Here is a 57,671-nt window from a genome sequence, read left to right as displayed (position 1 = left end):
AGCATGCATATCACCGGACGCTTCTCCTGCAGAAAACATAATTTTCATAATTTATTCCTGTTCTACAGCTAAAATAACAATTCCCTTTTTATTTGCTTCTTTAATAACTGCTTCTTGTTCTGCAAAAAGAGTACTATTAGCTTCAATAGCTAATACTTTACATCCACTTTCTTCCATAGATTGCAAAGTAGTAAGCCCAATGGCAGGAACATCAAAACGAGGGTCCTGCTTAGGCTTTGCCGTTTTTACAACTACAGCATCTCCTCTTGCCAACAAACCTCCGCGTTTTATACATGCATCCGTACCTTCAATAGCTTCTACCGCCATAACTGCCTGATTTTTAACAACTACAGTTTGTCCTAAATCCATAGCACCGATTAACTTGGCTGCTTGAAATCCAAACATAATGTCTCTAAATTGTGCTTCGGTAGGTTCCTTTTTAGTAAAAACACCTGCACTTGGCATAAGAGGTTTTAAGTATTTAGTTTGATCTAATACTTCAATACCATCCTTTGCCAACTCGTCGACAAGAGACAACATTATCGTGTCATCTTTTCTATTCCTTAAACTATTTAAAACTTTAAGTGCACGAAGATCCGGTAAATGAAGTCCTTTAAAAAGCCATTCTTTAGTTACCTTTCCTAACATAGTAACTTCCATAGCCTGTTCTTTTACAAGTGTCTTTATAATTTTATTAAGCTTTGCTACATTAATATCATAATATACATCAGCCAATTCTTGGAGCATGGAACTGACCCCCGGAATTACAGCAATACAGACCACTTTATATCCTTGCATATGTGCTGCTTTAATAAACTCTACAGGCAAAGTTCCTATTCCTGCAAGTAATCCAATTGTCTTCATATATTCCCTCCAATATTATTGACTATTCTAATTATTTTACCATATAGCACACTTTATATGGTAAGTTTTATATAAAGAACTCTGCTTAACCTCTTAAAAACTGAAATATAAATTACAAATAAAAAACACATGAGATAAAACTCATGTGTTTTTTATTTGTATAAATCTAAAAGCACTTTTATCGGTATGTCTAAATCGGTTGCATTCGCCTCTACACAAGCAACAATATTTACACCTGTCATTTCTTCAATCATTTTTTTATTATCATAATGCATAATGTTATCTGATTGATATCGATTTAAAACAATACCTCTTATAGGTACATGATGCTGATGCAAATAAGCAACAGTAAGAACCGTTGCATTAATAGTTCCAAGTCCTGCATCAGCTATAAGAACAACACCTAATTCCCATTGCTTTATTAAATCTAATATACCAAAATGAATAGAATCATCCCATCTTAACGGGCAAATAATTCCTCCACTACCTTCTACAGTTAAAAAATCATAAGTATTTGTTGCAAATAAAAAATCTTCCGTTACTTTATGTATGTCTATAGGACTTTGATTTATTTGTGCTGCTAAGTGTGGTGACACGGATTCTTTATAAATGTAAGACACCATTTTTTCTATATCAGCTCCTATAGCTGCCACATCATTCACATATAAAGCATCTTCTGGTTGCAAATTTCCTTTTATATCACAAATAGCGCCGGACAATGCCGCTTTATAATATCCAGCTGCATAATTATATTCTCTTAATTTTTTTATAAGTAATCCTGTAACATAGGTTTTACCGACATCAGTCCCTGTTCCTGTTACAAAAAGGCATTTTTTCATAAATAATCACACTTCTTTGTATATACTATCGTCAAATACAATCACGATAACCACAGTCCACGTCGATAACAAGTATACCCCAAAGTCGCTGCACCTACACATAGTGCAAAATCAGGCAAGATTTGTAATATGCCACAATAGAACAAAGTTGCCCACACACTGATAGGTGCATTTACTACATAATTTGAAAAAATATAAAACCAACTAATTCCTATCGTATAAACAATGAGTAATCCCCCAAAATTAACTGCTACTAAACTTTTGCATGAAATATTTGATAACTTTCTGGAAAATTTACCACAAAACCATGCTTGTATAATAAATCCTATTAAATACCCAAAAGTAGGTTGTAATATATATCCGAATCCACCTCCGGAGGCAAAAACAGGAACCCCTGCCAACCCAAGAAAAACATATACCAATACAGCTGTTCCTCCTAAATTAGCTCCCAATACAAGCCCTGCTAATAAAGTAAATAAAAATTGAAGAGTAAAATAATCATTCCCAATAGGTATGCGAATAAAAGTTCCAATGGTGATAAGAGCTACGAATAAAGTAGATACTATCAATTCTTTTGTTGTTATTTTCATAAATAAGCCTCCATTTGTATACTTAAAATTACAAAACAAGTTTACAATATGTAATTAAATTTGTCAATCTAATTAAATTTACAAAGTTCACAATTTAGTTTCGCTTATATTTTAAAGTATGACTTTTTTAGATATGTATATATAAAAAATAAAACCTTTTGATATATTTATTTCTTATTTCATACCTATACTTTTTATGCATTTTTATTGAAATTAAGAACTCTTGATAATATACTAAAGTTCGTGATTTGTATACTTTTATTAATTGGAGGTCTTAAAGTTGTTTACTACAATCATAAAATGCTTAAATTCTATTTCACTTATTAAACAAATTGCTATAGGTTTATTAATAGGTATTGGTATTGCTTGCTTTGCCCCCGGACTTATTCCCTTAGTCTCTATCTTAGGTAATTTATTTGTAAAAGCACTTAAAGGTGTTGCACCTGTTCTAGTATTTTTCTTGGTCATGAATGCTATGTTGCAAAAAAAGAGTGGTGGTAACTCTTCTATCAAACCTGTTATTATACTTTACTTAATTACTACCTTATGTGCTTCTCTTATTGGAGTAACCTTTTCATTCCTTTTCCCTACTACATTACATTTGCAAACTGCTGACACAAGTATTGCTCCGCCGAGCGGTATTACACAAGTCATTAATTCAATCTTAATGAATATAGTTGATAATCCGGTTAATGCATTAGTAAATGCTAATTATATTGGTATTCTGTCATGGGCAATCATTATTGGATTAGCTTTACATGCTGTTGCAAGCGATGCTACAAAAAGTTGTTTAGATGATTTAGCAAAAGGTATGACTAAAGTAGTTACTTGGGTTATTCATTTCGCACCATTCGGAATTATGGGATTAGTTTCAGAATCCATTGGAGATAATGGACTCTCTACATTATTTACCTATATTCATTTATTAGCAGTTCTTATAGGCGGATATGCTACGGTAGCATTTATAATTAACCCTTTAATTGTATTCATTTGTACTCATAGAAATCCTTATCCACTAGTTTTCACTACGATACGTGAAAGTGCTTTATATGCATTTTTTACTCGCAGTTCTGCTGCCAATATTCCGGTAAACCTTTCCCTCTGTAAACGTTTAGGACTAAATCCCGATTCTTATTCAATTACGATTCCTTTAGGATGTACGATTAATATGTCCGGAGCAGCTATCACTATTTCAGTTATGGCTTTAGCAACAGCACATACGCTCCAAATTGCAATTGATATTCCTACAGCGCTTCTTTTATGTATTATTTCTGCTATCGGTGCAGCAGGAACCTCCGGAGTAGCAGGAGGCTCTCTATTATTAATTCCGGTAGCTTGTGCATCTTTCGGAATCAGCAACGATATTTCAATGCAAGTCGTAGCAGTAGGCTTTATTATCAGTGTATTGGAAGATTCTTGTGAAACAGCTCTCAATAGTTCCAGTGATGTACTCTTTACCGCTACTGCCGAATTTGCTCGTCGTGCTAAAAATGGTACACTTAGACAAGAAGATATGATTCCTAAAAAACAATAAATATAGCATATAAAAAGGACTTCTTATAAGAAGTCCTTTTTATATGCTATATACCTATTTCTATTAATAATATTTTCTTATCCAAAATTTATAATCATGCTAACAACATAAATAAACTTTTGATTAAAATTATTTATATGATGTTTATATGAACATAGTTCCCTTAATCCTTTTTATATATTACAAATTGTCATTTGTTAAATGATAATCAATCATGTATACTTACCAATATCAACAACAACTCAAAAAGGTTTTTCCTTTAAATGAATTTGTTGTCACATGTAGTTATATGAAGAAAGGGGAAATCTTAATTGTTTAAATCTATAGCTGCTTTATTGAAAAGAATACCGCTTATCTACCAAATTCTAGTAGGTCTTGTTATCGGTATATCAGCAACCATAGTTGCTCCGGAAGTGGTTCCATTTCTTAGTATTTTTGGTAATTTATTTGTAAAAGCACTTAAAGGTGTTGCACCCTTACTAGTATTCATTCTTGTATTGAATGCTATGATTCAAAGGAAAAAAGACGGCAATATCACAATGAAGCCAATCGTTATTCTTTATGTATTCGGCACTTTTGCGGCTTCTATTGTAGGCGTTGCCATGTCATTTCTCTTCCCAACTAATTTACATTTGCAATTAGCAGATGCCAGTGTTAAAGCGCCAAGTGGAATTGCAGAAGTTCTTCACAATGTAATTCTAAACATTGTTGACAACCCGGTTAATGCATTAATAAATGCCAACTATATTGGAATCCTAGCATGGGCTCTTATTATTGGATTTGCATTACACTCTTCTGCCAGCGACTCTACTAAATCTTTCTTCCAAGATTTAGCTACCGCAATCACTAAGGTAGTAACTTGGGTTATTAGATTCGCACCAATTGGTATCATGGGTCTCGTAGCTGAATCTGTGGGTGCTAGCGGTCTCTCTGCACTATTAGGATATGTACAATTATTAGGAGTACTTATCGGTTCTTATGCACTTGTATCCTTAGCTATGAATCCATTGATTGTATTCCTTTATACACACAAAAACCCATTCCCGTTGGTATGGACCACACTTCGTGAAAGCGGATTATATGCATTCTTTACAAGAAGTTCTGCCGCTAACATTCCAGTAAACTTAGATCTTTGCAAACGTTTAGGTTTAAATCCGGATATATATACGATTTCTATTCCTCTCGGTGCAACCATTAACATGGCAGGTGCATCCATTACAATTTCTGTGCTGGCATTAGCTGCTGCACATACTTTAGGAATAGCGGTTGATTTCCCAACAGCATTACTACTTTGTTTAGTTTCTACTGTAGGTGCATGTGGTGCATCCGGTGTAGCAGGCGGTTCTTTGTTATTAATTCCGGTAGCATGTGCTTCTTTCGGAATCAGTAATGATATCGCAATGCAAGTGGTTGGTGTCGGATTTATCATTAGTGTGTTAGAAGATGCTTGTGAAACCGCTCTTAACAGTTCTAGCGATGTACTCTTTACCGCTACCGCTGAATTTGCTCAACGTGCTAAAAATGGTACACTTTCTTCATCAAATATGGTGCCTAAACTTTAATAAAAAAATAAAAAAACACTCAGAAATTTCTGAGTGTTTTTTTCTATACTTCAAAAGTAACCTTCATATGTAAATCACAGTAACTTTCAATGAAATCATTTATATATATAACTACTTCTTTATATGCCGATTTACCTATTACTCCATAAAAATGTTCTCCCCACTGGTGTTTTTGTAAAGATTGTAGTAAAACATATGCTTCCTTTGATATCGAATAGTTGGACAAAGGCTCTTGCTCCAGAGGATTAAATCCTGAAACTGTTAAAAGTTGCAAGGAAGTTATAAGTGCACATACAGATTTATTATGAATTCTAGCAGAAAAAGCTCCTTGTAGAATAATTTGCCACGCCAATAAATCAGAATCTAAAGGTGCAAATAGTATCTTCATCAGGGCACTGACAAAATACCAATTATTAACTTCCTTATAAGAGCACTGTAACATATTAAAAAGAAGCTGCCCCTCGTATTGGGTCATAATAAATAACTCGTCTTTAATCATCACTGTTATTCGAAGTAATGCATACGGAGTTAGATACCCACTCCCATACTTCTTTATAGTTGATTCTGAAGTAAATACTACTATATTTCCGCTGTCCTTCGTAAAAACATGTAGCAATCTTCCTTTATTTCCTACTTTTTTTACAGAAAGAACAACCCCTTCTTTATTTTGTATCTTGCTCTGTTGCAATTGTTTCATCGAGTGTCTCCACCTCTATATGTGTAGCTATATATGTAGCTTTAACACGACGAATTCGCAGTCCATCCATCCGAATAACTGTAAATTTCCAATTTTCAATTTGAATAGAGTCTCCTACGGAAGGAATCCTTTCCAATATAGAAAAAACATAGCCTCCAATCGTATTAGCACTGCTTTCATTTTTAAAATTGATTCCTAAACAATCTGAGATATCATCTAAAATAACCATCCCCTCAAACTCATAAGAACCATCTGTATGTTTTACAATTTCATGCAAGCCGATACCAAAATCAGCAGGTATCTCTCCCACCAATTCTTCTACTAAATCTTCCAATGTAACTAATCCCACAGTTCCCCCATATTCATCAACAACCACTGCAATATATACACGTCGTGATCTCATACGTTGTGTCAAGGAAGATACCGACATAACTTCGGGAACTACAAGTAATTCTCTAATAATCTTTTTAACGTTGTTTTCGTGCTGTAAATAGCTTTCCATAAAATCTTTTACATGTACAAATCCTAAAATATGATCTTTATCATTCATACAAACAGGATATCTAGTATGCGGTGATTTAGCTATACATTTTCTTTGCTCTTCCATGCTATCTTCATACTCTAGAACTATCATTTGATTTCTAGGAATCATAACATCTTTTACTAATAAGTCAAAAAAATCAAAGCTATTTTTCAATAACTTATTTTCTGTGGTATTTAGTTGACCTCCACTATGACTTTCCTCTACAATGCTACGAATTTCATCTTCAGAATAGGTAAAATCAATTCGATTATGAAAAGGTTGCCCATTATTAGCATACATCTGCTTCAATAACAATAAACACGCCGTAGTTATAGGGTTAAAAACAGTACTTATATATTTGATAAACCAGATAACAGATATTAAACATCCTAAAGGATTCACTAAAGCTTTAGCGGATGCAAATTCAATAGAAAATACCCAAAAAATCACCAACATACAAAGATAAAAGGTGACTTGTCCCACATTCAAAATCCAAGAGATGCCATTATATCCGGCAATAACAAGTACTTCTTTTGATAAAATAACAATTTGCAAAAGAACATAACCATAGGCAATCGATATCAATAAAGTAAATAAATTAAGACTCATAAGAACTTCCGATGCTTTATCATAAAAAGGTTTTACCTTTTGCACCATGTCCGAATCCAATTCTTCATTATCATCTATATAATTTTTTCGCATTCTGGAGAAAGATACATTTGCAATCGTACAAATTCTATTTACATATCCTAAAAAAAAAGAAAATAAAATATATAATCCAATAAGATTCATATGGATACTAATAAAACCCACCTCCTTGTATTTAAAATACTTGTATTCTATTACTTGTGTTCTTTATATCCAAGCTCTCGAAGAATATAATCCTTATTCTTCCAATCACGATGAACTTTTACCCACAAATCAAGAAAAACTGGAGCATTAATTAAATTCTGTATTTCAGTACGAGCCTCTTTTCCTGCTTCTTTTAATAAAACTCCTTTTTTTCCTATAATAATTCGCTTTTGTGACTCACGTTCCACATATACAGTACAACGTATATATACTTTTCCGTTTTCTCTTTCTGAAAATTCTTCTGTAAAAACACCAATAGCATGAGGAATTTCATCTCTTGTTCGAGTAATTATCTTTTCTCTAACAATTTCTTGCACAATATTCCTTTCCGGTTGATCCGTTACCATATCATCAGGAAAGTATTTGGGACCTTCCTTCAAATGTGTTTCTACTATATGTAAAAAAGTATCTATATTTTCCTCTGTTTGTGCGGATATAGGAACAATATCTGCAAAATCATAAATTTTGTTATACTGTACCACCTTTTTCATTAACTCTTCTTTATTAATCAAATCAATTTTATTAAGAGCTAAAATAACAGGCACCTGGCGTTCTTTTAATAAACTAAGAATGTATCTATCCCCTGCTCCTAAAGGATCTACACAAGAACAAATAAAGACAATAACATCTACTTCTGATAATGCATCCACCGTAGATTGACGAATCACTTTTCCAAGTTCACTTTTAGGCTTATGCATACCCGGTGTATCTAAAAAAACCACTTGTGAATTCTCTCCATTCCAAACCCCTGTTATCTTATTTCTTGTAGTTTGTGCATGCCTGGAAACTATAGAAATTTTTTCTCCGAGCACTGCATTAAGTAATGTCGACTTCCCCACATTAGGCCTTCCCACTAATGCAACAAAACCTGAACGAAAAGTTATTTTTTCTTCAACCATAAATTTCTCCTATTTCATATCGATACTTTTAATTTTCATTTATAATTAAACGTTGTAATCCACAAGCACTTAAAATAGCTTCTTCTGCTTGCCGCATGGCCTTTTTTTCTTCCAATTCATAATGATCATATCCTAAAATATGTAAAAACCCATGTACTGCCAAATATGCCATTTCTCGTTCCTTACTATGCCGATATTCTTTTGCCTGTTCTATAGCACGGTCAATATTAATCACAATATCTCCCAACATATTTTCTTCTTCAAGAGTAGCCCCTGCCATTCCTTCATTTAAAGCAAAAGACAAAACATCCGTTGGTGCATCAATATGCCTATATTGACAATTCAATTCCTGTATAAGTGTTGCATCACAAATCAAAACGCTGATTTCTGCATTTTCGGAAACTTGTTGTAATTCAGCCCCTTTATTTAACACTAAATGAATCAAATCTTCTAGCTCTTTGTTTTTAAATGTTTCCTTATCATAACTAATTGTAATATCCATATATCCCTCTTTATTTTTTTATTCGGTTATCTCTTTGTTCATAAGCTCTAATAATAGCCGCCACCAAATCATGTCTTACAACATCATTCTCTGAAAAATGAATAAATTGTATTCCTGAAATATCTTGTAGTACTTCTGCCACATCTACTAAACCACTTTTTGTATGTACCGGTAAATCAATCTGTGTAACATCTCCATTAATAACCATTTTTGAACGAAATCCTAAACGAGTTAAAAACATCTTAATCTGTTCTACAGTTGTATTTTGTGCCTCATCAAGAATAACAAAGGCTTTTTCTAAAGTTCTACCGCGCATATAAGCTAATGGTGCCACTTCAATGATTCCTTTTTGCTGTAATTTTTCAAATTCTTCAATACCAAACATATCTAATAATCCATCAAAAAGAGGTCTCAAATAGGGATTAACCTTCTCTTGCATATCTCCAGGAAGAAAACCTAACTTTTCTCCTGCTTCTACTGCCGGCCGAACCAAAATAATACGTTGTACTTCTTTATTTCTTAAATAATAAGCTGCTAATGCTACTGCTAAATAAGTTTTCCCTGTACCTGCCGGACCTACCCCAAAAGTAATGGAGTTATGCCTTATAGCATCTATATATGTTTTCTGTCCCAACGTCCTTGGTCTAATGATAGTTCCATTTTTTGTGACATTAATAACATCCTCTGCCATTTCATGGAAAGCTTCTATTTTCCCCTGTTGCAGTGCATCTGCTACAGCATAAATTTGCCGCTGACTCAATCGAATATTCCTTTTAAGTAAGTACCTTAACTCGTAAATAAGTTGTATAACTTTTTCAACTTGTAGTTCCTCACCGGTTATACGAATCAAATTTCCCCGTCCAATCATATTACAATTATATAAGTTGCCTATAATATGGAGGAAATGACTATCTCGTTCCATCAAATTTATTGCAACATGAGAATCCTCTATAATAATTTCTTTATCAATTACAAGATTCATTCCGCATCATCCTCTCCACAAAAACGCTGTAAAGCGGATCCATTTAAATAATTGCATCGACACCCTTGCGACAAATGTAACTGTTCTAATTCTACATCAATCATTTTCTTTATTTCCCACCAAGGTTTTCCCTCATTAATTTTTAAAATAGTATCACCTGCAGCACGCCCTACCATACGTTGCATAATCATATCCGGTCGTACATAAGTAAGAAAGAGTATCACACGTTGCACATACTCTTCTATTGGAAGTAAAGTTATATTCCCCAATAAGAATTCTTTAGCTAATATAGTATCTTTTACAATAAATAAAGAATGTAATTTGACTTCTGTTACCGGTAATACAGATACCAACTTAGCCGCTTCTATGACATCAATAGAATCATCCCATGGCAAATCAGCAATGATATGTGTACATAAACCAAATCCATACTTCCCAATTCGAATAGCTGCATCTATAAACTCAGCCACAGTGTGACAACGATTAAGTTTAATCAAAGTATGAGTATTAGCAGATTGCAGACCTAATTCTATAGTAATATCAACTTCATATTTTCTTTGTATTTCTTGCAATACATCTAAATATATATCATTAATACAATCGGGTCTTGTTGAAATATGTAATCGGACTATCCCCGGATATCCGGCTGCATCTTCCATAGCTTTTTTAAAAATCCCCAATGGCATATAAGTATTACTGAAATTTAAAAAATAGGCAATAAATTTATTTGCTTTATATTTAGGTCCTATATGAAAAATACCGTTTTTTAATTGTTCTGAAACTGAAATTTTATGTATTTTCTCATAACCCGCTCCAATACTACCACAAAAAATACATCCTTCTTGTGATAAATTACCATCGCGATTAGGACAAGTCCAAGATAAAGCAATCGGTATTTTATATACCTTTTCTCCATATTGTTTTTTTAATGCATCTGAAAATGTATTATATCGACTCATTAGTACTCCTTCTATTGGTTTTATTATATAATACTGTTACTAAATACGCATTAAATCTTAATATATCCCCTATAAGATGTGTATAATAGAACTGATAATAAAATTACACATCCTTACACTAAGCAAGGAGGACTTATGATACAAATTCAAACCGTACAATTAGCAGTTGTCCCTGGTAATGTGAGAGCAAATTGGAAACTTATAGAGAAAGAAATTCAAAAAGCAAAACAAAAACAGGTTGACGTACTTGTTTTACCTGAAATGTGTCTTTCCGGATATCTCATTGGTGACATTTGGGAACAAGATTCTTTTTTAGAAGAATGTAAACTTTATGGGCAACGGATTATTGAAGCTTCACAAAACTTAACTATTGTTTGGGGAAACGTAGCTGTTGACAGAACTCTTATAGGAAATGACGGTCATGTCAGAAAATATAATGCAGCATTTGCAGCTTATAATGGTAAATTAGTATCTCCTACTAATAGCAATCTCCCTTATACAATCAAAACACTATTACCCAATTATAGACAATTTGATGATCCTAGACATTTTACAAGTATGATTGAAGTAGCTGCTGAAAATCATATGCCTATAGAAGCCACTTTACAACCTTTCCACCTTCCAATCCCTTCACAAAAAGAACCTCTTTGTTGTGGCATTATTTTATGTGAGGATAGTTGGGATGAAAACTATCCCATTCGTCCTATGCATATTTTAAAAGACAAACAAGTAAAATTATTCATTAACTTATCCGCCTCGCCTTTTGCTTTGGAAAAAAATCAAAAACGTCATCGTATGATTTCTAAATTAACAAGAGATCTCCAAATTCCCATGCTATATGTAAATCAATGCGGCATGCAAAATAATGGAAAAAACTGTTATGTTTTTGATGGACAAAGCGCCTCTTATAATGCACAAGGAATTCTTACCGGAGAAACAACTGCTTTTAATCCGTCCAGCACTATATTTTCATTAAACGAAAATATAGGACTTATTACACCTAACGAAGCTACTATTTACGCATCTTCCCCTTCTGTACTAGAAGCTTTACGTTATGGTTTATCTGAATTTTTAAAATCAATTCAGATACATCATGTCGTTATAGGAGTATCAGGAGGTATCGATTCTGCTGTAAATGCAGCCTTATACCGCAGCATTCTCCCCGCTGATCAAGTTTTATTAGTAAATCTTCCTACTCAATTTAACTCCCATGTAACTAAAAATCTTGCTCATCAACTTGCATTAAACCTAAATTGTCCTTATGTTTCTATTCCTATTCATCAACCTATAGCTAATACTTATTCGGAATTACATAACCTTTCTATTCAAACTACAAAGGGGATACAACAACTACCAATTACCTCTTTCATGCAAGAAAATATGCAAGCAAGAGATCGTTCCGGTCGAGTCCTAGCAAGTCTTGCTGCACAATTCCAAGGAATTTTTACTTGCAATGCAAATAAAACGGAACTCACTGTCGGCTATGGCACTTTATATGGTGATTTAGCAGGTGCTATTGCCGCTACAGGAGATTTATGGAAACATCAAATTTATGAGTTAGGTCATAGTCTTAATGCATTCTTTAATCAAGAAATAATACCTGCCGAAAATTTTAACATTAATCCAAGTGCAGAATTATCCCCTGCACAATCTATAGAAAAAGGGCTCGGTGATCCTTTAATCTATGAGTATCATGACTATTTATTAAAAAGTTTTATCGAACCGTGGAATCGTGCCACCCCGGAAACCATTCTCGGTTGGTACATCGATGGTACATTGGATAAACATTTAGGTTGTACAAGAAAATCCAGTGAAATTTTTAAGACTCCATTCGAATTTATTTCCGATTTAGAAAAATGGTGGAACCTTTTCTCAGGATTTTCCGTTGCCAAAAGAATACAATCGCCTCCTATACTTTCCGTGAGTCGACGTTCTTATGGATTTGACCTAAGAGAATCTCAACTTCAACCTTATTACACCACTAAATATTTGCAATTAAAAGAAACTCTATTAAAAAAATAATAAACCTTTAATGTATAAATTTTACACTAACAAAAAACACCCCAGCTATGTGGGGTGTTTTTTACTAACCTTTAAAATATGGTTTAAATGCCGATTCTTTAGGACGTCTATCTTTTGTTTGTTTCTTTTTCCCATAAGAACTCGATTTAGTTCCTCTTCTTCCGCCATGGCGTTCTTCCTCTTTATGGCGTCTAAAGTTTCTATCTCCTCTACGTGAACTATTTCGGAATCCACGTCCACCTTTAAAGCCGTTACGACGACCATATGGTGCTTCCGTACTAATACATACAGGTGTTACATCCGGCTGTTTGGTCAATAACTTAATAGCAGCTGCCACTAAAGTGGTAGAGTCAATATTATTAAGTAATTCTTCTGCATTTTCTCTAAATTCTTCCAGTCCGGAATTTCCGGCTGTTTCTACCAGTTGTGTAATAGCACTTCGTTGATTTTCAGCAATAACCTCAGATAATGTAGGCACTGTTCTCCGTGTAATCTTACGACGAATAGCTCGTTCAATAGCTCTAAACTGACCCATTTCTCTAGAGATTATAAAAGTGATTGCCTGCCCTGTCTGTCCTGCACGACCGGTTCTTCCTACTCTGTGTACATAGATTTCAGGATCTTGAGGCAAATCAAAATTGTATACATGTGTAACGCCGCTAATATCTAATCCACGAGCAGCCACATCCGTTGCAACTAATATGTCTATTGTATTTTCTTTAAATTGCCTAATAACTGAATCTCTTTTAGCCTGTGATAAATCTCCATGAATCCCTTCTGCTGAGTATCCACGCTTCTTTAAAGCTTCTGTTACTTCATCAGCACGACGCTTTGTTCGAACAAATACGATTGCCAATTCAGGAGCTTGCATATCTAATAACCGGCATAATGCATCAAATTTTTGGCGATCCGGCAATTCAATATATTGCTGCTCTACCAAATCAATGGTAACCGTAGATGACTTCACCTTAACTAACTGTGGCTCTCTTAAAAAAGAGTTTACCAAATCACGAATCGTAGCAGGCATAGTCGCCGAAAACAGCATGGTTTGTCTTTCTTCCGGAATCGTTTTTAATATAGTGCGTATATCATCGATAAAGCCCATATTAACCATTTCATCAGCTTCATCAAGAACTAAAATTTGTACATGAGATAAATCAATTGTACCACGTTCCATATGATCCATTAATCGACCCGGCGTTGCTACAATAATATTCGGTTTTTTATTTAATGCTCTAAATTGACGATTAATATCTTGTCCACCATAAATAGGTAATGCATGAGTAGACAAATATTGTGCTAAATGATTAATTTCTTCTGCAGATTGAATAGCAAGTTCTCTTGTTGGCGAAAGTACAATAGCTTGCGGTCCCGGAGCGGAGATATCAATATTTTCTAAAATAGGAATACCAAAAGCTGCAGTCTTTCCGGTACCGGTCTGTGCCTGTCCAATAATATCCTGCTTTTGCAAAGCTACCGGTATCGACATTTTTTGAATAGGAGTAGGCTCTTCAAACCCCATATCACTTACTGCTTTAATAATTTCTTTACTGACTCCTAAATCTACAAAAGTTGTTACCTTTTCTTTACATTGAATTGTTTCATTTGCCTTACTAACTTCCATCTTTTCTCCTTATTATACTTTGAAATTTTTATTTCCTAAACTAATGGGGTTTCGTATCTTATCCATAGTTTTATAATAATTTTCTCCTCTATATCAAGATTGTATTTCTCATCTTTATTTTATTTGATTATTTTATATTTTCTATGTTTTTACTGTAGCACATAACTATATACTTGCTTGTAATGAAAATACGCTCCCCTTTACAATTGCTCTTTATTGTAACACATATTCAACTCACATAGCGACAAATATTATTTATGGTATAAAATAAACTTCTTCATAAAAAATAGACGATCAACAGATCGTCTATTTTTTATATTATTTAAAGAACATTGCATAATATCCGCTAATAAAAATATAAAGAACAATAACCGGTAATCCCCAAGTCATATATGTCCGAATCCATGCCGGAAATTTTAATCCGGTTCCTAAATTAACTTCTTCAAAGAAATTGTCCCATCCCCAGCCATAACGAGTTGTACAGAAAGTAAGGTATACTAGACTACCTAAAGGAAGTACATTGTTACTAATAATGAAATCTTCTAAATCTAATATTCCACTATTTCCACCCAAAGGATGAATATCACTCCATATATTAAAACCTAATACACAAGGTAACGACAATAAAATAATAGCTGGAATCAATGCGAAAATAACAGTATTTCTTTTTAAATTAAACAATTCTCCAAAACAGGTAGTTAAATTTTCAAAGATAGCAATTACTGTAGAAAAAGATGCAAATATCATAAATAAGAAAAATAAAGAGCCCCAAATTTGTCCGCCAGGCATATTAGAAAACACACTAGGTAAGGAAACAAATAATAAATTAGGACCACTTCCCGGATCCACTCCATAACTAAAACAAGCAGGGAATATAATAAGTCCCGCAACAATAGCAACAAAGGTATCCAAAAGTATAATTAAAATACCTTCTCCCATTAATCGCTTTTCTTTCCCAATATAGCTACCGAAAACTGCTATGGAACCTTGCCCGATAGAAAGAGTAAAGAATGCTTGTCCCATAGCGGCAAAGATAGCTTCTTGTGCTCCCCCTTCAACAAAACGATTCCAATCCGGTAAGAGATAGTATTTTAATCCATCAATAGCCCCCGGTAATGTTAATGAGTTAATAGCCAAAGCAACCATCAACAAAATAAGTACAACCATCATAATTTTCGTAATACGTTCTACCCCATTACGAAGTCCCATAAGACATACCCCGAAACAAATAATGACGGTAAAAATCATACATCCTGCCATTGTTATTGGTTGGTTGAGCAAATCCCCAAATACATTAGATATAGCAGTAGAGTCCATCCCTTTAAATCCGGTAGTAACCATTTTGTAAAAATAGTAAACCATCCACCCGGAAATTGTAGTGTAAAACATCATCAGCAACACATTTCCAGCAATAGCCGGATATTTATACCAATGCCATTTAGTACCTTTAGGTTCCAATGTATCAAAAGATCCGGCAGCACTCATCCGACTACCTCGTCCAACTGATAACTCACACATAACGATGGGCAATCCTAATATTGCTAAAAACAATAAATAGAAAAGAACAAAAGTTGCTCCACCATACTTTCCGGCGATGTATGGAAATCTCCATACATTGCCCAATCCGATGGCACATCCTGCCGATACTAGAATAAAACCTAATCTAGTCGAAAATTTTCCTTGCATACTAACTCCTCCCATGCTACAAATCCTACTGTTAGATGCTATTAGCCATATATATAATACGGTCTTGAAACATCTTTCAAATAGTATATCATATTAAGTCTAGATTCCATATATTTTTGTTATCATGATTATTTAGCAAAAAAGATACTATAATAACCGGTTACAAAAATATACAGCACAATCAATGGTAATCCCCATGTCATATAAACTCTTAACCATTGCGGAAATTTTAACCCTTCTCCTGTATTTACTTCTTGAAAGAAATTCTTCCATCCCCAACCATAGCGACTGGTACAAAATACAAGATATAATAAACTACCTAAAGGAAGTATATTGTTACTTACGAAGAAATCTTCTAAGTCTAATACTCCGGTTCCGGTCCCCAATGGTTGAAATCCGTTCCAAACATTAAAACCTAAAATACATGGTAAAGATAAAATGATTATGGTAGGAATAAGACATAATATAATTTTCTTCCTATCTACATCAAGTAATTCCGAAAAACAAGAAGTTAAATTCTCAAATACAGCAATTACCGTAGAAAAAGATGCAAATATCATAAATAAGAAAAATAAAGAACCCCAAATCTGTCCATATGGCATATGAATAAAAACATTAGGCAAGGATACAAACAGCAAATTAGGCCCACTTCCCGGATCCACTCCATAACTAAAACATGCCGGAAATATAATAAGACCTGACATAACCGCTACAAAAGTATCTAGCATAATAATCCAAATACCTTCACCTGCCAGCCTCTTTTCTTTACCAATATAACTTCCAAAAATAGCTAACGCACCAATACCAAGTGATAGAGTAAAAAAAGCTTGTCCCATAGCAGCAAAAATAACCTCTTGTGCACCATACTCTATAAAGCGTTGCCAATTGGGTAGTAAATAATATTCCAATCCTTTCCCCGCTCCGGGAAGTAACAAGGAGTTAATCGCCAATGCAATCATAAGTGCCAATAAGCAAAGCATCATTGTTTTAGTGATACGTTCAACACCTTTTTGTAACCCTAAATAACAAACACCAAAACAAATCACAACAATACCTGCCATGTATCCAAACATGGTTAACGGATCTGCCAATAGATTTCCAAACAGAATACCTACAGCCTCTGCAGTAAGTCCATTAAAATCGCCTACGAGCATTTTATAAAAATAGTATGCCATCCAACCGGAAATAGTAGTATAAAACATCATAAGCAGTATATTGCCGGCAATAGCACCGTATTTATACCAATGCCACTTAGTTCCCTCAGGTTCCAATACTTCAAATGAAGTAGCTACACTTCGCTGACTTGCTCTTCCGACTGCAAATTCACATGCCATAATAGGAAGTCCTAAAATTGCTAAAAAGCCTAAATAGAACAGAACAAACATAGCCCCGCCATATTTACCTGCAATATAAGGAAATCTCCATACGTTTCCCAGACCAATAGCACATCCTGCTGACACAAGAATGAATCCTAATCTAGTTGAAAACTGTCCTCGCATATTTTCCCTCCTCTTCTACCACTCTGCAATATGCGAAAATATAATGAGTACAGTATATCATACAGTTTCTTGTCTTGCTATATATCCTATATATAAATAATTTATTTTTTATTTTAAATATTTTGTATAAGCTGCTTGAATTTTTTCAAAATCGGATTGATAACTACCTTGAATCATTTCTACTTTACCACCACCTCTACCACATAACTCATGATTAAGTGTTTTTCCCAATGCTTTCATATCTTTCTCTCTACTTCCAATTACATAATTAAAATAAGAATCCGCTTTCTTAGATATAATCATCGCTGTTTGTGCCACTTTATTTTTTAATAAAAATTCACAAAACCTTCTAATCTCAAGATTTGTCATATGTGGTTCATATAAAAAAACACTTTTACTATCCTTAGGTATGTTCTCTGCTTTTGCTTTGTAATAAAATTCATAAATTTCTTGTACACGCTGTTTTAAAGAAACTGTGTCCTGTAACACTTTTTCAACAGCATCTGCTATTTCATAAGGCTTTGTCGAAAACATATTTGATATTTTACTATTTAAATTATGCTTCGTATTATAATCAGCCATAGCCCGACTACCAAAAACAACTTCTAAACGAACACCGGTTTTATGTTTTGCTATAGAAAGAATTTTCATTAACCCAATCTCTCCGGTATTAGCAACATGAGTTCCGCAACATGCACAACAATCGGCACCGGGATATTCTACCAATCGTACTTTCCCTGTTATTTCTTTTTTACTTCTATAGTCCATATACTCTAATTCTTCCTTAGTAGGATATCGTTCAAAACTATTTGCATTACTCCAAATATAAGAGTTAACCTCTTTTTCTATCGCATACGCATCTTCAGTACTAATAAAACCGTTAAAATCCACAGTTACTATATGGTCATTCATATGAAATCCCACATTATCATAACCATATCTTTTATGAATAATCCCCGAAAGAATATGTTCTCCTGAATGCTGCTGCATATAATCAAAACGTCTCTGCCAGTCCAGAACACCATGCACACAAGTCCCTTTCATTAAAGGTTCTTGCATAAAGTGTATAATAATATCATTTTGTCGTTTTACATCTATAACCGAAATCTTATTTAACCATCCTCTATCTGCAGGTTGTCCACCACCTTCCGGATAAAAAGCTGTATTATCTAAAATGACCTCATATCCCTTATTCCCCCTCTTACAACTAACAACAATGGTATCAAACTCACGTATATATGCATCTTGATAAAACAATTCATTCATCTCTCTCATATTTCATAAAATCCTTTCTTATTAAATCATCTACTTTTATTACGATAATCCTTATAAATTAAAATAAAGTTTGTCATTAAATAACAAACTTTATTTCTTAATTTTATTTACATATATTTTACTGCTTTTATAATCTCATTTGCATTAGAAACTATAGTAGAAGCGCCTGCTGCCAACAAAGACTTTCTATTCCTATATCCCCAATCTACAGCAATAGAATGTACTTTTGCATTATGTGCAGTATATACATCCACGTCAGAATCCCCAACATAAACAGTAGAGGCTGCAGTTACTTCCAACTCTTTTAAAATAGATAATAAACGAGTAGGATCCGGTTTCTTAAAAAAATCTTCTCTTGCGCCTGCTGTTATTTTAAAAATTCCGGGAAAAAAATTATCGCATAATACTTCTACAGCAGGTTCTGCCTTATTTGATAATACTGCCAATATAATCCCCATACTTTTTAACTGTTTTAACATATCTAAAATCCCAGGGTATACAACTGTTTTACTATCGGCATGTTCTACATAATGTTTATAAAAAAAATCACAAGCTTCTTTATAAATTCCTTTTTCTACATCTTTAGGTAATGCATCTTTAATTAACCTTGCTATTCCATAGCCTACAAAACTTCGAATAGTTTCTACGGAATGTTCCGGGCAAGATACTTTACGCATGGCAGCATTGACAGAAAAAGCAATATCTTCCAGTGAGTCCAATAAAGTTCCATCTAAATCAAAAACCACTGCTTTAATCGTCATATTCTTTCAGCTCCTATTTCTATAAATATAATTTCTTTTAGTATATCATGAGTTTATATAACAACTAAAAAGACCTACCCCTCAAGGTAAGTCTTTTTATAATTACTTTTTCGTTAAAAATTGTGTAAGACTGCTAAAATGAATTTTTTCTAAAGCAATAAATAACATTGGAACAATAAAGATTTGGAATATAGTTGCTGAAGTAACCCCAAATACTACTGCAATCCCCATTTCAGACCTTGAAACAGATCCTGCTCCTGATGATAATGCCAAAGGAATATTTCCTAAGATAAATGCTAAAGAAGTCATTAGTATTGGGCGCAAACGAATTTCCGAGGCTTCAATAGCTGACTCTACTATATCCATACCATTATCAACGCGAACCTTAGCATATTCAACAATCAAAATCGCATTTTTTGCTGCCAATCCAATAATCGTCAACAATCCGATTTGAAAGTATATGTCATTATAAACATTGAACAAAAATGCGGCAATTGTAGCACCAAAGAAACCAGTCGGTAAACCAAACAAAACAGTAAACGGAATTTTCCAACTTTCATATAACGCTGCTAAAGAAAGGAATACAAACAAAATTCCTAATGATAATGCATAAACTGTCTTGCTTCCTGCCTCCACTTCCTGTTGTGAGGATTCTGCAAAAGCATAACTATATCCACTAGGAAGAACTTCTTTTGCTACATCTGCCAAAGCATTCAACGCCTGACCGGAAGAGTATCCTTCTGCATTACTTCCGCCAATCTTAATGGCAGGGAAATTATTAAATCGAGTGATTACGGCTGCTGTACTCGTTTGTGTAGGTGTAATAAAGTTTCCTATAGGAACCATATTTCCCATACCATCTCGTACAGTAACATATTTATTATCACTCACATTCATACGATAAGGGGTATCGCCCTCTGCAATAACTTTAAAATTACGCCCATAGGCAGTAAAGTCATTAATAGAAGCCCCACCATAGAAGGTAGCTAATGTACTGAAAACATCTCCAATATTAACTTGATTCTTTTGTGCTTTCAAACGATTAACATCATATTTATAAGCAGGTGTATCCATACGGAAAGTTGTATAGGCTTTACTAATTTCAGGTCTTTGATTAGCTGCTGCCAAGAATTTCCCTACTATAGCATTCATTTCCTCCATGCTACTACCATTTTTATTTAAAATATATAGGGAAAATCCGCCGGATACGCCTAATCCGGGAATAGGAGAAGGGTTTAATGCAATGACATTAGCACCAGGATTCATAGCTCCATAAGCAAAAGCTTTACCAATTAATGCATTTACCGATTGTTCCGGTGAATTTCGTTCTTTCCATGACTTCAATTTTACGAAAGAAGTCCCCGCATTAGCTTTTTGCCCTCCAGATAAAATATCAAACCCGGTAATCCCCAAAGTAGATTCTACGCCGGCTTGCTGTTCCATAAACTTTAAGAATCCTGAAATTTGTTGATTCGTCCTAGTATTTACAGCACCTTCAGGCAAACTAAATGCTGCCAAAAAATAACCATTATCTTCTTGTGGTAAGAAAGCTGTCGGTAATTTAATAAATAACCCAACAGAGATTATAGTTATGCCTACCAATACACCTAAAGGAATCATAATTCGCTGTGCCAATTTACGTAAAAAGATTCCATATACCTTAACCATACGATCAAAATAATCATTAAAGGTGTCCCATACTTTATTCAAGTGACTACGTTCACCAGATTTTTTCTCTATCTCTTTAAGCATAGACGCACAAAGTGTAGGTGTTAGAGATAATGCAGTAAATGCAGAAATAACTACTGAAATTGCAATAGTCAAAGCAAACTGCTTATATAAAATTCCCATAACTCCGCCAAGAAAAGCTACCGGGACAAAGACAGCTGCCAATACACAGGCCACCCCAATTACAGGTCCCTGTACTTTTTTCATAGCTATATAAGTAGCTTCCTTTGGTGTTTTATTGTTATATCGCATCTCGTATTCAACTGCTTCTATAACAACAATAGCATCATCTACAACCAATCCGATAGCTAATACCATCGCGAACAAAGTTAATGTATTGATAGTAAAACCAAGTACTTCAAAAGATGCTAACGTTCCTAGTAAAGAAACAGGAACTGCAATCATAGGAATAAGAGTAGATCTCCAATTTTGTAAGAATACATAAACGATTAATGCAACAAGAAGCAATGCCTCAAAAAAGGTTTCTATAACTTCACCGATAGATGCATTGATAAAATCTGTATTATCTGTATTAATAGAATACGTCATATCTTCAGGAAAGCTCTTTGCGTCTTCTGCTACTTTGGCTTTAATTTTTCCTAAAGTTTCCACAGCATTAGCATCATCAGTTAAGGAAAATGCAATAGCTGCCGACGGTTTCCCTCCATTACGAGCAATAAAGTCATACGACCTTTGATCCATGACAATACGTGCAATATCCTTTAACTTCAATAAAGAACCGTCTTGATTCGTACGCAATACAATAGTTCCAAATTCATCCGGTGTCTTAAGGCGCCCTTCTGCATTAACAATATACTGAAGTGCAGCACTTTCTGTAACAGGTGCCGTACCAATAATACCACCTGCAATTTGTTGATTCTGGACACGAATAGCATTCACAACTTCTGTTGTTGTAATATTATTTTTAGTCATCTTCATTGGATCTAACCATACTCGCATAGCATAATCAGAACCAAATTCCTGTATAGTACCTACACCGGGGATAGTCTTTAATTCATCTAAATAATTAATACTGAAATAATTTTTTAAAAAAGCAGCATCATAAGTGTTATTAGGTGATGTCAGCGCAATAACCATTGCCATATCCCCGGATGATTTTTGTGTAGTTACACCTAAAGTTCTGACAGAGTCAGGAAGAGCTGCCGTTGCTTGGTTTACTGCATTCTGCACACGAACAGTAGCCATATCAGAATCTATACCACTCTTAAACTGTACATTTAAAGAATAAGAGCCATTAGAGTTACTGGTAGAAGACATGCTATCAAACCCTTCTACTGAAACTACTTGCTTTTCTATAACTTCTGCAACCGTATCGTTTACAACCTGAGCATCTGCGCCATAATAACTGGCATGTACAGACACTTGAGGCGGCGTAATTTTAGGATAACGGTCAACCGGTAAAGTAAATATACAAAGAATCCCCGCTATAGAAATAACGAGCGACAACACAATAGCAAATATAGGACGCTCTATAAAAAATTTTGACATAAGGCCTCCTTACTTGGTACCACCGGCAGATTGTGCAGTAATTGCTTGTTTAGCTTGTTGTTCTAATACCTCTTTTGTAATAACTTCTGTCTTAACTGCCTGTCCATTTACAATCTTATTTTGGCCTTCTACTACCACTTCATCACCTGTATTAATTCCGGAAGTAATAATAGAATAAATTCCATATTGCCCTGCAATAACAACCGGCTTTTGTACCACTTTGCCATCAACAATTACATCTACCATATTTTTATTCAACAAGGGAATAATTGCTTTCGCGGGAATAAGCATGCTATTAGCTGCTACCTGAGAGTCTGCTACAACCGTTGCATACATCCCCGGAAGGAGTAAATTATTAGTATTAGGAAACGATGCTTTAAATGAAATCTGTCCTCCATTTAGGCTAGGGCTAACTTGCACAATTTTACCGGTATCAGCATACATGCTTCCATCTGATAATTTAAGTTTCAATACATCTCCTAATGCACTGGTTCCACCTTTTTCCTTAATGAAGCCAAGATATTCTTCTTCCGACATATCAAATTGTACATACAAAGGATCTGCTGATGAAATAGTTACTAAAGGTGTATTCCCGGCAGCAACGTAAGTACCTATATTCACATCATCCATTGACAACGTACCCGTAAATGGTGCCGTAACAATCGTATCATTTAAATTGTCCTGTGCAATTTGTACTTGTGCTTGTGCCGCTTCCAATGCCGCTCTGTACTGTGAAGTTGCTGCTCGCTGTGTATCATATACTTGTTGCGAAATAGCTCCACTAGAAATCAATTGCTCATAACGTGCCAAATCAGTTTGTGCATTTTCATAAGTAGCGGCAGCTCTTGCAGCTTCTGCTTGTGCTGTAGCTAAAGCAGCTTGGTAAGTTCTTGCATCAATACGATATAAGGGCTGTCCTTCAACTACTCTTTCTCCTCCACTTATATATTTCTCAATAACTGTACCCGAAACCTTAGCTTTAACCGGGACTTCTTGTAAAGCTGAAATCGTCCCTGTGTATTCACGCTGAATCGGTGTATCAGAAGTAAATACTTTAAAAGTATTTACTTTGGTTTCTTGTTGTGTGTTCCCTGATTTAGAACCACAACCAGCTAGCAAACCAGCAGAAACAATCATTCCTACCATAGCTACCGCCAGCCTCTTTTTATAATTCATTATATACCCCCAAAACTTATAAATTTTACATAAAAATATATCATTATTAATGGTATCAAATGATATATTCAATTTCAATAGATAACTATTTAATTATTTTACAATAGATTCCAAAGGAATCTTTACTACCATCTTCCTTATTTGTGCAATTCCTTGCCCACTTTTACACAACGGTCTATGTAAATCTTCTGGAAAACAAACAATAAAAGAACCTTCTGTCAAATATAAACTGGATTCTTTTTCTTTTCCTTTATAAAAATATAAATCCCTATCCGGATATGCTTCTACTTCTTCCTGACGACAAGAATAAGGTTGTATTCCTATCCGCTCTTCCCCTTTAATTAAATATACTAAATCAATAAACTTCTTATGACCTTCTAATTTTCTATAAGAAGCTTCTTCGGTAAAAGGTGACTCAAGAGAGGCTCTATATCCCAAAATAGATAAATTACCATCCTTAATCCTTGAAAGATCAAGCATCATTACTTGTTTTAAACAATCATAAATAACTTTTGGTATTTGTTTTTTATATATTTCTATATATTGAGATTCCCCAGCAATCATAACGTATCCTTTCTATATAAATATCTAATTATCCTCATGATATCATAAATAAAATAAATATAAACTAAGTCAAAACAACCTTGTGTTCTAATAATATAAAATAAGAAAGAATAAAAATCTTTTCTGTAATTGAAAAAATCTTTTTATTCTTTCTATAAATTCTAATATTTTTCTTTATTTAAAATATCATCATTAAATCTATATCTCATTTCAAATTGAACAGGAGGATCCGCAATTTTTCCTATTTCTTTGAAATATTGAGTAGAAGCGGATTGAACATCTACTTTAAATTGTTTTGCAAGATTTGTTAAATGGTCTTTTCCTGTAGAACGTTTATAAGTATCTCCCCAAAGAGTAACCGTATCATTCTTTGAATCATAATTTATTTGTTCCCTATCTCCATCTAAATTGAATATAATTTGATTATTTACGAGTTTCCCCTTTCGATCAGAAATATTTGTAGTTAATTTTTCTAATTTCACATCTACATCCACATCTATTCGTTTTCCACTTGGAGTTGATTCCAATATGGTCATCATCGGTTGATGATTCGGAGTTGTAAATTGATAGTTATAAGCTACTACAGATATATTGACCATATCCCCGTCTTTGCTAATGGATAATTCTTTAATCGGTTCATCTTCATGATTTCGAACTGTATCTACGGTAAATCCATTATAGTTAAACCAAGTTCCCTCTACCCCCTTTGGAGTACTATTACCTAAAGTACCACAAGCAGTAATCATCACTGTATTAAAAAGTACTCCGACAGACAATACAATTTTATGGATAGTATTCATTTTAAATTTCCCTTCCACGCCTACTAAAATAAATTTCTATATTATTATGTTAATTGTATTATATAAAATTTATAACATTATTAACATATAACCATTCTCCATTTGATTAGTATATTTGCGTAGTATATTATATAAAATAAATAATTTTATTGTTAAAATCTTTTATTAAAAATCGAAAAAATGAAATCTCAAATCATGTTATTAAAATTAAAACTTATCCCGGTACTCCTTATAGGAATTATCATTGTCCAAATTACACCTCTAAGAAAAGCAATAAAAATGAATAAAGAGCAATTAGAAGAGTGGACAAAAGATATTCCTTCTATAAAATTACTCCCGATTGAAAAATGTATGCTGTTCATTAGCCGAATTCTAACAATATTTGTCGGCGGTATTATAAGTATTGAGTTATTGGGATTTGCTATACTAATATGGTATTGGGGTGATGTATGGATTAATGTTTTTACAAATCCTGACATTACAACTCAACAAATTTTGTTAGTAGTCCTACTCACCATGATACCTATGCTTATCATGTTTTGTTTCGGAATTATTATATATAAAATCTATAAACGAAAAGTTGTTATCCATTGGGTAAATTATTACATACAAAAATATCTGATTAACTAAAAAGGCTTTTCGATTTCTCGAGAAGCCTTTTTTATTTTTGGAGCGCCTAGAGGGATTCGAACCCTCGCACCCGGTTCCGGAGACCAGTGCTCTATCCTCTGAGCTATAGGCGCCTAATGAAAAAATTATATCATATACTTACTTAATGCTCAAATCATATAAATATGCTAAAATAGCGTTAATAAGGAGGTTTTACTATGTCTATTGATGATGAAAAACTGGCAGAAGAAACACTACAACAAATGAGAGTTTCTTATAAAAAAGAACTCTCTCAAATATATAAAATGTCAACTATGCAAAGAAAGATAGCCCCCTCCGCTTCCACATCAAAGCAATATGAAAAAATGAGGCAAGATATTGAAGCTTTAAAAAAGAAATATAGCATTAATTATTAATCTTTCTTATTAAATTTGACACTGTTATATAGATATGATAAACTCTCTTTATCAGCTTATGGATCATTAGCTCAGCTGGTTAGAGCACCTGACTCTTAATCAGGGTGTCTGAGGTTCGAATCCTTGATGATCCACCATAAAAACACAGATTATAAGTCTGTGTTTTTTTATTTTCTCATAATATCCCCTATTAGTATTACCATATTTTCTTGACACTTTCTTTATCTATATGATAAACTTCTTTTGTCAGCTTATGGATCATTAGCTCAGCTGGTTAGAGCACCTGACTCTTAATCAGGGTGTCTGAGGTTCGAATCCTTGATGATCCACCATAAAAACACAGATTATAGGTCTGTGTTTTTTTATTTTCTTATAAATAAAAGGAACTCGCTTATAACGAGTTCTTTTTATTTAAGACCGTAAAAATTTCTCAAAAACGAAATTACCAAGAGCAGCTCCTTTAGCTGTCATTTGGATATGTCCATCTTTTTCTATCAATAAATTTTTGTCTTTCAGTATTACTATTTCTTTTTTATACCATGTTTCCGGATAAGAACCATAACGACTATAAAAATCTTCTCTATCAAACCCTTCTTTCATTCGTAAGTGTAGAAAACAATATTCTTCCATATCTTCTGATTCTGATAGATTTATGATTTCCATTGGAGGCTGTCTATCTTTTAATAATTCTGTTATATATTGACGAATTCCCGGAACAACTTCTATTCTTTGTGTTCCTAAGCGAGAACATGCAGATGGTCCGAATCCAATATAATCATCCATATACCAATATTTTAAATTATGTTTAGATTCATAATTTTTCCGTGCAAAACTCGAAATTTCATATCTATGAAAACCATAATGAGGAAGAATCCTACACATAGCTTGATACATATTCCAACTTTCAGATTCTGTTGGACGCTGTAGTAATCCCCGTTCCATTAATTGCCAAAAGCGAGTTCCCTTTTCAATAATAAGACTATAAACAGACAAATGTGTAATAGGTAAATGAACTGCCCAGAGTAATGAGTTTTTAAAATCAATGCAGGTTTGACCGGGAAGTTCATACATTAAATCAATACTGATATTATGAAACCCTATTTGATAAGCTCTTTTTATAGATTGTGCCGCAGAAGCTGACGAATGATTTCTCCCTAAAAAAGACAACATATGATTATCTCTTGTTTGTACACCTACAGAAATCCGATTAATGCCTAATTGATAAATAGATAAAAGATATTCTTCCGTCATATCTATCGGATTCATTTCCATCGTAATTTCTGCATATTTCTCAATACAAAAATGTTTTTTTAAACAAGAAAGTATTTTACCAATTGATTTCGGTGACAATAGAGAAGGAGTTCCTCCACCAAAATATATGGTGTCACAATTTACATAACGAACCTCTTTACTGCGGAGTTCAATTTCCTTACATAGCGCCTCAATATATAAATCATCTTCACGTCTTGTTAATGAATAAAAATCACAATATCCACAACGAGATTGACAGAAAGGAATGTGAATATAAACCCCTGTTTTATTATTCTTCATTTTTTAATACTGCCATGAACGCCTCTTGAGGAATTTCAATACTGCCAACTTGCTTCATACGCTTTTTCCCTTCTTTCTGCTTTTCAAGAAGTTTTTTCTTTCGGCTGATATCCCCGCCATAACATTTAGCAAGCACATCCTTACGATAAGCTCGTACTGTTTCTCTAGCAATAATTTTACTTCCAATGGCTGCTTGAATAGGCACCTCAAATTGTTGTCTTGGAATAATGTCTTTAAGTTTCTGTGCCAAAACACGTCCACGTGATACGGAGTTACTACGATGAACAATTACAGATAATGCATCTACCAAATCTCCATTCAAAAGAATGTCTAACTTTACAGCATCCGTATCTTGATATCCATCGAGCTGATAATCTAAAGAAGCATATCCCCTAGTAGAAGATTTTAGTTTGTCAAAAAAATCAAAAATAATTTCAGAAAGAGGAATATGATACGATAAAGTTACTCGTGTTGTATCCAAATAATCCATAGTTTCATAGATGCCACGACGGCTTTGTGCCAAATCCATAACAGCACCTACCATATCGGAAGGCACTAGTATTTCAACTTTAGCAACAGGTTCTTCAATATGTTCAATCTCAGTCATAGGTGGCAATGCTGCCGGATTATCAATATTAAGAATTTCTCCATCTGTCTTATATACTTTATAAATAACAGAAGGTGCTGTAGTAATAAGCTGCAATCGATATTCTCGTTCTAATCGCTCCTGAATAACATCCATATGCAATAAACCGAGAAATCCACAACGGAACCCAAAACCAAGTGCAGTAGAAGTTTCCGGTTCGTATTCCAATGCGGCATCATTAAGACTTAATTTTTCTAATGCATCCTTTAAAGTATCATAATCTTTACTATCAATTGGGTATAGACCACAGAATACCATAGGAAGAGCTTTACGATATCCAGGTAGAGCTTCTGTTGCACCATTCTCTGCAGTTGTAATAGTATCTCCCACTTCACAATCATGAACATTTTTAATGCTGGCAGCAATATACCCTACTGCACCACACTCCAATTCTTTATCAGCTCTTGGATAAGGTGCAAAATATCCTACTTCCGTAACTTTATGCACCTTGCCATTAGCCATCATACGAATATCCATTCCCGGTTTTATAGAACCACTTACTACACGCACATAAGCAATAGCCCCTTTATAGGAGTCAAAAATGGAATCAAAAATTAAACATTGTAAGGGTTCTTCGCTACGTTCTTCAGGTGCAGGAACACATTCAACAATACGTTCTAAAACTTTTTCAACACCCAATCCTGTTTTAGCACTAATTTCTATAGCATCTGACATATCTAATCCGATAATATCTTCTACTTCCTTTTTTACTCGTTCCGGATCTGCACTTGGTAAATCAATTTTATTAATAACAGGAATAATTTCAAGATTATTATCTAATGCCAGATACACATTAGCTAAAGTTTGTGCTTGTACACCTTGTGTTGCATCAACTACTAAAATAGCGCCTTCACAAGCAGATAAACTACGAGATACTTCATAGTTGAAATCAACATGTCCCGGTGTATCAATCAAATTCAACTGATAAGTTTGTCCATCTTTATACTTATACATCAAACGAGCAGATTGCTCTTTGATGGTAATCCCTCTTTCGCGCTCTAAATCCATGGTATCTAAAAGCTGTGCTTCCATATCTCTTTTTTGAACAGTGCCTGTTATTTCTATCAGGCGATCTGCCAAGGTCGATTTCCCATGATCAATATGTGCAATAATTGAAAAATTTCGAATATGTTTTGTACTCATAAAATATTCTCCCAATGGAAATCGGCTAAAAAGGGCTTTTCTAGCCGCACCTATAATTTCATCATTATGATTGTAATGCATTTATTACTAAGTGACTAGTATCTCTATCTATTTTTATAACTTTGCTTTTCTTTTTCTGATTTTATATAAAGTAAGACTCCCAATGTTGTCCAACCGCTTAAAATCCCCCACTCTAAAGAATCTAAGGATACCGGGCTGAATGGAATAAGCAAAAGCCCTGTCAAAAAAGATCCTGCCAATATACCAAGCCATATACCAAACTTCCCTCCAGGAACTTGATAAGGTCGTTTCAACTCGGGATATTGCCTGCGAAATTTAAGACAAGCCCCTGCTACCATTGTACAAGGAAGGATAAATGCTAATCCTGCAATCTCAGTAAGAGGTAGCAACATATGATATCCCAAAAAAGGACCTATCAGAGTTAATATAGATAAAAGAATACAAGCTGCTTTGGGTGTACCTTTTCTATCTACTTTTGCAAACACCTGTGGCAGTTGTCCTTTACGTCCCATCGCAAGAAGTATTCTAGATGTTGCAGAAAACAAAGAATTCATCGGACCAAGAGGACTTAAGGTTGCAATAGCAAGCATAAATATAGCCAAGTAAGGATTAATATCTCTGAGTACGGCTAATGCAGGAATCGGTCTTTCAATAAAAGAAGTCCATGGAATAATTGTACTAAATGAATAAATACAAATTCCATAAAACACAGCGGAAGCTATGACTGTTAATCCTATAACCCGTCCATAATTTTTCCAATTAATACCCGATTTAGCTTCCTCGGCCTGATCCGGTATAGTATCTAGCCCAGTATAAAAATAAGGTGTTAATACAAGTACAGAAATGAGTGCTTCCACAAAATGTTCCCCACCGGTTATTGCGACAGGTCCCTGTACATATTCAAAGAATGGCATAAAATTATGCACTCCACCACGCCAAAAACTAATAACCATAGCAATAGTCATTCCTAAAAACAGCATTCTTGTCAAATTTTTTTGTAAACTTGCCATAGAGGCCGCTCCCCTAAAATTTTGTAAAATAACACAACATGCAGCAGCTATTCCAAAGAGTAACGGCCATAAATAAACAGTAGAGCCAAATATTTCATATAGTTTAATGTCTAGTAACCACGGCCAATAGGCAGATACTAATTCTGTCATAATAGTAGTAACAGCGAGTGCTTCCCACGGGCATACAATTCCGTCACCAAAAGCCAACAACCACCCTGCTAAAAAAGAAGCTTTTTTACCAAATGCCCGATCAATATATTCTACAATCCCCCCTGAAATAGGCATAGCAGTTGCCAGTTCTCCAAAACAAGCTGCTATAGGAAGTAAAATAATTCCTCCAATAAAAAAAGCAATAATAGCAGCTAAAGGTCCCCCACCTAATATGACCCAATCGCCTACCATTAAAATCCATCCAATGCCCACAATAGCACCAAATCCTATGTTAAAATAGTCAAAATTTGAAAGCGTTTTGTGCACTTGTCCTTTATCTTTATTCGCATCATAATTTTCCATATAAACTGCCTCTATACTTCTTACCATTAAATAAATATACTATTTTATTCTATCATAATTTAATGAGTTTCGACTTCTTTGACAAACCAAAAAAGTTTCATGTAGAAAAAACTACATGAAACTTTTTTGGTTTTAACTATTCAAGAAATCTTTAATTGTTTGCAAAGCTCTTTCTGCCAATTTTTCATTCTTATTCTTCTTTGGAATCTTATATGTTAGTGAAGGAATAAGTCCAAAATTAACATTCATTGGTTGAAAATTTTTCCCATCAAAATGACTAATATACCACATCAAAGCTCCTGTTGCTGTCTCTTTAGGGAATGCCCTCGGTTCTATACCACGCCATCTGGCAATTGCACTTTTAGCTGCAACAATACCGGATACCGCCGATTCAACATAACCTTCTACTCCGGTCATTTGTCCTGCAAAGAAGAGTCCTTGACGAGCTTTTGTCTCTAAAGTAGCTTCTAGTAATCGAGGAGAGTCTATATATGTATTCCTATGCATCACTCCATATCGAACAAATTCTGCCTCTTTTAATCCGGGAATCATTCGAAATACCTGTCGCTGTGCACCCCATTTTAAATGAGTTTGAAAACCCACCATATTATATTGTGTAGCTTCTTCATTATCTTGACGTAATTGTACAACTGCATAAGGTTCTCTTCCCATACGAGGATCCGGTAACCCCACTGGTTTCAGAGGACCAAAACGCATAGTATCTTTACCTCTGGCAGCCATAACTTCAATAGGCATACAACCTTCAAATACTTTTTTATTTTCAAATCCATGTATTTCTGCTACTTCAGCCTGGATTAATGCTTCACAAAAATCTTTATACTCTTGTTCATTCATTGGACAATTTAAATAAGCAGCTTCCCCTTTTCCATAACGAGATGCTTTATATACTACAGAAAAATCCATCGATTCCTTTGTAATAATGGGTGCTGCTGCATCATAAAAATGTAATCCTTCTCCACCACAAAATTTCTGTATATCTTCTGCCAATGCACCTTCTGTTAAAGGGCCTGTTGCAATAATTACAATCCCCTCTTGAGGAATCTGTGTAATTTCTTCTTCAATAAACTCAACATAAGGGTGATTTTTTAGCTGTGAAGTAACTTCTTCTCCATACCCATGTCTATCCACGGCAAGAGCCCCTCCGGCAGGTACTTGATGTAAATCCGCAGCTTTCATAATCACAGAATTCATACATCTCATTTCTTCTTTAAGTAATCCTACTGCATTAGTAACTGCGGATGCACGAAAAGAATTACTACATACAAGCTCTGCAAAATAACCAGTATGATGAGCAGGTGAAGATTTCTTAGGTCTCATTTCAATAAGGCGTACAGGTATCTTTTGCTCTGCTAACTGCCAAGCAGCCTCGCTTCCGGCTAAACCTGCTCCTATTACTGTTATTTTTTCAGTCATAGTTTATAGATCCACCCTTTCTTTTTTACTTTGCTACTGTTTTTCTTGTTTTTTGTGGATATGTTTCACATTCTTGGTTAGAGCAAAAAATCTTTTCTGTTCCATTTTTATAGACACGTTTTACTTTAATATGTCCACACACTTCACAAAAATCATTTACCGGCTCATTCCACAATACCATATTGCAGGAAGGATATTGATTACAACCATAAAAATAGCGTCCTTTTTTCGATTTACGTTTTACAATATGACCGTTCTTACATTTAGGACAAGTAATACCGGTATCTATAACAATAGATTTAGATGCCCCACATGAAGGACACGACAAATATCTACCATAAGGCCCCATCTTATAATTCATCAAATGTTGACACTTTTCACAAACGACTTCTGAAGGTTCTTCTTTTACTTCCTTATTATAAGGTTTGATATTTTTACAATCAGGAAAGTTAGGACAAGCTAGATATTTACCATATCGCCCTAACTTAATAATCATATTTGCTCCACATTTCTCGCAAACAACATCTGAAATCTCTTGATTGTTTTTCTTCTCCTCTGCAGAATTCGCATCGGCTTTACTCAATTCTTTACTAAAAATAGTATAAAAATCAGAAAGAACTTTTTCATAAGTTGCATGTCCATCTGCTACTTGATCCAGCCATTTTTCCATATCAGCCGTAAAACTTATATCTACTACTCGACCAAAATATTTCTTCAATAGATTCGTAACAATAAATCCTAATTCTGTAGGAATAAACTGTTTTCCATCTTTATCTACATATTTTTTCTTTTGGATTACTTCTAAAATAGGTGCATAAGTAGATGGTCTTCCAATCCCTTTTTCTTCCAACATCTTAATCAAACTCGCTTCTGTAAATCTTGGTGGCGGACTAGTAAAGTGTTGTTCCCCTTCACTGGAAACAGCCGATACTTTTTGTCCTTCTACAATAAGCGGTAATCTCTTTTCTATTTCATTCTCTTTAGATTTCTTTTTAACAGTATCTTTCATCAAAATAGTAAATCCGTCAAAAAGGACAATCATCCCACTTGCTCGCAATATTGATTCTTCACAAGAAAGTAAAGCGGTAGTATTTTGTTGAATCTGGGTCGACATTTGACTTGCAATAAATCGATTCCAAATTAATGTATACAATTTTAATTGGTCTCTTGTTAAGTCCCCGACAAGAGTTTCCGGAGAAAATGCAAGAGAAGTCGGTCGAATAGCTTCATGCGCATCTTGTGCGTCTTTAGTCTTTGAATAAACATAGGGTGTTTTAGGCACATATTCATCACCATATACACTACTAATATAGGGGCGCACTTGATTAATCATTTCTGTTGAAATACGAGTAGAGTCTGTACGCATATACGTAATGAGCCCTACATGACCATGCCCGGCAATTTCTACTCCCTCATAAAGCATTTGTGCCAACATCATCGTTTTTTTAGAACTAAATCCTAAACGATTTACTGCATCTTGCTGCATGGTCGAAGTAGTGTAAGGAGCTTTAGGTTTTCTTTGCTGTTTTCTCTTAGTTACAGAAGTAATAACTGCCCCTTTTCCTGTAATCTTATTCAATGCATTATCCGTTGTTTCTTTATTTGGAAACTTAGCCTGCTTTCCATTATCATCCAATAATTGAGCAGTAAAGCATTCTCCTTTATCTGTTTTATAAACAGCATTAACGTGCCAATATTCTTCTGTAATAAAAGATTTAATTTCTTCTTCACGTTCGCAAATAATTCTTACTGCTACGGATTGAACACGTCCTGCAGATAAGCCTCTATATACTTGCTTCCAAAGCCACGGTGATAATTTATATCCTACAATACGATCCAATACACGACGTGCTTGTTGAGCATTAACACGATTCATATCTACGGATACCGGATTTTTAATTGCTTCTTTTATAGCAGGTGGTGTAATTTCATGAAATGCTACACGAACATTTTTGTCAGGGTCCACATCCAAAATAGTGGATAAATGCCATGAGATAGCCTCCCCTTCACGATCAGGGTCTGTCGCAAGAAGAATGTCTGCACTCTTATTTGCTTCAATTTGAAGATTCTTAATAACATCGGCTCTATCTGTTGAGTTTACATATTCAGGCTTAAATCCATTTTCCAAGTCAATTCCCAACGTTTTCTTTGGCAAATCTCTTAAATGCCCCATAGAAGCCATTACTTTGTATTTAGTTCCTAAAATTTTTTCAATAGTTTTTGCCTTAGCAGGAGATTCTACAATAACTAAATGTTTTCCCTTAGGATTTGATTTCCTTTTAAATATAGGAGTTTCTACATTTTTAGTACGTTTTTTTCTTGTTTTTGTACCAATGGTAATAGTCCTTTTTATTGACAAAGCCAATTCCCCCTGAATAAACAATCATAAACAGCTATAATTATATAGGTGATATATAAAACTAATTTCTATCTATAAATATTAATAAACTCTTCTTATCTTTATAAAAAACGATACAACACTTATTCATATAGTGTCAATATGTTTTTAAATGCAATCAAAAGAGAGCACGGTGTATCAATGGCTATAGATACAAAATCCCCTATAAAAAATCTAATGTCTATCATTATCTTACAAACGTAAATACCCCTTAATAAATATTAGATTCTTTATTTCCTCTTCCGTACTCTCTTTTGATTTCACGTTCTTATACAGGCATTAAGCAAGTTTATATTATAAAATAAATTTGCTTACGGAAATTAATAAAGTATTTATTTAAAATAAGCTCTCCCTTGAATTTCTATGCATAAATAAAACTCTATTAATACCCCTTACTCTCATATGATTCCCTATGGACGAAATAATTAAATAGAAACAAATACTCCGGAACTCACTTCTTTTATCTTTTCTTTCAATTGTAAACTCATTAATATCATTTTAAGCTGTGATACAGAGTATTTTAATTGGTCAAGAAGATCCTCTTCCCGTATATACGTTCCTGTACTACAAAAACGATATACCATCTCTTCTTCTACTGTTAGAGTTTCTTCTTTAGAAACAAAAGATTTCTTATTTATATTTGTTTCTAAATTCATACCCCAATCATACTCTATGATAATATCATCTCCCGTAGTAACACATATAGCACCTTTTCGTAAAAGTTCATTGGTGCCTTCACTCGATACAGAATATATACTTCCGGGAACAGAAAAAACGTCTCTCCCCTCTTCTAATGCAAAATCAACGGTAATTAACGCTCCGCTCCTTTTAGTCGCCTCGATAACAACAACACCATAACTTAAACCTGCAATAATTCTGTTTCTGGCTGGAAACTGTCTTCCTAATGGCGCTGTCCCTAACGGATACTCTGATATAATAGCTCCTCCACTACTTATAACCTTCTCAAATAAGGATTTATTTTCAGGTGGATATACATAATCTAAACCAAATGCTGCAACTATAACAGTATAACCTCCCCCATCTAATGCGCCTATGTGTGCTTGTGTGTCAATCCCCCTTGCACCTCCAGAAATAATAGTAACATGTTTTTCACTTAATTCTTTTGCTATTTGATATGCTACTTTATCACCATATGGAGTGGATTTTCTAGAACCAACGACAGCAATAGTTTTACTGCAGGATGGTAATCCCCCCTTATAAAAAAGTACTGCAGGAGGACTATGCGTATGTAATAAAAGTTTTGGATAACAACTGTCTTTGCACGTTATGCAACCAATTCCAGCTGTTTTCATTCTTTTGTAATATAAATTTATATCTGCACGTACCCTATGATTGAGAAAATTTGTTAATACCTTCGCCGGCAGTATATGTGCATTTTTAATTTCTTCTCCACTTGCATTCCATACATTTTCTGCATTGCGAAAATATTCTAACAAAGCAGATATTCTTTTATTTCCCAAACCAGGAGCGCTTGCCAATGCAGCTGCAAAAACATCCATATCTATCTCCTAGGAATTCGATTTCTATAACTAATCGCTTCTACAACATGTTCTGATTCAATAGTACTAACTCCTGCCAAATCAGCAATAGTTCGGGAAACTTTTATAATACGATCATAACTTCTAGCTGATAAATGAAGTTTTTCAAATACTTCCCTTAATATATTTTGGCTTTCTCTGGTCAATTGACAGGTTTCTTTTATTTGTCTATGTCCCATTTGTGCATTATTTTGCATAGACCAATTAGCTAGTCGTTCTCTTTGTATTGTACGCGCTACAGTTACACGTTCAGCAATCGTGTTTGAAGACTCCCCCTTTACCGTATCAGACAACTCTTGATAATTCGGTCTGGAGACAGATACATGTAAATCTATTCGATCTAAAAGTGGTCCTGAAATTTTTCTTGAATACCTTCGTATTTCACCATCGGTACAACAACATGGATGATCAGGATCTCCTAAGTAACCACAAGGGCATGGATTCATAGCAGCAATAAGCATAAAATTTGCCGGATAAGAAAAAGACGCACTAACTCTCGCAATATGAACAACACCATTCTCCATGGGTTGTCTAAGAACTTCCAATACTGAACGTGGAAACTCCGGCAATTCATCAAGAAATAATACTCCATGATGTGCTAAAGTAACTTCTCCCGGTCGAGGAATGGTACCGCCTCCAATAAGTCCTGCCATAGATATAGTATGATGAGGGCTTCTAAACGGTCTTTCACGAATTAATTTATTATTTTTAAAAAGCCCTGCTACGCTATAAATTTTTGTTACTTCTAATGCCTCTTCTTTATTCATCGCAGGCAGAATTGTAATAATACGTCTAGCCAACATAGTTTTACCGGCACCGGGAGGTCCTGTCATTAAAAGGTTATGCCCACCGGCTGCTGCAATTTCTATTGCTCTTTTAGCATTTAATTGACCTTGTACCTCTGAAAAATCCATTCCATAATTAGCCGGTGTATACTTATCCTTTGCCAGTTGTAATGATAAAACTTCATTCCCCAAAAAAGACTCTATAAGTTCTCTTAAATTTTTAGGTGCATATACTTTTATATCTTTACATAAAAGTGCTTCTTGTACACTTCTTGGAGACACAACATAAGTATCTACCCCCATATGATGCCCCTCTAATACCATAGATAGCACACCCGGAACATGTCTAAGCTTTCCTTGTAAAGATAATTCTCCAATAAATATTTTATTTTTTATATTATCCATAGAAATTTGTCCACTAGCTGCTAATAAACCAACAGCAATGGGTAAATCCAGCCCTGCCCCCTCTTTTTTCAAATCTGCCGGAGCCAAGTTTACAGTTACCTTTCCAAGCGGAAACTGGTATCCCGAATTTTGAATAGCTGCCCTAACTCGTTCTTTCGCCTCCTTTACAGAGGCTGCAGCAAGACCTACAATATTAAATCCTACAACCCCTCTTGCTATATCTACTTCAACAGTCACAATCTGCCCATTAAGTCCAAAAGTAGTTGCTCCTAATACTTGCGAAAACATATTTTCTCCCTAGAATGCATTTCGTATATGCCTAAATTTAGCATTCTTCCCCTGATACAATTTCACTTCGACTACATCAAAACGAACTTCTTTATTATGAATATCTTTTTCTATCAAAAATTGTTTAGCTGTAAATCTTATTTTTTGAATTTTATGCATCGTAACAGATTCGATAGGCTCCCCGAAATATTTACTACTTCGTGTCTTCACTTCAATAAATACCAATACGTCTTTGTCTTGCATAATTAAATCAATTTCACCATGTGCACGTTTATAAGAATGTATAAGTAATTTATAACCTTTAGCTTTCAGATACTGAATAGTTAATAATTCTCCTAATCTCCCTAAATAAAATTTATTCATTTTAACTTCCTTAATATTAATATATTCTTATAATACACATTTTTAGATTTTTGGTCAATTTAAAATTATAAAAACACTAACTTATGCAGATTTTATGCATATAGTTAAATGTACCGTTGTTCAAATATAATTGTAATTTCTTATATTTTAATCAATTATATGATGTAAGATTGCTTTTCAATTCTAATCCGTATTTAACTATACAGTTTATAAATTGATGATATGTTTCAGATATCCAGCTAACAATCCCATAAATAAAAACCTCCTCTTTTTACGAGGAGGTTTTTTTACTTTATTTATTATAATACTCTTTACCGGTTATAATACTCTTTACCGGTTCAAAACTTTTTCTATGAATAGGTGTAATCCCCAACCTATATAAACCTTCTAAATGTTCTTTAGTTCCGTACCCTTTATTATTTTTAAACCCATATCCCGGATATTTTTTGTCATATACATCCATAAGCTGATCTCTATGCACCTTTGCAATAATAGATGCTGCAGCAACAGATGCACTTTTTTCATCTCCATGAATAAGTGATTCCACCGGAATGGATAAATGTAACGGCATAGCATCTACAATAACAGCCTCTGCTTTTACTTGTAATTCTTTAACGGCTTGGTACATCGCAGTTAACGTAGCTCCATAAATATTTAAAGAATCGATTTCTTCAGGAAAAACGCTAACTATCGAATAAGCAATCGCTTGTTGTTTAATTATTTCTGCCAATTTAACTCTATGTGAAGGCTTTACCTTTTTAGAATCATTTAGACCAGGAAAAAAAGCATGTGGCTTAAGAATTACTGCAGCTACTGTAACCGGTCCTGCTAAAGGTCCTCGCCCCACTTCATCAATCCCTGCAACCAACGAGATTCCTTTTTTATAAAAAACACTTTCCGTTTCATACATAGATTCTAGGCGAAGCCGTTCTTGGGTATCCCTCTCGATGCGTTTCATATAGGAGACCACCAATTTTTGCACACCTTTTCTCTCATCTTGCAAAATAAGGTTCATTGTTGACTCAGAAATTTCTTCTTGTGCAAGTATTTCTTTAATTTCTGCAATAGTCATTATTCTGCCTCCGGTATCCCATCCAGTGTAATTGTTCCTAGTTTTCCACTACGAAAATCACTAAGCACTGCTTGTTGTGCACGTACCGTATCTACTACTCCACCAGAAAGTAAACTTCCCCGTCTTCGCCCTATCTGCTCAACCATTAACAAAGGGTCTGCTTGCATATCCTGAATTCCATATTTTTCATTTAAAATATCCGGTGCACAAACAGCTAAATCTTTCAATAAGAAAGACACTACTTCAAAAGAGTCAAATATCTCCCCTGCAATAGCTCCCGTAGCAGCAAGGCGCATCGCAGCTACTTGATCTTCAAATTTAGGCCATAAAACTCCGGGTGTATCCAATAAATCTAACCCTTCTGCTAAGCGTACCCACTGTTTACCTCGAGTATGTCCCGGTGTATTAGCAGTACGCGTTGCTGCAGTTTTAGCTAGCCGGTTAATGAGTGTTGACTTTCCAACATTAGGAATTCCCAATATCATAATGCGTGCTGAACGATTTTTTACACCTCTACGCTCCCACTTAGCAATAGAAGGAGCCGCCGTTTCTTTAATAGCAGATAACAACTTTTTTCGATCTTTATTACTTGTACTACTAACAGGAATAGCTCGAACACCTTTTTGCTTATAATAAGAAACCCAAGCTTGTGTAATATTAGAATCTGCTAAATCTGCTTTATTTAATATGACAAGGTGATTTTTCCCTTGAATTAATTCTTCTACCATAGGATTAGCACTGGATAGCGGAATACGTGCATCTAATAATTCTAAAGCTACATCTACAGCTTTTAAATGTTCTATTATTAATCTTTTCGTTTTAGCCATATGGCCAGGAAACCATTGTATAAGCATAAATTCTCCTATCTTTTTATTATCAATTTACTTCATGATATCATAATTTTACTTTAAACATGAGTTGAAGTTCTCTTTAATAAAAAAAGAATTGCACTTTAATAAATAAAGTACAATTCTTTTCCTTTATTATGTAATTAAATATGGTAGAAAATAAGATATACAATAGCACTGACCGCAGCTGTACAAGGAATAGTCATTACCCAGGCAAACACCATTTGATAAGCGACACTCCAATGAACTGCACGAAATCTTTTTGCAGAGCCAACTCCCATAATAGATCCGGTAACTACATGCGTAGTTGAAACAGGAAGATGTAGTAAAGTAGCCGAGAAAATAGTTGCTGCAGAATTTAAATCTGCTGCCAACCCATTTATCGGTTGCATTTTAAATATCTTATTACCTACTGTACGAATAATACTCCATCCACCCACACTAGTACCTAGACTCATTGCCAATGCACAAACAAATTTTACCCAAAAAGGAACTTCCAATGCACCTATGTAACCGCCGGATAATAGTGCAAGAGTAATTATACCCATAGATTTTTGAGCATCATTGGAACCATGAGAAAATGACATTAATGCTGCTGATATAATCTGGATACGTTTTGATATGTTATTAACTTGCCCTTTTCCATAATTTCTAAGAATCATATAAAAAAGTGTCATTAATATATATCCTCCCAACATGGCTATAATAGGAGAACATATTAATCCAATAAAAATGGTTAAAAACCCACTCATATTCAGCGCACCAATACCATATGATATCATAACTGCACCACATACTCCGCCAATCAGAGCATGAGAAGAACTAGATGGAAGCCCAAATTTCCATGTAAGCAAATTCCAAAAAATAGCTCCAAACAAAGCAGATATAAGCACTACAGAATCTACCATTGATGGCGAAGTAACAATATCTCCACCAATAGTTTTGGCTACACCGGTAGAAACCATTGCTCCAAAGAAATTACAAATAGCAGACATCATAATAGCTGCTTGTGGAGAAATAGCACGTGTAGCAATACAAGTTGCTACTGCATTAGCTGTATCATGAAATCCATTAATAAAATCAAAAGCTAGAGCTAATGCTATCAATATAATTATTAGATAAAAATCAGGCATATTTCATTACTACTTCCTTAATCAAGTTCCCTACATTTTCCACTTGATTTGCTGTAGTCTCCAAACCTTCCATAATCTCTTTCCAACGAATAATATCAATGATTTCATGTGTACCGTCAAACAGCTCAGATATCGCCCCTCGATAAATAACATCTGCTTCACTTTCTAATTGATTAATGACTCTCGTACACTGTGCTATTTCCTTTTCGTTTTTATCAATATCTTTAAGCAGTCTCATAACTTCTACTAATTGCACTGCCATTTTTTCTAAAATTTCTACAACTTTTATAGGCTCATCCCAAGAAGCACTTGCATGATAAATCCTAAGACTTAATACTACATCCTTAACATCATCAAGGCAATCATCTAGACGTCTTGTCAATAAATAAAAATCTTCTCTATCAATCGGTGTAATAAATACCTTTTTCATGCGTGCTACGATATCAATCGTAATCTTATTGCCCGCATGTTCCAACTTAGTTGCTTCTCTCCCATTTCGCTCCAATGTCGAAATATCTTGTAAAACTTCTTTTGCCAGTAATACACTTTTGTGGAAATTTTGGGCATTTAAGACAAGGTAATCAAAAAATTCCTCATGCTTATTGACCAGACTGAACATGCATATTCCTCCTAAGGTAAAAACATGAACCATATATAACCATATTTATTTTATTATAGCATTGTAAATTTTATGTCAATTATTGGAAAAGCTTTTGAAATCTCTATTACTTTCTTATATAGAAAGATTTACATTATGTAAAAAAGCAACCCACAAGGATTGCCTTTTTATTGGTGGGCGATAACAGGTTCGAACTGCTGACATCTTGCTTGTAAGGCAAGCGCTCTCCCAGCTGAGCTAATCGCCCTTATATTTACTGTATTTTATTATATAACGATATGCTATAAATTTCAATGTTTATTGACATAGTTGCTTTTTATTTTCCAGTATTTATTTTAAATAAAAAAGCAACCCTTAACGGATTGCTTTTTCTGGTGGGCGATAACAGGTTCGAACTGCTGACATCTTGCTTGTAAGGCAAGCGCTCTCCCAGCTGAGCTAATCGCCCATGGTGACCCGTACGAGATTCGAACTCGTGAACCCGCCGTGAAAGGGCGGTGTCTTAACCACTTGACGAACGGGCCATTGGCTCCTGAAGTAGGGCTCGAACCTACGACCGATCGGTTAACAGCCGATTGCTCTACCACTGAGCTATTCAGGAATATAACGTAGTTCATTATATATGTTATTTCTAATTTTTGCAATACCTTATTTTGTTTTTACGCAAATTTATTTTTTACATATATTCATTAAAATTATAATTTTTTATATAGCTATCTTTATAAATGATATATAATTATGATATCCTATATGAAAGAATACTTTATCTATTCCCAAGGAGTTATCGTATGAATAATACTGACTGGAAAATCCTTATATATCTTAAGGAAGAAAAAAGTATAAACAAAGTAGCTAAACGTCTTTTTATGACGCAACCTTCGCTTACCTATCGTTTAGGTCAAATGGAAAAAGAAATTGGTATTCCACTCTTTATTAGAACCAATAAAGGCGTTCATTTTACTGATGCCGGTAATAGATTATATAGCTATGCTGAAAAAGAGCTTCAACAATATCAGGATATGAAAAATTTTGTTACAAATGATCCTAGCGATATCTCCGGAGTATTACGAATTGGTGCGATTCAATCCTTTATCCAGTCTCATATCCCGGGAATTCTTAAGGGTTTTATAAATAAGTATAATGGTATTGACATTTCATTAACAAATAACATCAGTGATAATCTAATAAAGTCTATAAAAAAAGAGGAAATTCAGTTAGCTATTATTCGTGGACCACACCAATGGCAAGATTTTGAAATTATTTTAGAAAATCAACCTATATATCTCATTTCTACTATACCTATTACTATAGATTCTTTAGCATTACAACCTGCTGTTCGTTATAATTCTGATCCTACCTTGGAAGAAGTTCGTATACAATGGTGGAAACAAAACGGAATAGATGATCCACCTTTTGTCCTAGATGTTAATGATTGCTTAACAGCTGTTGAAATTATAAATGCAGGTTTAGGATACTCTATTATCACAGAAGATATGATGAAAAAATGTAAGTTGGGGTTATATACAAAGAAACTCTATGATAAAGAGGGCATACCACTAACCCGTACCACCAAACTTATATGCAAGTCTGCTATGTTAGGTTCTGGTACAATCTCGGCTTTTATTAGCTTTATCAAAGATTATTTTCATGTAGATTCTCCTATATAAGGATAATTTCATAAGAAAAAGAGAGTAAATAAATTTATTTACTCTCTTTTTCTTATGAAAAAACAAATAAATAAATCATAGTAGGAAATGATTAGCCATCGGCAGATTCAAATAATGCTTCTACAAATTCTGTAGCGTTAAACGGCTGTAAATCATCTTCACTTTCTCCTACACCTATCCAAGTAACAGGTACATGCAATTCTTCTCTTACAGAAAAGATTACTCCCCCTTTAGCCGTCCCATCTAATTTAGTAAGAGCAACACCTGTAATCGGTACAACTTCTCCAAATTTCTTAGCTTGACTGATTGCATTTTGACCGGTAGTCGCATCTAAAACTAATAAAGTTTGATGTGGTGCATCCGGAATGATTTTTTTTATAACACGACTAATTTTCCTAAGTTCTTCCATAAGATTAATCTTAGTCTGCAAACGTCCTGCCGTATCAACAATTACAACATCTGCACCTCTTGCTACCGCTGCCGAAACGGCATCATAAGCTACTGCTGCAGGGTCAGCACCTTCTGCATGCTTAACAATATCCGCACCAGTACGTTCTGCCCACACAGTTAATTGTTCTGATGCTGCTGCACGAAAAGTATCAGCTGCTGCCAACAACACTTTCTTCCCTTGTCTACTGTAATAACCGGCTAACTTTCCAATAGTAGTAGTTTTTCCAACACCATTAACCCCTACCACTAAAATTACTTCCGGATTATATACTTCTATTTGATTCTCTTGAGATATCTTTAACATTTCTACTAAAACAGATTTCATATAGGGAAGCACATCTTCTGCCGATTGTACTTTACCGATATACATACCTGTTCTTATTTGTTTCATGACTTTTTCTGTAGTAGAAAATCCTAAATCACCACTAAGTAATACTCCCTCTAAATCATCTAAAAACTCTTCATCTAAATGAGGACGCCCTGTTATAACTGATTCAATATTTTGAACAAGATTTTTCTTGGTTCTAGATAATCCCTTTTTTATTTTATCAAAAAATCCCATTTACTCCTCCTGAATATAATCTCCTACACGAACAGTAATTAAAGAAGATACTCCTTTTTCTGCCATAGTTACACCTTGTAACGTATCTGCAAACTCCATTGTCTTTTTTCTATGAGAAATAATAATAAATTGTGTCCTACCTTTATAATCATTGATAAGTCTACCATAACGCTCCACATTTGCATCATCAAGTGCGGCATCGATTTCATCCAAGAAACAAAAAGGAGCAGGATTATAAGCCATAAACGATAATAATAAAGCACAAACAGTAAGCGCTCTTTCCCCACCACTCATTAGCGTTAAAGCCTGAGTTCTCTTCCCAGGAAGTTGTAAATATAATTCAACGCCGGAATTTAAAGGGTTTTCTTTGTCAGTAAGTTCCAGGTGTCCTTTCCCTCCACGGAACATGACTTTCATAGTACGTCCAAACTCTACATTAATCTTCTCAAAAGCCTCAAGAAATTGTGTAGACATGGCGTCATCAATTTCTTTCACTACTTTTTGTAACCCAACTTGTGCTTTTCTCAAATCTTCTAGTTGTCCATTATAAAAATCAAGCTTTTCTTTTTGTGTTTCATACTCTGTAACACCATTCGGATTTACAGCACCTAATACTGTAATCTTATCATCTATTAAAGATATTTTTTTCTGAATTTCAGATATAGTACCTTTCATGCGAAGTGGTTCTGCCGTTCTTTCAGTAAGACCCATGCTCATAAGCTGTTCCAACTCTTTATTTTCTTCATTACGGAACATTTCTAAACGAGCATCAATCCCCATAAGTTTACTTTGAATGGAAGTCAGCTGTGTTTGCACAGATTTCCATTCATTTTCAAGAAGTGTTTGTTTTTCCAAAAAATCTCCTGAAAGTGCTTCCATGGTAGTTCTATCTTTCTCTATCTTTTTCCATGCTTGTTCTGCAGATTCGCACTGTTTATTCATAGTAACTAAGAGAGTGGCAATTTGCTCTATTTCATGTTTTTTCTTTTTAATAATAGTTGTTAATTGTGTAGCTGTATTTTGCGAAAAATTTGATTTTTCCTTTAATCGCTGTAATTCTTTTTGCCTTTCATGAATTAAACCTTCACTTTTCGCTGCTAAAATATGTAAACCAGTAAGTTCTTCCTCAATTTTATTAATTATTTTTTGCTTTTCAATACTCTTTAGATCTTGTTCGGGAACCTCTACTTTTGTTAGTCCTGTTAATTGCTTATCAACTTCCACTAATGCTATTCTCACCTGCTCTAGCTCATAAAAAAGTTTTGTATAAGTATCTTTTATATTTATCTGCTCTTGTTTTTTATGCTCTAATTCATTATGCAAACGTCCCATACGCTCACGTAAAGTAGCCACATCCACGAAACAAGTCTGCATTTGTTCTCTATCTTGTGTAACTTGTTCCGACAAATCGGCACAAAGAGAATCCTGTTCTTTTTTCTTTCTAGATAATACTTCAACAGCTACTTGTAATTCTTTTTCTTTTTTTTGCAAAGATACAATTTCCGCTTTACGTCCAAAATAGGTCGTTTCTTTTTTACGCAAAGAACCACCTGTCATGGAACCACCCGCATTCACTACTTGCCCATCTAATGTAACTATACGAAAACGATATTTAAATTTATGTGCTACTTTCCTTGCAACAGCTAAAGAGTCAGCAACAAGAACTCTGCCTAACAGTGATTGTAATAATTCTTCCACAGAAGATTCATGTGGTAACAAATCTGCCATTACTCCACAAATTCCATTTTCTTTTATGACCTTCTCAAGCTCAGGAATTTTATGTGAATGCATAGAATCAAGCGGATAAAAAGTAGTACGCCCCGCATTCTTGTGCTTTAACCATTCAACAATTTTTTGTGCAGTTATAGCAGTATCCACTACCAAATGAGAAACAATATTTCCCATCGCCACTTCCGCTGCAACTGTATACTTTTCGGGAACTTGAACTAATTCACCTATGGGTCCGATAATTCGTTCTTTCCACAACTCTTCGGACTGCAAAATCTTCTTCGTAGTATACGAAAAACTTGCATACTCTTCATCTTGACGTTTTAAATCTAATCTACGTGTATGCATTTGTCGCATTTCTGCACAAGCTGCATCATAATCACGAAGCAATTGATATCTTTTCTCTTCTGCCTCTTTATATTGAGATTCTTTATAATCACTTTGTTTTTTGAACTCCTCAAAAATGGAACTCTTAACTCTATATTGCTCTTTTAATATCTCAATCTGTTCATCCAGCTTTACCAAATGAACGTTATTCCTTTCTATAGCCTCTTTTAACTTATTTTCTTCTTGCAAAAGTTTTTCTAATTCTATAGTTTTGTACTTTTTATCTTGTAAAAGTTGATTTTTTTTAACCAAAACAGTTTGTGAAGTTTGTAATAAAGTAGCATAGGCAGCTTGTGCTTGTGCTAATTCTTTACTCATTTGTATTTTTTGAGCCTGTTTATCTGCTACCTGCCCTTGTAACTCTTTTAAAATCACTTCTTCTTGCTTCAATTCTTGAGTTACAGAATCATAATCCTCCACAAGTTCTTGCCCTGCTTCTATCTCATCTTCATACGCTTCTAACAAACGAGCTAACTCTTGTTTATTATGTTTTAAATTTTCTTCTTTTACACGATAATCACCACGTAATTGTTCTAATTTTGCTTTTTCATCTGCTAATTGATGCGCCATTGCATTCATTACTTCTTGATGTGTCGAAGTTTCCTTAGAAAGCTGTTTTTGTTTTTCGCTAATAGAATCCAACACACCTGTATATTCTTCATTTTGTGACTGTAAACGAATACAATCATTTTCGTACTTAGCCATCATTCTTCTGGCAGAAGTCAATTTTAATAAAGATGCTGTTACCTGATACGTACGTTTTTCTGCTTGGAGATTCTCCCACTTTATTGATTTTTCTGCCTCTTTACTTAAGGGCTCCATTTGTTCTTCTATAATAGCTTTTAAATCAAGAACACGTTCCGTATTAATAGAAGCTTTTTCGAGCTTACGAAGACCATCAACTTTTCGCATCTTATATTTATTAATTCCGGCAACTTCTTCAAAAATAATACGTCGTTCTTCCGGTTTTGCAGACAAAATACTATCTACACGATTTTGTCCAATAATAACCATCGAACCTTTGCCTAATCCGGTATTAGCTAATAACTCTTGAATATCTTTCAGTCTACAAGACCTTTTATTAATAAAAAATTCACTTTCTCCATCTCGATATACTTTTCGTGCAATCGAAACTTCCGCTGTATCAAGGGGTAATTCATTATTAGAGTTATCAAATACTAAAGTCACAGTTGCTGCATTCTTCTGGCTTCTTACTTCAGAACCGGAAAAAATAACATCTTCTGCTTTTTGACCTCGAATATTTCTTACATTTTGCTCACCTAATACCCATCTCACTGCATCAGATATATTACTCTTTCCGCAACCATTAGGACCCACAATAACAGTCATTCCATCTGCAAATTCAATTGTTGTTTTATCGGCAAAAGACTTAAAGCCTTGCAATATAAGTTTTAATAGTTTCATGGATACTCCTTAATGTATTCTTAACTATTAATTATACCATTTTTAGTAGATGAATATTCCAAAATAAAATAGAAAAAGATTCTATAATATAGTTTCTTTTTCTATGTAAAAATCTATTCCATTAATATAATATTATCTACATTTTCAAAATCAAGAATATCTAAAACATCAATTGAAAATGATACTGTAAAACTGTTGCAAATTTATGCGTATTTTCACTGGATTTTCACTTCATATTTTATTTTGAAATCCAAGAACTTCCTTTTAAAGTAAATCTCCACGGAAAATGCTTACCATAAGTAGCATACTCGATATTTATTCGCTTTGATGATTCTACTTGTATCAACTGCTCATTTCCTGATTCTATATACAAATTGCCGGAAACTAAATCCATTCCATACATAGAACGTTCTATTCCCATCGCCATAGAAAGACGCCCCGGACCACAAGTAAGTAATTTTCCTCTAGCTTTAGGACGATTTTTCTGCATAACGTCTATTCCTTGTACCGGCTCAAGTGCACGTAAAAGTACTCCACCGGGTTGACCTTTAATATCGCAAACGATATTCATACATAAATACATTCCATAAATTAAATATATATAAGCATGTCCACCTTCTTCAAACAAAATTTGTGTACGAGATGTTTTCCCTTTAAATGAATGTGCTCCATCATCCGGTTTCCCTTGATAAAAACCTCCATAAGCTTCACATTCTGTAATTTTACCTTTAATAATTCCTTCCGATGTTTCATGCACCAGAACAGCACCAATCAAATTATAAGCTGTTTCAACGGCACTAGATAAATAATTTTTTCTTTCCCATCTCATCGTATAGTAACCGCCGTTCCTATCTGTAGTTCCTTAGTGGGACTTATAACAATTTGTTCCCCTTCTTTAACCCCATCAAGCAAAAGTGTATTATCCCCTATGGTACTTGCAATAACTACTGTTCGCATATCAATTAAATGTTCTGCAGTAACAACAGCAATTTGATTGTTTTTTAAAATAGATTTTGTAGGTATTACATAACAAGAAGCTGTTTGTCCCGTTTCTATATGAAGTTTATAAGATTGTCCAACTTTAATCTCTTTATTGGGATTATCAACCTGAATCTTATAGTAACTATATCCATTCTCCCCATTTTTATTTTGTTTGGTAAGCTCTGCATACCAAACATTTTTACCATCTGATATACTAACTGTTAATGTTTTTTGTGCTTTTGCCATTTCAACAACACTATCAATATGACTTGGTAATTCTATTATAGTAGATAGCAATGTTTCCTGTTGTATAGCTAAAGCAGGTCGTCCTGCAGTAGCATTCTTTTGTGTTCCTATATATACAGCAGATACTACACCGTCAATCGGTGCTCGCACACTACAATCTAAAATGGCTTTTTCAATAGCTTGTAAAGATTCTGATAAACCATCAGGTATATTAACATTTGATTCTACTGTTTTACGTCCTTGAATTCTATTGTATTCCGCTCTTGTAATAATGCCTTGTTTAAGTAAAGAAGCTTCTAGGCTATTGTCTATAGGCAATTCTGCCGGAACTTTTACAGTGTAACTTTGTGCAATTTTTGCACGTAAATTAGTAGCTTGTTCTTCATAACTTAAGGTATCTACTTGAAACAAAATTTGCCCGGTTTTTACCGATGTTCCCACTGAAGGAATCTCAGAAATGATAGTACCCGATACCATAGGAATTACAGATGCAGAATGTACTGCCTCCAAAGTTATATCTTCATCAATAGATAAGGGAACTTGTGACAAAGATGCTGTCATCACTGCAACAGAAGGCTTTCCACACCCTGAAACGGTAATTACCGATATTACCAATAGTAAATACCATATACTTCTAAAAAAAACATGCATTTTATCATATCCTCTACAGAATTTTCAACTTTTATCTTCTACTGTTTATCAATGCTACTCATAAAACAATTTAAATCCTCAAAAACTAGTATAGCACAATGATTCCCATCAAAATTCAGCCTATATTTGTGGAAATCATTTTCATTGTATTTTAACAATAGAATCGATCGTCTATATAAAAAGATAACGTATTATATTTACGTTATCTTTTACATTAAGTAAGTGTGTGATTTAAAAAAGCTTTTGTTCTTTCACTTTTCGGATTTTCAAAAATCTGTTCACTCGTTCCTTCTTCTTCAATTTTTCCATCTACCATAAATACCACTTTATCTGATACAAACTTTGCAAAAGCCATTTCATGGGTCACAATAATCATGGTCATATCTTCATCAGCTAATTGTTTAATAGTTTTTAGTACCTCTCCGGTAAGTTCCGGATCTAGAGCGGAAGTAGGTTCATCAAAAAGCAAAATTTCAGGATTCATAGCCAACGCTCTAGCAATAGCTACACGTTGTTTTTGCCCCCCCGAAAGACTTCCCGGATAAACAGTTCTTTTCTCCCATAATCCTACTTTCTCTAACAATGCTTTAGCTTTAGGATAAATTTCTTCTTTGCCTATTTTCTTTACATAAATAGGAGCTGCCATTATATTTTCTAAAACGGTCATGTGCGGAAATAAATTAAAAGATTGAAATACCATTCCCATTGTAAAACAAATATCTCGAATCTCCTGTTCGGAAGAATATACTGTTTTTCCCTTTTCTTCTTTAGCAATATACCTTCCATTTACGCATATACTTCCCCGTTGAATAGTTTCCAAATGGTTTAAACAACGTAAAAATGTACTCTTCCCTGCTCCGGAAGGTCCAATAATGGACATAACCTGTCCTTTTTCTAAAGATAAATCTACCCCACGAAGAACTTGAATAGAGCCAAATTCTTTTACGATATTTCTCATTTCGATAAAAGCCATGTTGTCCTCTCCTTATTCTTCATATACAGCATAACGCTTTTCCATATAATTCAACATACGTGTTAAAACAAAAGTACATATTAAATAAAAAACAGCTGCCACTAAAAATGGAGTAGTGTCTACGTCTCGTTGTACCAACGAACGTGTTACTCGCATTAAATCATTCATCGCTAGGATATATACTAAAGAGGTATCCTTGAGTAAAGTAATAGTTTCATTTCCTAAAGGAGGTAATACTCGCTTAATAACTTGAGGAAGTACTATATACCACATCGTTTGCTTATATGTAAAACCAAGAACCTTAGATCCTTCATATTGCCCTCTATTAATAGATTGAATTCCCCCACGAAAAATCTCTGCAAAATAAGCTGCATAATTAGCAACAAAAGCAATAATTGCCGATGAGAAATCACCCAACTGAATTTCTAATCCGGGAATTAAAGGAAGTCCATAGTAGATAAACAAAATCTGCAGCATTAACGGCGTACCACGCATAAGATAAATATATGCCTCTGCCAACTTTCTAAAAACCCCTATTTGAGAAATTCTTACTAAAGCTAATAATATACCAAGAGGAAGTGACAAGATAATTGTGAAGAAAAATATCTCTGCCGATACACCTAATCCACTAATCATACTCGGCAAGATTTTTATAATATATTCTGTCATATAAATTCCTCTCTTACATTTGATAATTAATACTGTGATTCTTTTAAAAATAATTACTTTTTATGGTAATATAGACATTTCCCTTTGTCAAACATCATTTCCTCATAAAAACAGCGCTTTTTAAGCGCTGTTTTTATATTCGACTAAGGTTAAGCTTTCGCAATAGCATCTCTCTTAAACCATTTGTTACTAATCTGTGAAGCTTCTCCACTGTCAATAACCTTTTTCATTCCATCATTTAAAAGTTTAACTAATTCTTCATTTCCTTTCTTTACCGCTACGCCGAATTGTTCACGTGCTACATTCCCCGGTAATACACGATACTTATTAGGAACTTTAGTCATATAATAATCTGCCATTACACTATCAACAACTACAGCGTCCATACGCCCCGCATCTAAATCCATGTAACAAGAAGTGAATTCAGGATATGTCTTAAATTGTGCAAAAGAATTTTTTAACTCTTCATTTGCATTCATTGCTGCTTCACCGGTAGAGCCTTCCTGTCCGCATACATTCTTCCCTTTTAAATCTTCTGCAGATTGATAAGAAGAATCATTCAAAACCACATATACTTGGTCATTATTCATATATGGATTTGTAAAGTCCATTTTTTCTTTACGTTCCGGGGTCATGGAAAGCCCATTCCAGATACAATCAATACGTCCAGAACTTAACTCTGTTTCTTTACTACCCCAATCAATAGGTTTAAACTCGATTTCAACTCCAATTTCTTTTCCGATAGCACGTGCCATATCCACATCAAACCCTATGATTTGTCCATTATCATCTCTATACCCCATAGGAGCAAAAGTGTCATCTAACCCGGCAATAATTTTATTCGGTTTACTTGAAGAATTACTATTATTTGTAGAATTTCCGCAACCGGTAAATAAAGAAACCGCCCCTACTGCTACTATACCTAATGCTACTGCTTTTTTCCAGTTCATAATATTATCCTCCATTTACTTTAGTTAATTAAAATGTTAATGTGAAATAATAATAACGTATAAAATTATTTTTGTCAATAATTAAAATAAATTATTATTTACATGCTTGTATTATAATAGTGTAAAATAGATTTATTGAGGTAATTCACATGTTTTCCCAAATACAATTAGATTTAGATATAAATAAAAATAAGCCATTTACTAATAAAAAAGAGGACTGCCCATTTTGCAATCCTAATAATTTAACTAACATATTAGAAAAAAGAGACGACCTCATTTGGCTTATAAATAAATATCCTGTATTAAGTAACACTTGGCCCACTGTAATTATTGAAACTCTAAATCATAATAATATCTTAGCTACTTATACAAAAGATAAGCTTCATGAAGTATTCTCTTTCGGAATTTCCAGATGGCTTAAAATCTCACAAAATCCAAAATTTAAATCTACGATTTATTTTAGAAATGAAGGACCGGAGTCCGGTGGATCCTTATCACATCCTCACTCACAAATCATAGGATTATGTGATATCGATTACAAAGAATGCATTTCTAAAAAAAACTTTGAAGGTATCTGTTTTTATGAAGATAGAGATTGTAATGCATGTATTTCTAATTATCCTATAGGAAGTATTATAGAATTTAATATCCAATTAAAACCGGATGGACATATTTCAAAATTTGCCGATACCCTTCAAACGATAGTACAATACTTACAAAAAGATTTTATAATTCCGGTCACAAGCTACAATTTATTCTTTTATCAAATTAATCATCTTATTACCGCAAAAATAACTCCTTATTATAAAACAAGTCCTTTATATCGTGGCTATCAAATTACACCTATATTAAAACAAAAACACTTGCATACAATTTATAATAATATAATATCTTATTTTGGAGGTTGATACATGAATTTATATGCATTTAGTGATTTTCATTTATCCGGTAATCCGCCAACTAAACCTATGGATATATTTGGCGACCACTGGAAAAATCATCGTGAAAAAATTATTACTTCTTGGTTAAATACAATAAGAGCTGAAGATACGGTTATCATGGCAGGTGATTTATCTTGGGCAACACATCTAAGTGATGCTTTAGATGATTTGCATATGTTAAGCACTCTTCCGGGACGTAAAATTATTGTGCGAGGTAACCATGACTACTGGTGGGACACTGTAACAAAAATGACAAAAATGACACATGGAGAATTTGAATTTATACATAATTCTACTTGTAAGGTTGGAAATATAGCATTAGCAGGCACTCGTGGTTGGATTGCTGAGACTTCAAAAAAACTTACTGAATCTGATAAAAAAATTCTCCTTCGCGAAGAAGGGCGAATGGAAAGAAGTCTAGCAGAAGCAAAAAAGATTTCTTCAGAAATTATTGCGATTTTACATTACCCTCCATTTGACGAAATGAGAAACCCTACACATATGTTAGAAATCATAAAATCATATGGAGTAAAAAAATGCATATACGGACATATACATGGTCATGCTAATTTCACAAACTTACCTGATGAACTATTAGGTGTAAAGCTTTCCCTAACATCTGCTGATTACTTGGATTTTAAACCATTTTTAGTCCAAAGCGAGGTTTCTTTATGATTTACAAACTAGCTGAAAGTAAATTATTGTCAGGTTTTATCTATGGAGACACACATACACAGGAATATATTTATCTCCCGGGAAGTGAACTGGATTCTTCTATCCCACTGGCTGTATATGAGAAAAAAATCAACGCTTTGATATATCTCTGCAACAAGCTGTTTACTTAATAGAAACTCGTAGTCTCCACCTTGTAGTACATCCATCTTTTGGTGAGAAAACTGTATAATATAAAAGATACCTACTTATAAGTAGGTATCTTTTATATTATACTTTTGCCTTAATTTTTTCTACACATCCGGCTACACGCTCAAGTAAATTGCACTGCTTTCTTTCACGTTCTTGAATTTCTAAATGTAATCGATACAATACTAGAATTAAGTTAATAATAGATAATATTACTGCAATAAATGGAAGTATATACGAATCTCTTTTCATAAATAACTCCTCCTATCATACATAAAAATCATATTTTAATATTTTCCTATTATAATTAAGTATATAAGTACTCTCATTCATAAGTCAAGGTACCTATAAAAGTATATAGACAATAAAAAAGAACACTCCTATGAGTGTTCTTTTTTAATCAGCGATTTTCTATCCTCCCGGGCCGCTTCCAGCCAAGTACTTTCGACGTTTGTGAGCTTAACTTCTGTGTTCGGCATGGGTACAGGTGTATCCTCACAGCTATCATCACTGTTTCTTAATCAGCAGCTTCCTATCCTCCCGGGCCGCTTCCAGCCAAGTACTTTCGGCGTTTGTGAGCTTAACTTCTGTGTTCGGCATGGGTACAGGTGTATCCTCACAGCTATCGCCACTGTTTCTCTTTGAAGATATTCCTTCAAAACTATATAGAAGTACCACTGAAGTCTCTTCCAAGACTGTCTGCGCTTTGTGATTCTCTCTAAGTTAAGACCTCGATCTATTAGTACCGCATCGCTCCAAACATCACTGCTCTTCCACTTGCGGCCTATCTACCTCATAGTCTATAAGGGATCTTACTCATTTCTGATGAGAAGTCTCATCTTGGGGTGGGCTTCACGCTTAGATGCTTTCAGCGTTTATCCCTTCCGAATGTGGCTTTCCAGCCATGCCACTGGCGTGACAACTGGTACACCATTGATTCGTCCACTCCGGTCCTCTCGTACTAGGAGCAGCCCCCCTCAAACTTCTTACGCCCGCGATGGATATGAACCAAACTGTCTCACGACGTTTTGAACCCAGCTCGCGTACCACTTTAATGGGCGAACAGCCCAACCCTTGGGACCTACTCCAGCCCCAGGATGTGATGAGCCGACATCGAGGTGCCAAACCTCCCCGTCGATATGAACTCTTGGGAGAGATTAGCCTGTTATCCCCAGGGTAGCTTTTATCCGTTGAGCGATGGCCTTTCCACACAGTACCACCGGATCACTAAGCCCGACTTTCGTCTCTGCTCGACTTGTTGGTCTCGCAGTCAAGCTCCCTTCTGCCTTTGCACTCGTCGGTCGGTTTCTGTCCGACCTGAGGGAACCTTTGGGCGCCTCCGTTACTCTTTCGGAGGCGACCGCCCCAGTCAAACTGCCTACCTGAGATTGTCCGCAGGGTCGTTACTCCTGGCGTTAGAATCCCAGAACTAGAAGGGTGGTATCCCAACATCGACTCCATACATACCTAAGTACATACTTCTTTGTCTCCCACCTATCCTGTGCATCTACTTCCGAGATTCCATCTCAAGCTGCAGTAAAGCTCCATGGGGTCTTTCTGTCCAGTCGCGGGTAACCTGCATCTTCACAGGTATTTCAATTTCACCGGGCCCCTCGTTGAGACAGTGCCCAAATCATTACGCCTTTCATGCGGGTCGGAACTTACCCGACAAGGAATTTCGCTACCTTAGGACCGTTATAGTTACGGCCGCCGTTCACTGGGGCTTCAGTTCAAAGCTTCGCCTTAGCTGACCTCTCTCCTTAACCTTCCAGCACCGGGCAGGCGTCAGCACCTATACTTCAGCTTTCGCTTTCGCAGGCACCTGTGTTTTTGGTAAACAGTTGCTTGGGCCTCTTTTCTGCCACCCTTCTCGGTTCCAAGTGCTTGACTCTTCGCCTACCAAGGGCCATCCTTCTTCCGAAGTTACGGATGCAATTTGCCGAGTTCCTTAACGAGGGTTTTCCCGCGCACCTTAGGATTCTCTCCCCGCCTACCTGTGTCGGTTTACGGTACGGGCGGACGAGTCCTCGCTAGAAGCTTTTCTTGGCAGCATGGGATTCACAAGTTCATTAAAGTCTCCTTTAACTCCCCTTCATGTCTCACCCTTCTCGTATGACGGTTTTTCCTATCATACAGGCTACGCACTTAGACATGCTCTTCCACTCGCATGCTTGTGTGCCCTTCTGCGTCACTCCTTCACTCAATCAGACTCTTCCGGTACAGGAATTTCAACCTGTTGTCCATCGCCTATGCTTCTTGCCTCGGCTTAGGTCCCGACTTACCCTGAGACGACGATCGTTGCTCAGGAACCCTCGGGCTTTCGGTGGAAAGGATTCTCACCTTTCTTTTCGATACTCATACCAGCATTCTCACTTCTTATCAGTCCACGACTCCTTCCGGTATCGCTTCTCCCCAATAAGAACGCTCCCCTACCCAGACGGCTTGCGTCTGCCATAGCTTCGGTTCCGTGCTTGAGCCCCGGACATCTTCGGCGCAGCGTCTCTCGACCAGTGGGCTATTACGCACTCTTTAAATGATGGCTGCTTCTAAGCCAACATCCTGGTTGTTTATGAAACGCCACATCCTTCGCCACTTAGCACGGCATTTGGGACCTTAGCTGATGATCTGGGCTGTTTCCCTCTTGACCACGGCCCTTATAAGTCGTAGTCTGACTCCCAAGTTTGATTACAGCCATTCGGAGTTTGACTGGGTTTGGTAACCGGGTAGGTCCCGCTCCTGATCAGTGCTCTACCGCCTGTAATCACCACTTGAGGCTAGCCCTAAAGCTATTTCGGGGAGAACCAGCTATCTCCACGTTCGATTGGAATTTCACCCCTACCCACACCTCATCCTAACCTTTTTCAACAGATATAGGTTCGGTCCTCCACACATTTTTACCTGTGCTTCAACCTGGACATGG

The 57,671-nt window shown here is 34.9% G+C and carries 47 protein-coding genes, 7 tRNA genes and 3 rRNA genes (2 of these 57 only partly in view); 10 read left to right on the top strand and 47 right to left on the bottom strand.

Annotated features, from left to right (window positions below):
* From lpxB to BCB69_RS01420, 4 genes are all read right to left on the bottom strand, one after another.
* Positions 1–48 carry the 5' end (the start) of a lipid-A-disaccharide synthase gene (gene lpxB / locus BCB69_RS01435; protein ID WP_069176794.1) on the bottom strand. It extends 1,092 nt beyond the left edge of the window, so only the first 48 of its 1,140 coding nucleotides appear in the window; it begins with the start codon at positions 46–48; the stop codon falls past the left edge of the window.
* A 3-nt stretch (positions 49–51) separates the two neighbouring features.
* A complete protein-coding gene (locus BCB69_RS01430) occupies positions 52–864 on the bottom strand; it encodes an LpxI family protein (protein ID WP_069176793.1) in 813 nt (270 codons plus the stop codon).
* Positions 865–1,016: 152 nt separating this feature from the next.
* Positions 1,017–1,703 carry a dethiobiotin synthase gene (gene bioD / locus BCB69_RS01425; RefSeq protein ID WP_069176792.1) on the bottom strand — a complete coding sequence of 229 codons (687 nt, stop codon included), beginning with the start codon at positions 1,701–1,703 and terminating at the stop codon, positions 1,017–1,019.
* A 41-nt stretch (positions 1,704–1,744) separates the two neighbouring features.
* Positions 1,745–2,293 carry a biotin transporter BioY gene (locus BCB69_RS01420; RefSeq protein WP_022513582.1) on the bottom strand — a complete coding sequence of 183 codons (549 nt, stop codon included), beginning with the start codon at positions 2,291–2,293 and terminating at the stop codon, positions 1,745–1,747.
* Between the two features lie 280 nt (positions 2,294–2,573).
* Between BCB69_RS01420 and sstT (BCB69_RS01415) the strand changes: the two genes are divergently transcribed.
* Positions 2,574–3,827 carry a serine/threonine transporter SstT gene (gene sstT / locus BCB69_RS01415; protein ID WP_069176791.1) on the top strand — a complete coding sequence of 418 codons (1,254 nt, stop codon included), beginning with the start codon at positions 2,574–2,576 and terminating at the stop codon, positions 3,825–3,827.
* 311 nt (positions 3,828–4,138) lie between these two features.
* Positions 4,139–5,389 carry a serine/threonine transporter SstT gene (gene sstT / locus BCB69_RS01410; RefSeq protein WP_069176790.1) on the top strand — a complete coding sequence of 417 codons (1,251 nt, stop codon included), beginning with the start codon at positions 4,139–4,141 and terminating at the stop codon, positions 5,387–5,389.
* A 43-nt stretch (positions 5,390–5,432) separates the two neighbouring features.
* Here sstT (BCB69_RS01410) and BCB69_RS01405 read toward each other — a convergent pair whose 3' ends face one another.
* Genes BCB69_RS01405 through mnmL form a run of 6 tightly spaced genes read right to left on the bottom strand, consistent with a single transcriptional unit; the run spans position 5,433 to position 10,803 of the window.
* Complete coding sequence (locus tag BCB69_RS01405) at positions 5,433–6,086, bottom strand: recombination protein O N-terminal domain-containing protein (RefSeq protein ID WP_069176789.1); 654 nt, start codon at positions 6,084–6,086, stop codon at positions 5,433–5,435.
* On the bottom strand, positions 6,052–7,401 hold the full coding sequence (locus tag BCB69_RS01400) for a hemolysin family protein (protein ID WP_022513578.1): 1,350 nt from the start codon (positions 7,399–7,401) through the stop codon (positions 6,052–6,054). Before BCB69_RS01400 ends, BCB69_RS01405 begins: the two co-directional genes overlap by 35 nt.
* A gap of 50 nt (positions 7,402–7,451) precedes the next feature.
* Entirely contained in the window at positions 7,452–8,360 is a 909-nt protein-coding gene (era, locus tag BCB69_RS01395) for a GTPase Era (protein WP_069176788.1), read from the bottom strand.
* Between the two features lie 28 nt (positions 8,361–8,388).
* Positions 8,389–8,862 (bottom strand): rRNA maturation RNase YbeY, encoded by a 474-nt coding sequence (gene ybeY, locus BCB69_RS01390; protein ID WP_069176787.1) that lies wholly within the window; start codon positions 8,860–8,862, stop codon positions 8,389–8,391.
* A gap of 10 nt (positions 8,863–8,872) precedes the next feature.
* Positions 8,873–9,844, bottom strand: a complete 972-nt coding sequence (locus BCB69_RS01385; protein WP_069176786.1) for a PhoH family protein — start codon at positions 9,842–9,844, stop codon at positions 8,873–8,875.
* Complete coding sequence (gene mnmL / locus BCB69_RS01380) at positions 9,841–10,803, bottom strand: tRNA modification radical SAM protein MnmL/YtqA (protein ID WP_069176785.1); 963 nt, start codon at positions 10,801–10,803, stop codon at positions 9,841–9,843. The genes BCB69_RS01385 and mnmL overlap by 4 nt, the downstream gene beginning before the upstream one ends.
* Positions 10,804–10,938: 135 nt before the next feature.
* On the opposite strand from mnmL, the gene nadE reads away from it, so the two are divergent.
* Positions 10,939–12,825: an NAD(+) synthase gene (gene nadE / locus BCB69_RS01375; protein WP_069176784.1), complete on the top strand. Its 1,887-nt coding sequence runs from the start codon at positions 10,939–10,941 to the stop codon at positions 12,823–12,825.
* 64 nt (positions 12,826–12,889) lie between these two features.
* Here nadE and cshA read toward each other — a convergent pair whose 3' ends face one another.
* The 9 genes from cshA to BCB69_RS01330 all read right to left on the bottom strand — a co-directional run bounded on the left by cshA (position 12,890) and on the right by BCB69_RS01330 (position 25,447).
* Complete coding sequence (gene cshA / locus BCB69_RS01370) at positions 12,890–14,449, bottom strand: degradosome RNA helicase CshA (protein ID WP_069176783.1); 1,560 nt, start codon at positions 14,447–14,449, stop codon at positions 12,890–12,892.
* Between the two features lie 318 nt (positions 14,450–14,767).
* Positions 14,768–16,135: a sodium-dependent transporter gene (locus BCB69_RS01365; RefSeq protein ID WP_069176782.1), complete on the bottom strand. Its 1,368-nt coding sequence runs from the start codon at positions 16,133–16,135 to the stop codon at positions 14,768–14,770.
* A gap of 128 nt (positions 16,136–16,263) precedes the next feature.
* On the bottom strand, positions 16,264–17,634 hold the full coding sequence (locus BCB69_RS01360; protein WP_069176781.1) for a sodium-dependent transporter: 1,371 nt from the start codon (positions 17,632–17,634) through the stop codon (positions 16,264–16,266).
* 108 nt (positions 17,635–17,742) lie between these two features.
* Positions 17,743–18,909: an alanyl-tRNA editing protein gene (locus tag BCB69_RS01355; RefSeq protein WP_083989978.1), complete on the bottom strand. Its 1,167-nt coding sequence runs from the start codon at positions 18,907–18,909 to the stop codon at positions 17,743–17,745.
* A gap of 107 nt (positions 18,910–19,016) precedes the next feature.
* The gene (locus BCB69_RS01350; protein ID WP_069176780.1) at positions 19,017–19,670 is read right to left on the bottom strand and encodes an HAD family hydrolase; all 654 of its coding nucleotides are present in this window, start codon (positions 19,668–19,670) and stop codon (positions 19,017–19,019) included.
* 102 nt (positions 19,671–19,772) lie between these two features.
* Positions 19,773–22,907: an efflux RND transporter permease subunit gene (locus BCB69_RS01345; RefSeq protein ID WP_069176779.1), complete on the bottom strand. Its 3,135-nt coding sequence runs from the start codon at positions 22,905–22,907 to the stop codon at positions 19,773–19,775.
* 9 nt (positions 22,908–22,916) lie between these two features.
* Positions 22,917–24,083 carry an efflux RND transporter periplasmic adaptor subunit gene (locus tag BCB69_RS01340; RefSeq protein ID WP_022513278.1) on the bottom strand — a complete coding sequence of 389 codons (1,167 nt, stop codon included), beginning with the start codon at positions 24,081–24,083 and terminating at the stop codon, positions 22,917–22,919.
* 93 nt (positions 24,084–24,176) lie between these two features.
* Complete coding sequence (locus tag BCB69_RS01335; protein ID WP_069176778.1) at positions 24,177–24,647, bottom strand: NanQ anomerase/TabA/YiaL family protein; 471 nt, start codon at positions 24,645–24,647, stop codon at positions 24,177–24,179.
* Between the two features lie 161 nt (positions 24,648–24,808).
* A complete protein-coding gene (locus BCB69_RS01330; protein WP_022513280.1) occupies positions 24,809–25,447 on the bottom strand; it encodes a hypothetical protein in 639 nt (212 codons plus the stop codon).
* A 180-nt stretch (positions 25,448–25,627) separates the two neighbouring features.
* On the opposite strand from BCB69_RS01330, the gene BCB69_RS01325 reads away from it, so the two are divergent.
* Entirely contained in the window at positions 25,628–26,077 is a 450-nt protein-coding gene (locus BCB69_RS01325) for a hypothetical protein (RefSeq protein WP_159049960.1), read from the top strand.
* A gap of 38 nt (positions 26,078–26,115) precedes the next feature.
* On the opposite strand, the gene BCB69_RS01320 is transcribed toward BCB69_RS01325, so the two are convergent.
* Positions 26,116–26,190: transfer RNA gene (locus BCB69_RS01320), tRNA-Arg, on the bottom strand.
* A gap of 84 nt (positions 26,191–26,274) precedes the next feature.
* On the opposite strand from BCB69_RS01320, the gene BCB69_RS01315 reads away from it, so the two are divergent.
* The 3 genes from BCB69_RS01315 to BCB69_RS01305 all read left to right on the top strand — a co-directional run bounded on the left by BCB69_RS01315 (position 26,275) and on the right by BCB69_RS01305 (position 26,804).
* Positions 26,275–26,472: a hypothetical protein gene (locus BCB69_RS01315; RefSeq protein ID WP_069176776.1), complete on the top strand. Its 198-nt coding sequence runs from the start codon at positions 26,275–26,277 to the stop codon at positions 26,470–26,472.
* Positions 26,473–26,532: 60 nt separating this feature from the next.
* Positions 26,533–26,609: transfer RNA gene (locus tag BCB69_RS01310), tRNA-Lys, on the top strand.
* 118 nt (positions 26,610–26,727) lie between these two features.
* Positions 26,728–26,804 (top strand) — tRNA-Lys (locus tag BCB69_RS01305).
* 79 nt (positions 26,805–26,883) lie between these two features.
* Here the strand turns inward: BCB69_RS01305 and hemW are convergent.
* The 16 genes from hemW to BCB69_RS01225 form a co-directional block, all read right to left on the bottom strand.
* Positions 26,884–28,023, bottom strand: a complete 1,140-nt coding sequence (gene hemW, locus BCB69_RS01300; RefSeq protein ID WP_022513705.1) for a radical SAM family heme chaperone HemW — start codon at positions 28,021–28,023, stop codon at positions 26,884–26,886.
* Positions 28,013–29,812, bottom strand: coding sequence for a translation elongation factor 4 (lepA, locus tag BCB69_RS01295; protein WP_069176775.1), 1,800 nt, complete (start codon positions 29,810–29,812; stop codon positions 28,013–28,015). The genes hemW and lepA overlap by 11 nt, the downstream gene beginning before the upstream one ends.
* Positions 29,813–29,916: 104 nt before the next feature.
* The gene (locus BCB69_RS01290) at positions 29,917–31,356 is read right to left on the bottom strand and encodes an APC family permease (RefSeq protein WP_069176774.1); all 1,440 of its coding nucleotides are present in this window, start codon (positions 31,354–31,356) and stop codon (positions 29,917–29,919) included.
* Between the two features lie 132 nt (positions 31,357–31,488).
* A complete protein-coding gene (trmFO, locus tag BCB69_RS01285) occupies positions 31,489–32,790 on the bottom strand; it encodes a methylenetetrahydrofolate--tRNA-(uracil(54)-C(5))-methyltransferase (FADH(2)-oxidizing) TrmFO (RefSeq protein ID WP_022513708.1) in 1,302 nt (433 codons plus the stop codon).
* A 25-nt stretch (positions 32,791–32,815) separates the two neighbouring features.
* Positions 32,816–35,149 carry a type I DNA topoisomerase gene (topA, locus tag BCB69_RS01280; protein WP_069176773.1) on the bottom strand — a complete coding sequence of 778 codons (2,334 nt, stop codon included), beginning with the start codon at positions 35,147–35,149 and terminating at the stop codon, positions 32,816–32,818.
* 464 nt (positions 35,150–35,613) lie between these two features.
* Positions 35,614–36,708, bottom strand: coding sequence for a DNA-processing protein DprA (dprA, locus tag BCB69_RS01275; protein WP_069176772.1), 1,095 nt, complete (start codon positions 36,706–36,708; stop codon positions 35,614–35,616).
* 2 nt (positions 36,709–36,710) lie between these two features.
* Entirely contained in the window at positions 36,711–38,225 is a 1,515-nt protein-coding gene (locus tag BCB69_RS01270; RefSeq protein ID WP_069176771.1) for a YifB family Mg chelatase-like AAA ATPase, read from the bottom strand.
* A gap of 9 nt (positions 38,226–38,234) precedes the next feature.
* Positions 38,235–38,588, bottom strand: a complete 354-nt coding sequence (locus BCB69_RS01265) for a YraN family protein (RefSeq protein WP_022513316.1) — start codon at positions 38,586–38,588, stop codon at positions 38,235–38,237.
* 292 nt (positions 38,589–38,880) lie between these two features.
* Positions 38,881–39,660, bottom strand: coding sequence for a ribonuclease HII (locus tag BCB69_RS01260; protein ID WP_069176770.1), 780 nt, complete (start codon positions 39,658–39,660; stop codon positions 38,881–38,883).
* Positions 39,660–40,514 (bottom strand): ribosome biogenesis GTPase YlqF, encoded by an 855-nt coding sequence (gene ylqF, locus BCB69_RS01255; protein ID WP_069176769.1) that lies wholly within the window; start codon positions 40,512–40,514, stop codon positions 39,660–39,662. Before ylqF ends, BCB69_RS01260 begins: the two co-directional genes overlap by 1 nt.
* A 137-nt stretch (positions 40,515–40,651) precedes the next feature.
* Complete coding sequence (locus BCB69_RS01250) at positions 40,652–41,641, bottom strand: inorganic phosphate transporter (protein ID WP_069176768.1); 990 nt, start codon at positions 41,639–41,641, stop codon at positions 40,652–40,654.
* The gene (locus BCB69_RS01245; protein WP_022513312.1) at positions 41,634–42,260 is read right to left on the bottom strand and encodes a DUF47 domain-containing protein; all 627 of its coding nucleotides are present in this window, start codon (positions 42,258–42,260) and stop codon (positions 41,634–41,636) included. The genes BCB69_RS01250 and BCB69_RS01245 overlap by 8 nt, the downstream gene beginning before the upstream one ends.
* A 171-nt stretch (positions 42,261–42,431) precedes the next feature.
* A tRNA-Val gene (locus BCB69_RS01240) sits at positions 42,432–42,507 on the bottom strand.
* A gap of 125 nt (positions 42,508–42,632) precedes the next feature.
* Positions 42,633–42,708 (bottom strand) — tRNA-Val (locus BCB69_RS01235).
* A 1-nt stretch (position 42,709) separates the two neighbouring features.
* Positions 42,710–42,784 (bottom strand) — tRNA-Glu (locus BCB69_RS01230).
* Between the two features lie 2 nt (positions 42,785–42,786).
* Positions 42,787–42,861, bottom strand: a tRNA-Asn gene (locus BCB69_RS01225).
* A gap of 187 nt (positions 42,862–43,048) precedes the next feature.
* On the opposite strand from BCB69_RS01225, the gene BCB69_RS01220 reads away from it, so the two are divergent.
* Entirely contained in the window at positions 43,049–43,927 is an 879-nt protein-coding gene (locus tag BCB69_RS01220; protein WP_022513150.1) for a LysR family transcriptional regulator, read from the top strand.
* A gap of 91 nt (positions 43,928–44,018) precedes the next feature.
* Here the strand turns inward: BCB69_RS01220 and ftsY are convergent, their stop codons facing one another.
* The 7 genes from ftsY to BCB69_RS01185 form a co-directional block, all read right to left on the bottom strand.
* Positions 44,019–44,939 (bottom strand): signal recognition particle-docking protein FtsY, encoded by a 921-nt coding sequence (ftsY, locus tag BCB69_RS01215; protein WP_069176767.1) that lies wholly within the window; start codon positions 44,937–44,939, stop codon positions 44,019–44,021.
* Entirely contained in the window at positions 44,940–48,479 is a 3,540-nt protein-coding gene (smc, locus tag BCB69_RS01210; RefSeq protein ID WP_069176766.1) for a chromosome segregation protein SMC, read from the bottom strand.
* 238 nt (positions 48,480–48,717) lie between these two features.
* Positions 48,718–49,308: a DNA-3-methyladenine glycosylase gene (locus tag BCB69_RS01205; RefSeq protein ID WP_022513147.1), complete on the bottom strand. Its 591-nt coding sequence runs from the start codon at positions 49,306–49,308 to the stop codon at positions 48,718–48,720.
* The gene (locus BCB69_RS01200) at positions 49,305–50,357 is read right to left on the bottom strand and encodes an efflux RND transporter periplasmic adaptor subunit (protein ID WP_022513146.1); all 1,053 of its coding nucleotides are present in this window, start codon (positions 50,355–50,357) and stop codon (positions 49,305–49,307) included. Before BCB69_RS01200 ends, BCB69_RS01205 begins: the two co-directional genes overlap by 4 nt.
* Before the next feature lie 214 nt (positions 50,358–50,571).
* On the bottom strand, positions 50,572–51,330 hold the full coding sequence (locus BCB69_RS01195; RefSeq protein ID WP_022513145.1) for an amino acid ABC transporter ATP-binding protein: 759 nt from the start codon (positions 51,328–51,330) through the stop codon (positions 50,572–50,574).
* A 12-nt stretch (positions 51,331–51,342) separates the two neighbouring features.
* The gene (locus BCB69_RS01190) at positions 51,343–51,999 is read right to left on the bottom strand and encodes an amino acid ABC transporter permease (RefSeq protein ID WP_022513144.1); all 657 of its coding nucleotides are present in this window, start codon (positions 51,997–51,999) and stop codon (positions 51,343–51,345) included.
* A 149-nt stretch (positions 52,000–52,148) separates the two neighbouring features.
* Complete coding sequence (locus BCB69_RS01185; protein WP_022513143.1) at positions 52,149–52,949, bottom strand: amino acid ABC transporter substrate-binding protein; 801 nt, start codon at positions 52,947–52,949, stop codon at positions 52,149–52,151.
* Between the two features lie 149 nt (positions 52,950–53,098).
* Here BCB69_RS01185 and BCB69_RS01180 point away from each other — a divergent pair, with 149 nt between their 5' ends.
* Both BCB69_RS01180 and BCB69_RS01175 read left to right on the top strand, forming a co-directional pair.
* Positions 53,099–53,857: a DUF4931 domain-containing protein gene (locus BCB69_RS01180; protein WP_069176764.1), complete on the top strand. Its 759-nt coding sequence runs from the start codon at positions 53,099–53,101 to the stop codon at positions 53,855–53,857.
* Between the two features lie 3 nt (positions 53,858–53,860).
* A complete protein-coding gene (locus tag BCB69_RS01175; RefSeq protein WP_069176763.1) occupies positions 53,861–54,565 on the top strand; it encodes a metallophosphoesterase in 705 nt (234 codons plus the stop codon).
* Between the two features lie 267 nt (positions 54,566–54,832).
* On the opposite strand, the gene BCB69_RS06395 is transcribed toward BCB69_RS01175, so the two are convergent.
* The 4 genes from BCB69_RS06395 to BCB69_RS01155 all read right to left on the bottom strand — a co-directional run.
* Positions 54,833–55,003 carry a hypothetical protein gene (locus BCB69_RS06395; RefSeq protein WP_159049959.1) on the bottom strand — a complete coding sequence of 57 codons (171 nt, stop codon included), beginning with the start codon at positions 55,001–55,003 and terminating at the stop codon, positions 54,833–54,835.
* A gap of 146 nt (positions 55,004–55,149) precedes the next feature.
* Positions 55,150–55,266, bottom strand: a 5S ribosomal RNA gene (rrf, locus tag BCB69_RS01165).
* A gap of 4 nt (positions 55,267–55,270) precedes the next feature.
* A 5S ribosomal RNA gene (gene rrf / locus BCB69_RS01160) occupies positions 55,271–55,387 on the bottom strand.
* An 83-nt stretch (positions 55,388–55,470) separates the two neighbouring features.
* Positions 55,471–57,671: ribosomal RNA gene (locus BCB69_RS01155) — 23S ribosomal RNA — on the bottom strand; it runs 726 nt beyond the window's last position.

Source organism: Dialister pneumosintes, assembly GCF_001717505.1.
Classification (GTDB): domain Bacteria; phylum Bacillota; class Negativicutes; order Veillonellales; family Dialisteraceae; genus Allisonella; species Allisonella pneumosinta.
Note: the sequence above shows the minus strand (reverse complement) of the source record. Positions and strands in the feature narration are given on the sequence as shown.

Excerpts from the sequence above, each read along its gene's own strand:
- BCB69_RS01430 (WP_069176793.1), bottom strand. The coding sequence starts at position 864 with ATGAAGACAATTGGATTACTTGCAGGAATAGGAACTTTGCCTGTAGAG.
- bioD (WP_069176792.1), bottom strand. The coding sequence starts at position 1,703 with ATGAAAAAATGCCTTTTTGTAACAGGAACAGGGACTGATGTCGGTAAA.
- BCB69_RS01420 (WP_022513582.1), bottom strand. The coding sequence starts at position 2,293 with ATGAAAATAACAACAAAAGAATTGATAGTATCTACTTTATTCGTAGCT.
- BCB69_RS01405 (WP_069176789.1), bottom strand. The coding sequence starts at position 6,086 with ATGAAACAATTGCAACAGAGCAAGATACAAAATAAAGAAGGGGTTGTT.
- BCB69_RS01400 (WP_022513578.1), bottom strand. The coding sequence starts at position 7,401 with ATGAATCTTATTGGATTATATATTTTATTTTCTTTTTTTTTAGGATAT.
- era (WP_069176788.1), bottom strand. The coding sequence starts at position 8,360 with ATGGTTGAAGAAAAAATAACTTTTCGTTCAGGTTTTGTTGCATTAGTG.
- ybeY (WP_069176787.1), bottom strand. The coding sequence starts at position 8,862 with ATGGATATTACAATTAGTTATGATAAGGAAACATTTAAAAACAAAGAG.
- BCB69_RS01385 (WP_069176786.1), bottom strand. The coding sequence starts at position 9,844 with ATGAATCTTGTAATTGATAAAGAAATTATTATAGAGGATTCTCATGTT.
- mnmL (WP_069176785.1), bottom strand. The coding sequence starts at position 10,803 with ATGAGTCGATATAATACATTTTCAGATGCATTAAAAAAACAATATGGA.
- nadE (WP_069176784.1), top strand. The coding sequence starts at position 10,939 with ATGATACAAATTCAAACCGTACAATTAGCAGTTGTCCCTGGTAATGTG.
- cshA (WP_069176783.1), bottom strand. The coding sequence starts at position 14,449 with ATGGAAGTTAGTAAGGCAAATGAAACAATTCAATGTAAAGAAAAGGTA.
- BCB69_RS01365 (WP_069176782.1), bottom strand. The coding sequence starts at position 16,135 with ATGCAAGGAAAATTTTCGACTAGATTAGGTTTTATTCTAGTATCGGCA.
- BCB69_RS01360 (WP_069176781.1), bottom strand. The coding sequence starts at position 17,634 with ATGCGAGGACAGTTTTCAACTAGATTAGGATTCATTCTTGTGTCAGCA.
- BCB69_RS01355 (WP_083989978.1), bottom strand. The coding sequence starts at position 18,909 with ATGAGAGAGATGAATGAATTGTTTTATCAAGATGCATATATACGTGAG.
- BCB69_RS01350 (WP_069176780.1), bottom strand. The coding sequence starts at position 19,670 with ATGACGATTAAAGCAGTGGTTTTTGATTTAGATGGAACTTTATTGGAC.
- BCB69_RS01345 (WP_069176779.1), bottom strand. The coding sequence starts at position 22,907 with ATGTCAAAATTTTTTATAGAGCGTCCTATATTTGCTATTGTGTTGTCG.
- BCB69_RS01340 (WP_022513278.1), bottom strand. The coding sequence starts at position 24,083 with ATGAATTATAAAAAGAGGCTGGCGGTAGCTATGGTAGGAATGATTGTT.
- BCB69_RS01335 (WP_069176778.1), bottom strand. The coding sequence starts at position 24,647 with ATGATTGCTGGGGAATCTCAATATATAGAAATATATAAAAAACAAATA.
- BCB69_RS01330 (WP_022513280.1), bottom strand. The coding sequence starts at position 25,447 with ATGAATACTATCCATAAAATTGTATTGTCTGTCGGAGTACTTTTTAAT.
- BCB69_RS01325 (WP_159049960.1), top strand. The coding sequence starts at position 25,628 with ATGAAATCTCAAATCATGTTATTAAAATTAAAACTTATCCCGGTACTC.
- BCB69_RS01315 (WP_069176776.1), top strand. The coding sequence starts at position 26,275 with ATGTCTATTGATGATGAAAAACTGGCAGAAGAAACACTACAACAAATG.
- hemW (WP_022513705.1), bottom strand. The coding sequence starts at position 28,023 with ATGAAGAATAATAAAACAGGGGTTTATATTCACATTCCTTTCTGTCAA.
- lepA (WP_069176775.1), bottom strand. The coding sequence starts at position 29,812 with ATGAGTACAAAACATATTCGAAATTTTTCAATTATTGCACATATTGAT.
- BCB69_RS01290 (WP_069176774.1), bottom strand. The coding sequence starts at position 31,356 with ATGGAAAATTATGATGCGAATAAAGATAAAGGACAAGTGCACAAAACG.
- trmFO (WP_022513708.1), bottom strand. The coding sequence starts at position 32,790 with ATGACTGAAAAAATAACAGTAATAGGAGCAGGTTTAGCCGGAAGCGAG.
- dprA (WP_069176772.1), bottom strand. The coding sequence starts at position 36,708 with ATGGATGTTTTTGCAGCTGCATTGGCAAGCGCTCCTGGTTTGGGAAAT.
- BCB69_RS01270 (WP_069176771.1), bottom strand. The coding sequence starts at position 38,225 with ATGTTTTCGCAAGTATTAGGAGCAACTACTTTTGGACTTAATGGGCAG.
- BCB69_RS01265 (WP_022513316.1), bottom strand. The coding sequence starts at position 38,588 with ATGAATAAATTTTATTTAGGGAGATTAGGAGAATTATTAACTATTCAG.
- BCB69_RS01260 (WP_069176770.1), bottom strand. The coding sequence starts at position 39,660 with ATGACTATTGCAGAAATTAAAGAAATACTTGCACAAGAAGAAATTTCT.
- ylqF (WP_069176769.1), bottom strand. The coding sequence starts at position 40,514 with ATGCTTATACAATGGTTTCCTGGCCATATGGCTAAAACGAAAAGATTA.
- BCB69_RS01250 (WP_069176768.1), bottom strand. The coding sequence starts at position 41,641 with ATGCCTGATTTTTATCTAATAATTATATTGATAGCATTAGCTCTAGCT.
- BCB69_RS01245 (WP_022513312.1), bottom strand. The coding sequence starts at position 42,260 with ATGTTCAGTCTGGTCAATAAGCATGAGGAATTTTTTGATTACCTTGTC.
- BCB69_RS01220 (WP_022513150.1), top strand. The coding sequence starts at position 43,049 with ATGAATAATACTGACTGGAAAATCCTTATATATCTTAAGGAAGAAAAA.
- ftsY (WP_069176767.1), bottom strand. The coding sequence starts at position 44,939 with ATGGGATTTTTTGATAAAATAAAAAAGGGATTATCTAGAACCAAGAAA.
- smc (WP_069176766.1), bottom strand. The coding sequence starts at position 48,479 with ATGAAACTATTAAAACTTATATTGCAAGGCTTTAAGTCTTTTGCCGAT.
- BCB69_RS01205 (WP_022513147.1), bottom strand. The coding sequence starts at position 49,308 with ATGAGATGGGAAAGAAAAAATTATTTATCTAGTGCCGTTGAAACAGCT.
- BCB69_RS01200 (WP_022513146.1), bottom strand. The coding sequence starts at position 50,357 with ATGCATGTTTTTTTTAGAAGTATATGGTATTTACTATTGGTAATATCG.
- BCB69_RS01195 (WP_022513145.1), bottom strand. The coding sequence starts at position 51,330 with ATGGCTTTTATCGAAATGAGAAATATCGTAAAAGAATTTGGCTCTATT.
- BCB69_RS01190 (WP_022513144.1), bottom strand. The coding sequence starts at position 51,999 with ATGACAGAATATATTATAAAAATCTTGCCGAGTATGATTAGTGGATTA.
- BCB69_RS01185 (WP_022513143.1), bottom strand. The coding sequence starts at position 52,949 with ATGAACTGGAAAAAAGCAGTAGCATTAGGTATAGTAGCAGTAGGGGCG.
- BCB69_RS01180 (WP_069176764.1), top strand. The coding sequence starts at position 53,099 with ATGTTTTCCCAAATACAATTAGATTTAGATATAAATAAAAATAAGCCA.
- BCB69_RS01175 (WP_069176763.1), top strand. The coding sequence starts at position 53,861 with ATGAATTTATATGCATTTAGTGATTTTCATTTATCCGGTAATCCGCCA.
- BCB69_RS06395 (WP_159049959.1), bottom strand. The coding sequence starts at position 55,003 with ATGAAAAGAGATTCGTATATACTTCCATTTATTGCAGTAATATTATCT.